General features: G+C 73.3%; 55 protein-coding genes (1 of these 55 only partly in view). 28 read left to right on the top strand and 27 right to left on the bottom strand.

All coding sequences use genetic code 11. The features are described from left to right. Together ACIGW4_RS34085 and ACIGW4_RS34080 are read right to left on the bottom strand one after the other, a co-directional pair. Positions 1–1,704: the 5' portion of a pyruvate carboxylase gene (locus ACIGW4_RS34085; RefSeq protein ID WP_398706807.1), read on the bottom strand. Its footprint begins 1,671 nt before the window's first position; 1,704 of the gene's 3,375 nt are visible here — the first part of the coding sequence; it begins with the start codon at positions 1,702–1,704; its stop codon lies off the left edge, out of view. 87 nt (positions 1,705–1,791) lie between these two features. Further along, complete coding sequence (locus ACIGW4_RS34080) at positions 1,792–2,280, bottom strand: Lrp/AsnC family transcriptional regulator (protein WP_123457153.1); 489 nt, start codon at positions 2,278–2,280, stop codon at positions 1,792–1,794. A 158-nt stretch (positions 2,281–2,438) separates the two neighbouring features. On the opposite strand from ACIGW4_RS34080, the gene ACIGW4_RS34075 reads away from it, so the two are divergent. Together ACIGW4_RS34075 and ACIGW4_RS34070 are read left to right on the top strand one after the other, a co-directional pair. Beyond that, the gene (locus ACIGW4_RS34075; protein ID WP_398706809.1) at positions 2,439–3,440 is read left to right on the top strand and encodes a DMT family transporter; all 1,002 of its coding nucleotides are present in this window, start codon (positions 2,439–2,441) and stop codon (positions 3,438–3,440) included. After that, complete coding sequence (locus ACIGW4_RS34070; RefSeq protein WP_399585255.1) at positions 3,433–4,620, top strand: aromatic amino acid transaminase; 1,188 nt, start codon at positions 3,433–3,435, stop codon at positions 4,618–4,620. Before ACIGW4_RS34075 ends, ACIGW4_RS34070 begins: the two co-directional genes overlap by 8 nt. A gap of 27 nt (positions 4,621–4,647) precedes the next feature. Here the strand turns inward: ACIGW4_RS34070 and ACIGW4_RS34065 are convergent, their stop codons facing one another. From ACIGW4_RS34065 to ACIGW4_RS34045, 5 genes are all read right to left on the bottom strand, one after another. Further along, positions 4,648–5,613, bottom strand: a complete 966-nt coding sequence (locus ACIGW4_RS34065; protein ID WP_399585286.1) for a sigma-70 family RNA polymerase sigma factor — start codon at positions 5,611–5,613, stop codon at positions 4,648–4,650. Positions 5,614–5,714: 101 nt separating this feature from the next. Beyond that, on the bottom strand, positions 5,715–6,914 hold the full coding sequence (locus ACIGW4_RS34060) for an NAD(P)/FAD-dependent oxidoreductase (RefSeq protein ID WP_399585253.1): 1,200 nt from the start codon (positions 6,912–6,914) through the stop codon (positions 5,715–5,717). A 139-nt stretch (positions 6,915–7,053) separates the two neighbouring features. Next, positions 7,054–8,133, bottom strand: coding sequence for a sensor histidine kinase (locus ACIGW4_RS34055; protein WP_398706814.1), 1,080 nt, complete (start codon positions 8,131–8,133; stop codon positions 7,054–7,056). Continuing rightward, positions 8,126–8,821 (bottom strand): response regulator transcription factor, encoded by a 696-nt coding sequence (locus tag ACIGW4_RS34050; protein ID WP_399585250.1) that lies wholly within the window; start codon positions 8,819–8,821, stop codon positions 8,126–8,128. The genes ACIGW4_RS34055 and ACIGW4_RS34050 overlap by 8 nt, the downstream gene beginning before the upstream one ends. Before the next feature lie 65 nt (positions 8,822–8,886). Next, on the bottom strand, positions 8,887–9,615 hold the full coding sequence (locus ACIGW4_RS34045) for a VanZ family protein (RefSeq protein ID WP_399585247.1): 729 nt from the start codon (positions 9,613–9,615) through the stop codon (positions 8,887–8,889). A gap of 356 nt (positions 9,616–9,971) precedes the next feature. Here ACIGW4_RS34045 and ACIGW4_RS34040 point away from each other — a divergent pair, with 356 nt between their 5' ends. Beyond that, positions 9,972–10,238 (top strand): GlsB/YeaQ/YmgE family stress response membrane protein, encoded by a 267-nt coding sequence (locus ACIGW4_RS34040; protein ID WP_399585244.1) that lies wholly within the window; start codon positions 9,972–9,974, stop codon positions 10,236–10,238. 282 nt (positions 10,239–10,520) lie between these two features. Next, positions 10,521–10,694 (top strand): CsbD family protein, encoded by a 174-nt coding sequence (locus tag ACIGW4_RS34035; protein WP_123457160.1) that lies wholly within the window; start codon positions 10,521–10,523, stop codon positions 10,692–10,694. Between the two features lie 80 nt (positions 10,695–10,774). Here ACIGW4_RS34035 and ACIGW4_RS34030 read toward each other — a convergent pair whose 3' ends face one another. After that, positions 10,775–11,836 carry an SRPBCC family protein gene (locus tag ACIGW4_RS34030; protein ID WP_399585241.1) on the bottom strand — a complete coding sequence of 354 codons (1,062 nt, stop codon included), beginning with the start codon at positions 11,834–11,836 and terminating at the stop codon, positions 10,775–10,777. A gap of 4 nt (positions 11,837–11,840) precedes the next feature. Continuing rightward, complete coding sequence (locus tag ACIGW4_RS34025; protein ID WP_398706822.1) at positions 11,841–12,878, bottom strand: histone protein; 1,038 nt, start codon at positions 12,876–12,878, stop codon at positions 11,841–11,843. Positions 12,879–13,077: 199 nt separating this feature from the next. Here ACIGW4_RS34025 and ACIGW4_RS34020 point away from each other — a divergent pair, with 199 nt between their 5' ends. The 11 genes from ACIGW4_RS34020 to ACIGW4_RS33970 all read left to right on the top strand — a co-directional run bounded on the left by ACIGW4_RS34020 (position 13,078) and on the right by ACIGW4_RS33970 (position 21,231). Then, positions 13,078–13,440, top strand: a complete 363-nt coding sequence (locus ACIGW4_RS34020; protein ID WP_359588161.1) for a gas vesicle protein — start codon at positions 13,078–13,080, stop codon at positions 13,438–13,440. A 27-nt stretch (positions 13,441–13,467) separates the two neighbouring features. Then, positions 13,468–13,926 (top strand): gas vesicle structural protein GvpA, encoded by a 459-nt coding sequence (locus ACIGW4_RS34015; protein WP_123457165.1) that lies wholly within the window; start codon positions 13,468–13,470, stop codon positions 13,924–13,926. Between the two features lie 2 nt (positions 13,927–13,928). After that, positions 13,929–14,642: a GvpL/GvpF family gas vesicle protein gene (locus ACIGW4_RS34010; protein ID WP_398706825.1), complete on the top strand. Its 714-nt coding sequence runs from the start codon at positions 13,929–13,931 to the stop codon at positions 14,640–14,642. A gap of 74 nt (positions 14,643–14,716) precedes the next feature. Beyond that, positions 14,717–15,040: a gas vesicle protein GvpG gene (locus ACIGW4_RS34005; protein WP_399585283.1), complete on the top strand. Its 324-nt coding sequence runs from the start codon at positions 14,717–14,719 to the stop codon at positions 15,038–15,040. A 40-nt stretch (positions 15,041–15,080) separates the two neighbouring features. Beyond that, positions 15,081–15,566 (top strand): gas vesicle protein, encoded by a 486-nt coding sequence (locus ACIGW4_RS34000; RefSeq protein WP_399585237.1) that lies wholly within the window; start codon positions 15,081–15,083, stop codon positions 15,564–15,566. Beyond that, a complete protein-coding gene (locus tag ACIGW4_RS33995; protein ID WP_399585234.1) occupies positions 15,563–16,522 on the top strand; it encodes a GvpL/GvpF family gas vesicle protein in 960 nt (319 codons plus the stop codon). Before ACIGW4_RS34000 ends, ACIGW4_RS33995 begins: the two co-directional genes overlap by 4 nt. Then, entirely contained in the window at positions 16,509–16,751 is a 243-nt protein-coding gene (locus tag ACIGW4_RS33990) for a gas vesicle protein (RefSeq protein ID WP_399585232.1), read from the top strand. The genes ACIGW4_RS33995 and ACIGW4_RS33990 overlap by 14 nt, the downstream gene beginning before the upstream one ends. Beyond that, positions 16,741–17,121 (top strand): gas vesicle protein K, encoded by a 381-nt coding sequence (locus tag ACIGW4_RS33985; RefSeq protein ID WP_123457168.1) that lies wholly within the window; start codon positions 16,741–16,743, stop codon positions 17,119–17,121. The genes ACIGW4_RS33990 and ACIGW4_RS33985 overlap by 11 nt, the downstream gene beginning before the upstream one ends. 309 nt (positions 17,122–17,430) lie before the next feature. Next, entirely contained in the window at positions 17,431–19,557 is a 2,127-nt protein-coding gene (locus ACIGW4_RS33980; protein ID WP_399585228.1) for a SpoIIE family protein phosphatase, read from the top strand. A gap of 87 nt (positions 19,558–19,644) precedes the next feature. Further along, on the top strand, positions 19,645–20,268 hold the full coding sequence (locus tag ACIGW4_RS33975; RefSeq protein ID WP_399585225.1) for a flavodoxin family protein: 624 nt from the start codon (positions 19,645–19,647) through the stop codon (positions 20,266–20,268). A 75-nt stretch (positions 20,269–20,343) separates the two neighbouring features. Further along, positions 20,344–21,231, top strand: coding sequence for an SDR family oxidoreductase (locus ACIGW4_RS33970; RefSeq protein WP_123457171.1), 888 nt, complete (start codon positions 20,344–20,346; stop codon positions 21,229–21,231). Between the two features lie 4 nt (positions 21,232–21,235). On the opposite strand, the gene ACIGW4_RS33965 is transcribed toward ACIGW4_RS33970, so the two are convergent. The 3 genes from ACIGW4_RS33965 to ACIGW4_RS33955 all read right to left on the bottom strand — a co-directional run bounded on the left by ACIGW4_RS33965 (position 21,236) and on the right by ACIGW4_RS33955 (position 24,940). Next, a complete protein-coding gene (locus ACIGW4_RS33965; protein ID WP_398706836.1) occupies positions 21,236–22,492 on the bottom strand; it encodes an extracellular solute-binding protein in 1,257 nt (418 codons plus the stop codon). Positions 22,493–22,750: 258 nt separating this feature from the next. After that, positions 22,751–24,136: a M20/M25/M40 family metallo-hydrolase gene (locus ACIGW4_RS33960; RefSeq protein ID WP_398706837.1), complete on the bottom strand. Its 1,386-nt coding sequence runs from the start codon at positions 24,134–24,136 to the stop codon at positions 22,751–22,753. A 207-nt stretch (positions 24,137–24,343) separates the two neighbouring features. Then, the gene (locus tag ACIGW4_RS33955; protein ID WP_398706839.1) at positions 24,344–24,940 is read right to left on the bottom strand and encodes a TIGR03086 family metal-binding protein; all 597 of its coding nucleotides are present in this window, start codon (positions 24,938–24,940) and stop codon (positions 24,344–24,346) included. Positions 24,941–25,096: 156 nt separating this feature from the next. Between ACIGW4_RS33955 and ACIGW4_RS33950 the strand changes: the two genes are divergently transcribed. Then, the gene (locus ACIGW4_RS33950) at positions 25,097–25,777 is read left to right on the top strand and encodes a DUF6445 family protein (protein WP_123457175.1); all 681 of its coding nucleotides are present in this window, start codon (positions 25,097–25,099) and stop codon (positions 25,775–25,777) included. A gap of 66 nt (positions 25,778–25,843) precedes the next feature. Here ACIGW4_RS33950 and ACIGW4_RS33945 read toward each other — a convergent pair whose 3' ends face one another. Further along, positions 25,844–26,257: an SsgA family sporulation/cell division regulator gene (locus ACIGW4_RS33945; protein WP_398706843.1), complete on the bottom strand. Its 414-nt coding sequence runs from the start codon at positions 26,255–26,257 to the stop codon at positions 25,844–25,846. A 167-nt stretch (positions 26,258–26,424) separates the two neighbouring features. Continuing rightward, on the bottom strand, positions 26,425–27,054 hold the full coding sequence (locus ACIGW4_RS33940; protein ID WP_123457177.1) for a type III effector protein: 630 nt from the start codon (positions 27,052–27,054) through the stop codon (positions 26,425–26,427). A 126-nt stretch (positions 27,055–27,180) separates the two neighbouring features. On the opposite strand from ACIGW4_RS33940, the gene ACIGW4_RS33935 reads away from it, so the two are divergent. From ACIGW4_RS33935 to ACIGW4_RS33925, 3 genes are all read left to right on the top strand, one after another. Next, positions 27,181–27,606, top strand: a complete 426-nt coding sequence (locus ACIGW4_RS33935; protein WP_123457178.1) for an Hsp20/alpha crystallin family protein — start codon at positions 27,181–27,183, stop codon at positions 27,604–27,606. 99 nt (positions 27,607–27,705) lie between these two features. Further along, complete coding sequence (locus tag ACIGW4_RS33930; protein WP_359588146.1) at positions 27,706–28,101, top strand: DUF2267 domain-containing protein; 396 nt, start codon at positions 27,706–27,708, stop codon at positions 28,099–28,101. 67 nt (positions 28,102–28,168) lie between these two features. Then, the gene (locus tag ACIGW4_RS33925; RefSeq protein WP_398706846.1) at positions 28,169–28,603 is read left to right on the top strand and encodes a DUF2267 domain-containing protein; all 435 of its coding nucleotides are present in this window, start codon (positions 28,169–28,171) and stop codon (positions 28,601–28,603) included. A gap of 142 nt (positions 28,604–28,745) precedes the next feature. Here the strand turns inward: ACIGW4_RS33925 and ACIGW4_RS33920 are convergent, their stop codons facing one another. Further along, entirely contained in the window at positions 28,746–29,201 is a 456-nt protein-coding gene (locus tag ACIGW4_RS33920) for a MarR family winged helix-turn-helix transcriptional regulator (protein WP_399585220.1), read from the bottom strand. A 67-nt stretch (positions 29,202–29,268) separates the two neighbouring features. Between ACIGW4_RS33920 and ACIGW4_RS33915 the strand changes: the two genes are divergently transcribed. Beyond that, positions 29,269–30,138 (top strand): alpha/beta fold hydrolase, encoded by an 870-nt coding sequence (locus ACIGW4_RS33915; protein ID WP_359588144.1) that lies wholly within the window; start codon positions 29,269–29,271, stop codon positions 30,136–30,138. A gap of 169 nt (positions 30,139–30,307) precedes the next feature. Here the strand turns inward: ACIGW4_RS33915 and ACIGW4_RS33910 are convergent, their stop codons facing one another. Then, on the bottom strand, positions 30,308–30,835 hold the full coding sequence (locus ACIGW4_RS33910; RefSeq protein ID WP_399585218.1) for a PadR family transcriptional regulator: 528 nt from the start codon (positions 30,833–30,835) through the stop codon (positions 30,308–30,310). Positions 30,836–30,922: 87 nt separating this feature from the next. Here ACIGW4_RS33910 and ACIGW4_RS33905 point away from each other — a divergent pair, with 87 nt between their 5' ends. After that, complete coding sequence (locus ACIGW4_RS33905; protein ID WP_399585216.1) at positions 30,923–31,675, top strand: alpha/beta fold hydrolase; 753 nt, start codon at positions 30,923–30,925, stop codon at positions 31,673–31,675. A gap of 352 nt (positions 31,676–32,027) precedes the next feature. Here the strand turns inward: ACIGW4_RS33905 and ACIGW4_RS33900 are convergent, their stop codons facing one another. Then, positions 32,028–33,188, bottom strand: coding sequence for a hypothetical protein (locus tag ACIGW4_RS33900; RefSeq protein ID WP_399585213.1), 1,161 nt, complete (start codon positions 33,186–33,188; stop codon positions 32,028–32,030). A gap of 163 nt (positions 33,189–33,351) precedes the next feature. On the opposite strand from ACIGW4_RS33900, the gene ACIGW4_RS33895 reads away from it, so the two are divergent. Beyond that, the gene (locus ACIGW4_RS33895; RefSeq protein WP_399585211.1) at positions 33,352–34,335 is read left to right on the top strand and encodes a tetratricopeptide repeat protein; all 984 of its coding nucleotides are present in this window, start codon (positions 33,352–33,354) and stop codon (positions 34,333–34,335) included. A gap of 21 nt (positions 34,336–34,356) precedes the next feature. Here ACIGW4_RS33895 and ACIGW4_RS33890 read toward each other — a convergent pair whose 3' ends face one another. Then, positions 34,357–35,439 carry a GlxA family transcriptional regulator gene (locus tag ACIGW4_RS33890; protein WP_399585208.1) on the bottom strand — a complete coding sequence of 361 codons (1,083 nt, stop codon included), beginning with the start codon at positions 35,437–35,439 and terminating at the stop codon, positions 34,357–34,359. A 129-nt stretch (positions 35,440–35,568) separates the two neighbouring features. On the opposite strand from ACIGW4_RS33890, the gene ACIGW4_RS33885 reads away from it, so the two are divergent. After that, positions 35,569–36,492, top strand: a complete 924-nt coding sequence (locus ACIGW4_RS33885; RefSeq protein ID WP_123457186.1) for an NADP-dependent oxidoreductase — start codon at positions 35,569–35,571, stop codon at positions 36,490–36,492. 349 nt (positions 36,493–36,841) lie between these two features. On the opposite strand, the gene lanKC is transcribed toward ACIGW4_RS33885, so the two are convergent. The 8 genes from lanKC to ACIGW4_RS33845 all read right to left on the bottom strand — a co-directional run bounded on the left by lanKC (position 36,842) and on the right by ACIGW4_RS33845 (position 48,384). Next, complete coding sequence (gene lanKC, locus ACIGW4_RS33880; protein WP_399585205.1) at positions 36,842–39,442, bottom strand: class III lanthionine synthetase LanKC; 2,601 nt, start codon at positions 39,440–39,442, stop codon at positions 36,842–36,844. A 266-nt stretch (positions 39,443–39,708) separates the two neighbouring features. Then, positions 39,709–40,680 (bottom strand): ABC transporter substrate-binding protein, encoded by a 972-nt coding sequence (locus tag ACIGW4_RS33875; protein ID WP_359588137.1) that lies wholly within the window; start codon positions 40,678–40,680, stop codon positions 39,709–39,711. Between the two features lies 1 nt (position 40,681). Next, the gene (locus tag ACIGW4_RS33870; RefSeq protein ID WP_399585204.1) at positions 40,682–42,682 is read right to left on the bottom strand and encodes an ABC transporter permease subunit; all 2,001 of its coding nucleotides are present in this window, start codon (positions 42,680–42,682) and stop codon (positions 40,682–40,684) included. A gap of 64 nt (positions 42,683–42,746) precedes the next feature. Further along, complete coding sequence (locus ACIGW4_RS33865) at positions 42,747–43,820, bottom strand: glycine betaine/L-proline ABC transporter ATP-binding protein (protein WP_398706862.1); 1,074 nt, start codon at positions 43,818–43,820, stop codon at positions 42,747–42,749. After that, positions 43,817–45,343, bottom strand: a complete 1,527-nt coding sequence (locus ACIGW4_RS33860) for a GMC family oxidoreductase (RefSeq protein WP_399585200.1) — start codon at positions 45,341–45,343, stop codon at positions 43,817–43,819. The genes ACIGW4_RS33865 and ACIGW4_RS33860 overlap by 4 nt, the downstream gene beginning before the upstream one ends. Further along, positions 45,340–46,848 (bottom strand): aldehyde dehydrogenase family protein, encoded by a 1,509-nt coding sequence (locus ACIGW4_RS33855; protein ID WP_399585198.1) that lies wholly within the window; start codon positions 46,846–46,848, stop codon positions 45,340–45,342. The genes ACIGW4_RS33860 and ACIGW4_RS33855 overlap by 4 nt, the downstream gene beginning before the upstream one ends. A gap of 94 nt (positions 46,849–46,942) precedes the next feature. Next, positions 46,943–47,806, bottom strand: a complete 864-nt coding sequence (locus ACIGW4_RS33850; protein ID WP_399585196.1) for an anti-sigma factor family protein — start codon at positions 47,804–47,806, stop codon at positions 46,943–46,945. Next, positions 47,803–48,384: an RNA polymerase sigma factor gene (locus ACIGW4_RS33845; protein ID WP_398706869.1), complete on the bottom strand. Its 582-nt coding sequence runs from the start codon at positions 48,382–48,384 to the stop codon at positions 47,803–47,805. Before ACIGW4_RS33845 ends, ACIGW4_RS33850 begins: the two co-directional genes overlap by 4 nt. 266 nt (positions 48,385–48,650) lie before the next feature. On the opposite strand from ACIGW4_RS33845, the gene ACIGW4_RS33840 reads away from it, so the two are divergent. Together ACIGW4_RS33840 and ACIGW4_RS33835 are read left to right on the top strand one after the other, a co-directional pair. Continuing rightward, complete coding sequence (locus tag ACIGW4_RS33840; protein WP_399585192.1) at positions 48,651–49,169, top strand: copper-binding protein; 519 nt, start codon at positions 48,651–48,653, stop codon at positions 49,167–49,169. Further along, positions 49,159–49,569, top strand: a complete 411-nt coding sequence (locus ACIGW4_RS33835; RefSeq protein ID WP_399585189.1) for a hypothetical protein — start codon at positions 49,159–49,161, stop codon at positions 49,567–49,569. Before ACIGW4_RS33840 ends, ACIGW4_RS33835 begins: the two co-directional genes overlap by 11 nt. 129 nt (positions 49,570–49,698) lie before the next feature. Here the strand turns inward: ACIGW4_RS33835 and ACIGW4_RS33830 are convergent, their stop codons facing one another. Beyond that, a complete protein-coding gene (locus ACIGW4_RS33830) occupies positions 49,699–50,310 on the bottom strand; it encodes a hypothetical protein (RefSeq protein ID WP_148086937.1) in 612 nt (203 codons plus the stop codon). Positions 50,311–50,574: 264 nt separating this feature from the next. On the opposite strand from ACIGW4_RS33830, the gene ACIGW4_RS33825 reads away from it, so the two are divergent. The 3 genes from ACIGW4_RS33825 to ACIGW4_RS33815 all read left to right on the top strand — a co-directional run bounded on the left by ACIGW4_RS33825 (position 50,575) and on the right by ACIGW4_RS33815 (position 54,147). Next, positions 50,575–52,218: an acyltransferase gene (locus ACIGW4_RS33825; protein ID WP_399585187.1), complete on the top strand. Its 1,644-nt coding sequence runs from the start codon at positions 50,575–50,577 to the stop codon at positions 52,216–52,218. After that, on the top strand, positions 52,218–52,820 hold the full coding sequence (locus ACIGW4_RS33820) for a hypothetical protein (RefSeq protein WP_398706877.1): 603 nt from the start codon (positions 52,218–52,220) through the stop codon (positions 52,818–52,820). The genes ACIGW4_RS33825 and ACIGW4_RS33820 overlap by 1 nt, the downstream gene beginning before the upstream one ends. A gap of 97 nt (positions 52,821–52,917) precedes the next feature. After that, complete coding sequence (locus ACIGW4_RS33815) at positions 52,918–54,147, top strand: hypothetical protein (RefSeq protein WP_359588129.1); 1,230 nt, start codon at positions 52,918–52,920, stop codon at positions 54,145–54,147. Positions 54,148–54,237 lie beyond the last annotated feature (90 nt).

Raw genomic sequence — 54,237 nt, 5'->3', positions numbered from 1 at the left:
CCAGCACTCCAGGGACAGCAGCTGCGGCAGGGTGTGCGCGACCGCCGGGGCGACGGCGAGCAGGTCCTTCGTACGGACGCGGGTGGCGAGCAGCGACTGGTGGGCGTCGCGGAAGGTGGTGTCGGTGACGCCGAGGGTCGGCGACTCGCGCAGGCTCCGCGCGAAGCCCTCCGGGCCGAGCTCGGCCAGCCGCTGCCGGGAGCCGGCGGGCGGCCGGCCGGCGGGCAGCCGGGGCAGCTTGGTGACCGGGGAGACGAGCTCGGGACGGGGGCCGTGCGGCTTGTTGACGGTGACGTCGGCGAGGTAGGTGAGCAGCTTCGTGCCGCGGTCGGCCGAATGGCGGGCGGTGAGCAGGTGCGGCCGCTGCTCGATGAAGGCCGTCGTGACCCGCCCGGCCCGGAAGTCCGGATCGTCGAGCACGGCCTGCAGGAAGGGGATGTTCGTGGACACGCCCCGGACGCGGAACTCGGCCACCGCGCGGCGGGCCCGGCCGACGGCGGTCTTGAAGTCCCGCCCCCGGCAGGTCAGTTTGACCAGCATCGAGTCGAAGTGGGCGCTGACCTCCGTACCGGCGTGGGTGGTTCCGCCGTCGAGCCGGATGCCGGAGCCGCCGGGGGAGCGGTAGGCGCTGATCATGCCGGTGTCGGGGCGGAAGCCGTTGGCCGGGTCCTCGGTGGTGATGCGGCACTGCAGGGCGGCACCGCGCAGGACGACGGACTCCTGCGTCAGGCCGAGGTCGGCGAGGGTCTCCCCGGCGGCGATGCGCAGCTGCGACTGCACCAGGTCGATGTCGGTGACCTCCTCGGTCACCGTGTGCTCGACCTGGATGCGCGGATTCATCTCGATGAAGACGTGGTTGCCGTCGGGGTCGAGGAGGAACTCCACGGTGCCCGCGTTCCGGTAGCCGATCCGGCGGGCGAACTTCACCGCGTCGTCGCAGATCCGCTGCCGCACCGCCGGGTCGAGGTTCGGGGCGGGCGCGAGCTCGATCACCTTCTGGTGGCGGCGCTGCAGCGAGCAGTCCCGCTCGAACAGGTGGATGACCCCGCCCTCGCCGTCGGCGAGGATCTGCACCTCGATGTGGCGCGGGTCGACGACGGCCTTCTCCAGGAAGACGGTCGCGTCGCCGAAGGCGGACTCGGCCTCGCGGGCCGCCGCCTCGATCGACTCGCGCAGCGCCGCCGGGTCCTCGACCCGCCGCATGCCGCGACCGCCGCCGCCGGCGACGGCCTTGACGAACACCGGGAAGCCGATCCCCTCGGCGGCCGCCACGAGTTCGTCCACGTCGGTGGAGGGAGCCGAGGAACCGAGCACGGGCACCCCGGCCTCGCGGGCCGCGGCCACCGCGCGCGCCTTGTTCCCGGTCAGCTCCAGGGTCTGCGCCGACGGGCCCACGAACGTGATGCCCGCCTCCTCGCAGGCGCGCGCCAGCTCCGGGTTCTCGGACAGGAACCCGTAGCCCGGGTAGACGGCGTCGGCGCCGGCCAGGCGGGCCGCCCGGATGACCTCCGGCACCGAGAGGTAGGCCCGTACCGGATGACCGGGTTCACCGATCTCATAGGCCTCGTCGGCCTTCAGCCGGTGCAGCGAGTTGCGGTCCTCGTGGGGGAAGACGGCGACCGTGCGCGCCCCCAGTTCGTAGCCCGCGCGGAACGCGCGAATCGCGATCTCCCCGCGGTTGGCCACCAGCACCTTGCGGAACATTCTGATCCCTTCACCGTGCCCGGCTCGTCACGGCAACGCTACGGGCTCCGCCGCGGCCTGCTGAAGATCCCGTGGCGACGACATGGATCACCGCGCCCCGATGCCCCGTTTCGACGGGGCGCCCGGACGCGGATAGACCCTGGACTGCTTGACGCTGCCGAAGGCGAAGCTCGACTCGATCGACGCGATGCCCGGGATGGCGTGGATCCGGGTGCGGACGAGCGCCTCGTACGCCTCCAGGCTCTCGATCACCACCCTGAGCAGGTAGTCGCTGCTGCCGGCCATCAGATAGCAGTCCTGGATGTGGTCGATGAGGCCGACGTGCTGCTCGAACACGTTCACCGCCTCGGCCGTGTGCCGCTCCAGGCGGATCCGTACGAAGACGGTGATCGGCAGCCCGAAGGCGACCTGGTCGACGGTGGCCGTGTAGCCGCCGATCAACCCCGACTCCTCCAGCCGGCGCACCCGGCGCAGACAGGGGGAGGGGGACAGCCTGATCCGGTCGGCGAGGTCCTGGTTCGACAGGCGGCCGTCCGACTGCAGCTCATGGACGATCTGGAAGTCCACGGCGTCCATCGACTCTCCTTTACGGAACTTGGCAGATTCTGCCCCCACGCTATGCCTGAGGGGCATAACTGGCAATCGCCTGCCCCGCCCGAAGCCCTAGCGTTGCTTCCTGGGGGTGAGCCGGGCCTCGGCTCCGCCCGCACGGCTTCGAGAGGGAGGAACGGCCGGTGGCCGCAACACGAACGGTGGGGGCGACGACGGAGGAGGCGCGGGACACGCGCACTCCGCCCCACGGGCACGACGAGGAGCCCCGTACCGGCCGGCTCCAAGGACCCTCCCCACAGGCCGTGGGCATGCTCGCCCTGCTCCTCACCGTGGCGATCTGGGCCGCCTTCGCGCTCAGCGCCCGCGCCCTGAGCGCCTCCACGCTGCTGCCCGCGGACGCCGCGCTGCTGCGCTTCGGCGTGCCCCTGGTGGTCCTGGCGCCCGCCCTGTGGCGGCGCAGGCGCCGACTGGCCGCCGTCCGACTCGCCCCTGCGGCCAAGATCGTCTGTGGGGCGGGGGTCCCGTTCTTCCTCGCCGCCATGTACGGCGGCTCGCTGACCTCCGCCGCGTTCGTCGGGGCGATCGTGCCCGGCATGGTCCCGCTGTTCGTCTCCGCCCTCGTGGTCGCGGGCGGCAAGAGCGCCCCGCGCGGCACCCAGGCGGCCGGCCTCGCCCTCATCGTGGCCGGCGTCGTGGCCCTGGTCTGGCGCTACACCGCGGCCCTCGACGCGGACGTCCTGCTCGGCACGGGCACCCTGCTCGTCGCCAGCGGCCTGTGGGCCCTCTACACCGTGGGCCTGCGCGAGATCGACCTCGACCCGATCGGCTCCATCGGCCTGCTCTGCCTGCCCTCCTTCGCCGTCGTCGCACTGCTGACGCTGACCGGCGTCCTGCCCACCGGCCTCGCCCACGCGGCCGGCGGCGACATCGCGCTCTTCCTCGTCGTCCAGGGCCTGGGCGTCGGCCTCTGCGCCGGGCTGATGTACGCGTTCGCCATCCGCCGGCTCGGCCCCGAGCGCAGCTCCGTCGTCGGCAGCCTCAGCCCCGTCGCCGTCGTCCTGCTCGCCGTGCCCCTCCTCGACGAGTCGCCGACCCTGCCCGTCGTGGTCGGCGTCCCCCTCATCACCCTCGGCGTCGCGCTCGCCAACCGACGCCCCCGAACCAAGGTCCCCACCGATGCTTGAGCTCCTCCCCGCCCCGCCCGCCGACCCGCTCTGGGACCTGACCGCCGAGTACGCCGCCGACCCGCGGCCCGAGCGCCTCGACCTCGTCCTCGGCGTCTACCGCGACCACACCGGGGTCACCCCCGTCATGGCGGCGGTCAAGGAGGCCGAGATCCGCCTGGCGGAACGCTCCGGCTCCAAGGAGTACCTCGGCCTGTCCGGCAACACCGCCTTCAACCGCGCCATGCTCACCACCGTCCTCGGCACCGAGGCCCTCACCGCGCGGGCGACGGCCGTCCAGACCGTGGCCGGCACCGGCGCCCTGCGCCTCCTCGCCGACCTCGTACGGCAGACGCGCCCCGGCACCACCGTGTGGATCAGCGACCCCGCGTACGTCAACCACCGCCCCATCCTCGAAGGCGCGGGCCTCACCGTCCGCACGTTCCGCTGGCTCGACGCCACGGGACTCCTGGAGGACCTCCGCGAGGCGGGCCGCGGCGACGTCGTCCTGCTGCAGGGCTGCTGCCACAACCCCACCGGGGCGGATCCCTCCCCCGAGACCTGGGAGGAGCTCGCCGGACTCGCCGCGAAGAACGGCTGGATCCCCTTCGTCGACCTCGCCTACCACGGCCTCGGCGACGGCCTCGAAGCCGACCTGCGGCCGACCCGGATGCTGGCCGAACGCCTCCCCGAGGTGCTGATCGCCGTCAGCTGCTCCAAGAACTTCGGCCTCTACAGCGACCGCACCGGCTGCGCCGTCGTCGTCGGCTCCTCGGCGCGGGCGCTCCGGCACGCCGAGACCGCCCTCCAGAACGCCGCCCGCACCCTGTACTCCATGCCGCCCGACCACGGCGCCGCCGTCGTCGCCACCGTCCTGGAGGACGAGCGCCTGAAGGCCGCCTGGCTCGCCGAACTCGACGCGATGCGCCACCGCATCACGGCCAACCGGACGGACCTCGTCGCCCACCTCGGCGCCCTCGGCCACGAGGAGGAGGCGCGCGCCCTCGGACGCCAGAAGGGCATGTTCTCGATGCTGCCCCTCACCCCCGGGGGAATGCTCCGGATGCGCCGCAGGTCCGGCATCTACGGCACGACCGCGGGCCGCATCAACATCGCGGGCGTCCCCGCGCACCGGATCCCGTTCCTGGCCCGGGGCATCGCCGACGCCCTGCGGGCCCCGGCCGCCACGGAAAGCGTCTGACGGCCCCCGGGGCAGCGCGCGCGGCCGTCACCACCGGGCGACGAGCGGCGCCTCCGGCTCGCGCCGCCGCCAGGCCTCGCCGAGGCGGGCGAGACGGGCGGGCGCGGCGATGCCGCGCACGGTCGCGATCCGGCCGCCGACGACGTCGAAGGTGACGCAGCCGATCACCCGGCCGCCGAGGACGAAGAGCAGGGCGGGAGCGCCGTTGACGAGCGCGGAGTGGACGGCGGGGGTGCCGCCGGCGAACCGCCGTTTCGCGCGGGTGGGCGTGAAGCCGGCCCGTGCGACGGCGGCGACGCGCCGCGGGGTGTCGTACCGCAGCAGCTTCCCGGTCAGGCCGGCGCCGTCGGAGATCGCGGTCACGTCGTCGGTGAGCAGCGCGACGAGGCGTTCGGTGCGGCCCGAGGAGGCGGCGTCGAGGAACTCCTCGACGATCCTGCGCGCGGACGCCGGGTCGACCTCGTCGGCGCCGCCGCGGCGGCGCGCGGCGGTGAGCCGGCTCCGGGCCCGGTGCAGGTGCTGCTGGCTCGCGGACTCGGTGACGTCGAGGATCCCGGCGATCTCGGCGTGGCTGTACGAGAACGCCTCGCGCAGGAGGTAGACCGCCCGCTCCAGGGGCGACAGCCGCTCCATGAGCGTCAGCACCGCGAGGGAGACCGACTCGCGCTGCTCGAAGGTGTCGGCCGGGCCGAGCATCGGGTCGCCGTCCAGGAGCGGTTCGGGCAGCCAGGCGCCGACGGCCCGTTCGCGACGGGCCCGCGCCGAGCGGAGCCGGTCGAGACACAGGTGGGTGACGACCTTGGTCAGCCACGCCTCCGGCACCCGGATCCGCCGCCGGTCGGCGGCCTGCCACTGCAGGAACGCGTCCTGCACGACGTCCTCCGCGTCGGCGGCGGAGCCGAGGAGCCGGTACGACAGCGAGGCCAGCCGCGCGCGGTCGGCCTCGAACCGGCCGGTGTCGAAGCGGTCCGCGGAGACGCCGTTCGTGGTCATGCCGGTCGTGGTGGAGCCGTTCGTGGTGGAGCCGTCCGTGGTGACGCCGTCTGTGGAGAAGCCGTCCGTGGTCATGCCGTCCATGAGATCGTCCCGGGCGGCTACGCGAACGACTTCTCGCCGGACGGGGTCGTCGCGGCGACGAGACGGTGCCTGCGCCGGGGCAGCCCGAAGGTCGGGTGCGAGGTGGTCCAGAGCGACATCCCCAGGATGCCCTCCTTGACCCGCGCGGCCTTCCGGCCGCCCAGGTACTTCGGCTTCGCCCGCCCTTCGCCGTCCACCAGTTGCAGGATTCCGTCCCGGCGCCCGAGGCTGATGTGGTTGCCCACGTACCCCAGCTTCGTGTGCGTGGCCTTGCGGCCCGTCAGTCGTCCCACGACCGAGGCCGTGGCCCGCATGGCGGTGTAGCCGGCCGAGGCGCAGGACATCGGCAGCGGCAGGCCGTCGTCCCCGACGGCGTGGGCGCTGTCGCCGACGGCGTGGACCTCCGGATGCGAGATCGACCGCATGGCGTGGTCGACGACGATCCGGCCGTCCCCGGTGACCTCCAGCCCGCCGGCGGCCGCGAGGGGACCGACCGCGAACCCGGCCGTCCACACGGTCGCGTCGGACGCCAGGACGGTGCCGTCGGCGCACAGCGCCCGCGTCGCCTCGACGGCCTCGACCTCGGTGTGCTCCAGGACGGTGACGCCGAGCCGGTCGCAGGCCCGGCGCAGGTGGCCGCGGGCTCCGGCGGAGAGCCGGGCGCCCAGCTCCCCGCGGGCGACCAGTGTGACCGACAGGCCCGGGCGGGACTCGGCGATCTCGGTGGCCGTCTCGATGCCGGTCAGCCCGTCGCCGACGACCAGGACGTTCCCGCCCTCGCCCCGCCCGCACAGGCCGTCCAGGCGCTCGCGCAGCCGCAGTGCCGCAGGCCGCGAACCGACGTCGAAGGCGTGCTCGGCCGCTCCGGGGACGTGCCGGTCGTCGCCGTGGCTGCCGAGCGCGTAGAAGAGCGTGTCGTAGCCGAGCTCGCCGCCGCCGTCGGCGTCGGCCACGGTGACGGCCCGGCGGTCGGGGTCGACGGCGGTGACACGGGCCACGCGCAGCCGTACCCCGGTCCCCGCGAAGACGTCGGCGAGCTTCGGCGCGGCGATCTCCTGACCGGCCGCGAGCTGGTGCAGCCGAAGCCGCTGGACGAATTCCGGCACGGCGTTGACCACGGTGATCCCGGTGTCCGCGGGGGACAGCCGGCGTGCCAGGTTCCCGGCCGCGTAGGTTCCGGCGTACCCGGCGCCGAGGACGACGATGCGGTGCTTCATGTGATGCTCCCGTCGGTGCGCTGCTTTCCGGTGACTTGAGCGGGACAGCGCCCCGATTCCTGACAGGAGCCTCCTGTGACGTGCGTCACGCGAGAGGGGGGGTGACCGCGGGGCGTGCGGCGACGCTCGGGAACGACGCCTACGGCACGCCGGGGAGCCGGACCGTGACGACGAGGCCGCCGGCGGGGCGGGGCGCGAGGTCGAGGGTCCCGTCATGGGCGCGGACGACGCTGTGCACGATGGCCAGGCCCAGACCGACGCCGGCGTGCTCGTCGGTGCGCACCCGTTCCGTTCCCCGCCGGAAGGGCTCGGTGAGGGTCGGCACCAGGTCCGGCGGGAGCGGAGGGCCCGTGTTCTCGACCCGCACCACGCTCGCACCGTCCCGCGTCCCGGTGTGGACCGTCACGGTGCCGCCGGTGGGGAGGTTGTGCACGACGGCGTTCTGGACGAGGTTCGTCACCAGCCGCAGCAGGAGCTCCGAGGAGCCGCTGGCCCGGGCCGCTCCTCCGGTGACGTCGAGTGTGATCCCGCGCTGTTCGGCGAGGGGGAGCAGGGTCTCGGCGGCCTCCTCGGCGACGAGGGAGAGGTCGACGTCCTCACGGCCGAAGGCCCCCCGGTCGCTGCGGCTGAGCACGAGGAGGGCCTCGGTGAGGCCGATCGCCCGCGCGTTGACGGCCCGCAGCCGCTCCAGGAGCTCGTCCCGGTCCCGCGTGGGGTCCCGGCGGGCGACGTCGAGCAGCGCCTGCGAGACGGCCAGGGGGGTGCGCAGCTCGTGGGAGGCGTTCGCGGCGAACCTCTGCTGCTCGGCGACGTGCGACTCCAGCTGTTCGAGCATGGCGTCGAACGTGTCGGCGAGTTCACGGAACTCGTCCCGACGCCCCTCCATGCGGATCCGGTGGGACAGCGACCCGCTCCCGGCGGTCCGTGCCGCGGTCGTGATCCGCGTGAGCGGCGCGAGCATCCGGCCCGCGAGGAGCCATCCTCCGACCAGGCCGAAGACGAGCAGGAAGGCCATCGCCACGGCCGCGGCGGGACCGAAGGTGCGCACCAGGAGGTAGCGGTTGGGCGAGACCCCGAGCAGACCCTGGGAGTTGTCGGGCACGTACCGCAGCAGGAACCCCCACACCACGGCCAGCAGCAGGGCACCGGCCACGGCGAGGAACCCGGCATAGCTGAGGGTCAGCCTCGTCCGGGCGCTCAGCCCCGGGCGCCTAGACACGCGTGCCTCCGGAGCGGGGGGCGTCCGGACCGACGTCGATGCGGTAGCCGACACCCGGCACCGTGGCGATGGCCCACGGCTCGCCGAGGCGTTTGCGCAGGGCCGAGACGGTGATGCGGACGGCGTTGGTGAAGGGGTCCGCGTGCTCGTCCCAGGCCCGCGCCAGCAACTCCTCGGCGCCCACGACCCCGCCCTCGGCGGCGACGAGGACCTCGAGCACGGCGAACTGCTTGCGGGTGAGCGCGACGTGCCGCCCGTCGCGGAAGACCTCCCGGCGGAAGGGGTCGACGCGCAGGCCCGCGAGCTCGCGGACCGGGGGCCGGGCGTACGCGCGCCTGCGGTCGAGCGCCCGCAGCCGCAGGACGAGCTCCCGCAGCTCGAACGGTTTGGTGAGGTAGTCGTCGGCGCCGAGCTCGAAACCGGAGGCCTTGTCGTCGATGCGGTCGGCGGCGGTGAGCATGAGGATCGGGACGCCGCTGCCGGAGGCGACGACGCGCCGGGCGACCTCGTCGCCGGAGGGGCCGGGGATGTCCCGGTCGAGGACCACGAGGTCGTAGGAGTGGACGCCGAGCAGCTCCAGGGCGCGGTCGCCGTCACCGGCGATGTCGGCGGCGATCGCCTCCAGCCGCAGACCGTCCCGTACGGCTTCCGCCAGGTAGGGCTCGTCCTCCACGATCAGTACACGCATGGCAGAAGCCTAGGCAACCCCGCATATCGCCCGCGTATGCGAAGACGTGCCTCCGGGACCGTGACTCAGCCCGTCGGCGTCGGAGCGGGGCGGGGCCGCTCCGACGGGGCGTCCGCCGGAGCGCCGCGCCACCAGCGGCGCGACGCCAGGGCGGCCAGCACGGCACCGGCGGCGTTGACCAGGACGTCGTCCACGGAGGACACCCGGTCGAGCCGCAGGACGTACTGCGCGGTCTCGACCAGGACCGAGCAGCCCGCCCCGAGCGCCAGGACCCTCGGCACGGACGCCACCGCCCCGAACCGCATCGGAGCGAAGAACCCCAGGGACGCGAGGACCAGCAGGTTGCCGGCGATCCCGAGCGGCCCCATCGTGACCAGGTCCCGCAACGGCACCAGGCTCACCCGGCCCGGCACGGTGCCGGCCCCGGCACCCGGCATCATGGTCAGCCACAGGAACGGCACCGTCCCGTGCACCATCCCCACCTCGGCCAGCGACATGCGCCACGCCCCCGCGGCGCCGGCGGCACGCCGCCGATGCGCCAGGGCCCACGCCACCAGGAAGGCCAGGGGCAGCGCGGCCAGGGTGACGAGCACGACGCCGTTGAACGTGTCCAGGCAACCGTGCCACTGCCCGGCCAGGCACCTCGGAGCGGACATCATGAGCGGCTTCCGCACGGCGAACAGGGCGCCCGCCGTGCCGAGGACCGTCAGGCAGAGGAGTACGGCCCCGCGTGCGCGGCGGGACGGTGCGGGCAGGGACACGTCGCGGTCCGCGCTCTCGTCGGAGACGTTCATGCCCTTCATTGGAGACGGCGGGCGGTTGCGGGAGCGTATGCGATTTTCGATACGCCCGCGATACACGGACGCGCCCGCGCCGGACGGATCGGGGTCGTGCACCCCTGCGACAGGCCGATGGATGAGCGCCGTCCGCCGTCCTCCCGCGCTGAGGGGGCTTCCTGGGTAGAGGCCGGGTCGACAGGCGGATCGTCCCGCCGGGGAGACCGGGCCGAACCTCCTCCAGCCGGAGACCGCCGCCACCTGGCGCTTCGGCACTCATCGACGCTTCAGATCCATGCGTTCCCCCATGTTTGGCATCCGCTGGGCTGCGCAGATGGATTACAGAAGATTGGCGCCCTGACAAGAGGAACCCCATGGGAATCATCGGCTGGATTCTGCTGGGCCTGCTCGCCGGAATCATCGCGAAAGCGTTGATGCCGGGCCGGGACCCCGGCGGCTGCATCGTGACGATACTGATCGGAATCGCCGGCGCCCTCCTGGGCGGATGGCTCGGAAAGGTCATTTTCGGAGTCGACTCCATCGACGGCTTCTTCGAGCTCTCCACATGGATCGCCGCCATCGTCGGATCCGTCATCCTTTTGCTCCTCTACCGGCTCGTGGTCGGCAGAAGACGCTCGTGAGGACCGCCGTGGGCCGGAGACGGCACCGCTGGAAGCGGCGCCGACGCCGCAGGCTCGCCCACTGGACGCCCCGCGCCGTGATGTGCCGCGGCGCCGTGCGGGCGTCACGGTGGAGCATGCGGATGACGGCACGCGGCGGATGGTGGATGGCCGGTCGAATGGTGAGCACCACGTTCCGGGCCCTGCTGCCGAGATGGCTGAGGCTGGAAACGTGGTCGCCTCTGGGGGCGTCCTGAATCGGGGAACTCGGGGAAATCGACAAGTGGTCGGAGGTGAACGTAAATGGCCACGGGAAAGAAGGCCAAGAACGTCGGCAAGGGAATGAAGGGCAAGGTGAAGGAGACCACCGGCAAGGCCGTCGGCAACGAGAGCATGGAGATGAAGGGCAAGGCCGAGCAGGCGGCGGCGGACGCCAAGCAGGCCGGGCAGAAGGCCAAGGACACGATGAAGCACTGAATGTCCGGCCCAGAAGCCGGAGAAGGAGGCTGTCACCCTCGACGGGCGACAGCCTCCTTCTCTCGTCCTCTTCTTGTTCCTCAGCGCTTCACCCGGCGGCCGGAGCGGTCCTCCTCCTCATCCTCCTCGTCCCAGTCGCCCTCGTCTTCGTCCTCGCCCTCGCCTTCGTCCTCGTCCTCGTACTCGTCTTCGTACGCGCCTTCGTCCTCGTCCTCGTACTCGCCGTCGTTCCCCTCCTCCTCTTCTCCTTCCTCCCCTTCTCCCGCCTCCTCGTCGTCGTAGTCCTCGTCCTCGGCCTCCTCCGGCTGTTCCTCCGAGGACTCCTCCTCTTCGACCACTTCGTCGTGGCTGCGCACCACCTCTCCGTCGCGGATCTCGCCCCGCCAGCCGTCCGGTTCCTCGTTGGAGAGGGTCACGTGACGGGCGAAGTGCTTGAGGTCCAGGCGCAGCCGCCTCCCCTGGGCGCGCCAGATGTTGCCCGTCTTCTCGAAGAGACCGGAGGGGTAGTACTCGACGATCACGAGCACGCGGGTGAGGGACGGGCCCAGTTCGTGGAAGCTGACGCATCCGCGCGTGGTGCCCTTGGCGCCGTCGGAGCTCCACATGATCCGTTCGTCCGGCACCTGCTCCTGGACAGTGGCCTTCCAGCTGCGTGTGGAGGGCCCGACCTTGACCTTCCAGTCGCTGGTGGTGTCATCGCCCTGGGAGACGCTGCGCACCCCCTTGGCGAACGAGCTGAAGTCCTCGTACTGCGTCCACTGGTCGTACGCGGTGCGCAGCGGGACGCCGATGTCGATCGACTCGCAGATGTGCGTCGGTTTGGATCCGCTCTTGCGGGACTTGCCCTTCTTGCCGAGCAGCCCGCCGCCGATGTCCTTGACCTTGTCCTTGACGTTGTCGAAGGTGTTGCCCGCGACGGCCTTCAGGGGCGAGTCGCCCTTGAGGAGGCGGCCGCCGATGCCGGCGAGCGATCCCCCGTTCTCCGCCACGTCGGAGAGCTGATCGGTGAGGTCCCCCACCTTGTCCACGGCCTTGTCGGCCAGGCGGTCCGCCTGGGCCCGCAGGTACTCGCCGACTTCCTCGAACAGTTGGTCCATGGGGGAGGAGGAGTTCGACGTCGAACGTTCACGATCGGTGGCCATGGCGCTACCTCCGCGTAGACGGCTTGCGCGCCGTCGTCTTCTTCGCCGACGTGGTCTTCCTGGCGCTGCTGCCCGCCGGCTTGCGCGCGGTGGTCTTCTTCGCCGGGGTCTTCTTCGCGGCCGCCTTCTTGGCGGGGGGCCGGGGCGAGGCGGTCTTCTTCGCCGCGGTACGGCTTCCGGCGGAGGCGGTCTTCTTCGCCGGAGCCTTCTTCGCCGGTGCCTTCTTCGTCGCGGCGCTTCCGCGTGAGGCCGTGGTCTTCTTGGCCGGCGCGCTCTTCTTCGCCGTGCCCCGGCTACCGGCGGACGTGGTCTTCTTCGCCGGGGTCTGCTTGGCCGCCGTCGGCGTCGACTTCTTCGCGGCGCTCTTGCGGGGTGCCGAGCGGCGGGCGGGCGCGCTGCGATCCGTCGTGGAGGTCCGCGAGCTCGCGCTCCGGGACCGCCCCGGTGGTGCCTCCTGCTCCTCCTCGTCCTCCTCTTCGTCCTCGGGCTCCCGGTCCTCCTCGTCCTCCGGTTCGGGCTCCTGTTCCTCCTCCGGCTCTTCTTCCTCCTCGTCGTAGGGCTCCTCTTCCTCTTCTTCTTCCTCCTCCTCTCCCCGTGCCTCGTCCGGGCCCGCTTCCTCGTCGTCCGGCCTGTCCTCCTCGTAGGGCTCCTCGTCGAGGTCCTCGTCCTCGTACGGCTCCTCCTCGTACTCCTCGTCCTCCTCGTCGGCTTCCTCGGACTCCTCGCCGCGGCGACCGAGGTCGACCGTGCGCTGATGGATGGAGTCGGCGAGGCCGGAGAGTTGGCGGTTGGCGGCCGCGGTGAGGGCCTTGCGGCCGGCTTGGAGGGCTTCGCCCCGAAGCTGCTGGCCGAGTTCGGCGGTCTGGGGCATCTCCCCGAGTTTCCGCAGCCCCTGTGTCAGCAGCTGACCGGGCTGGAGATCGAGTTTGCGGCCCGCGATGTAGGTCGCGAGCGACAGGGCCATGCGGCCCTTCTTCGCCCGCCCCAGGACATAGCCTCCCGCAACGGCGGCTGCCAGGGCGATCTTGGTCGTGTCCTCCATCAGCCTCGTCCTTCCGGGTGATGGTCGGCCGACGTCAGGTGACGGCCCGCCCCGACGCTCGGGGCCTCATCTGGTGGGTGCTCGACGCTGCTCGGGATATGCGGCGGTATGCGAAGAAAATTCTCTTCAGGGGGAGTGGGGGACGGATCTCCGGGGGAGACGCGTGGGTCGAGGGAAGTCCGATTCACGAAGGAATCAGATGACCACACCGGACCCAGAACGCCGTCGACGCCGTCCCGCACGGGACGACGACGCGCCGCGGCCCACCCGGCCCGCGCGCAAGGCGTCCGGCTCCCGCAGGCAGGGCGCGGCGTCGGCGATGCGGGCCGCGGCCCAGCAGCTGTCGGAACTGCTCGGCAGACCGCCGGAGTCGGTGACGTCCCTGAGGCCCACCGACGAGGGCTGGGAGGCGGTGGTGGAGGTGGTCGAGCTCGAACGCATCCCGGAGACCACCAGCGTCATGGGCAGCTACCGGGTCGAGCTGGACGCGTCCGGCGAGCTGATCTCCTACGAACGCACTCGGCGCTACAGCCGGGGCATGATCGACCGGTCCGGCCGCTGAGGCGGCCGAACCGCGAAGGGAAACGTCATGACGGTGATGCCGCAGGGAGCGAGCGGGAGTCCCGCGCGCGGCGGCCAGGGTGGTTCGAGCAGCCTCTACGACGTCCTGGAGCTCATCCTCGACCGCGGGCTGGTCATCGACGCGTTCGTGCGCGTCTCCCTGGTGGGAATCGAAATCCTCAAGATCGACGTCCGGGTGGTCGTGGCCAGCGTCGACACGTACCTCCGCTTCGCGGAGGCGTGCAACCGTCTCGACCTGGAATCCGGCCGCAAGGCGCCCACCCAGTTGCCCGACATGATGGACAAGATGGTCGAGGGCGGCAGCCGGGGCAAGGCCAAGGGCGCCCTCAGCGGCGCGATGGAGGCGGTCACCCAGTCGCTGTCCGGCGGGGGGGACGAGGACGAGGACGAGGGCGATGAAGAGGAGCAGGAGGCTCCTCGGCGCCGGAAGCCGGTGCGGCGGACGGCGCGACGCGAGAGGGAATGACCATGGCCGTCTACGTCTACGCGGTGACCACGCGCGAGCACCCCTGCCGGGTCGAGGGAATGACGGGGGTCGGATCCGAGGGGGCGGCGGTGCGGGTCCTGTCCACGGAGGCGCTGCGCGCCGTGGTGAGCGACATCGAGGGGGAGATCCGTCCGAAGCGGCGGGACGTGGTCGCCCACCAGGCGGTCCAGGACCGCCTGATCGAGGACGGGACCCCGCTGCCGCTGCGGTTCGGCTACACCGCCCCCGACGACGACGCCGTCCTGCGGGTGCTCGACGAGAAGGAGGACTTCTACCGTGCGGCACTGGAGCGCGTCGCGGACTGTGCCGAGTACCACGTGAAGGCCTCCCGGGCGGAGGACCTCCTCCTCCGGGAGATCCTCGAGGACCTGCCCGAGGCGCGTCGGCTCAACGAGGAGATCCGCCAGGGCTCCGAGGATCCCCGGCTGCCCGTGGAGCTGGGGCGCATGGTCGCCGAAGAGGTCGAGCAGCGCCGCGCGAACGCGGCCGAGGAGCTGATCGGATCCCTGGCACCGCTGGGGCGGGAGCACGTCGTCCACCCCGTCGGCGGCGACGACTTCCTCGCCCTGTCCCTGCTCGTCCGGCAGGACGACGAGGACGCTCTGAAGGCCCTCCGCGAACACGCGGGGGACCGCGGCGACGGCGTCGAGGTCCGGTTGACCGGGCCGCTGCCTCCCTACAGCTTCGTGTCGTAGGGCCGACCGGCGCAGCTTCGTGTCGTAAGGCCGCCCGGCGCCCGGCCGGAGGGAGCGAGGGAGGAGTGAGCGCGATGGGCCTGCTGGGGAAACTCGTCACCCTGCCGCTGGCCCCGGTCCGCACCGTGGTGTGGGCCGCCCAGCGGGTCACGGAGCAGGCGGAGGCCGAGTACTACAACCCCGCGCCGGTCCTGGCCCGGCTCGCCGAACTGGAACGGAGGCTGCTGGCGGGCGAGATCGACGAGGAGACCTTCGACCGCGAGGAGGACCTGCTGCTCGACCGTCTCGAGGAGATCGACAGGTACCGCAGGGGCGACCCCCGGCCGGACGACCCCGATCCGACTCTGACACCGGGCAGTACGACTCCGACACCGGACAGCACGGATCCGAACACCTGACAGCACGAGTCCGACGGCAGACAGTGGGAGGCGAACCCTCGTGACCGATCCCCTCGCCCGCAGGTTCGGCACCGGTCCACCGATGGCCGGCTATCCGCCGAGCGCCTCGGGCAGTCTCGCCGACATCCTCGAGCGCGTCCTGGACAAGGGCATCGTCATCGCGGGCGACATCCGCATCAACCTGCTCGACATCGAACTCCTCACCATCAAACTGCGCATCCTGATCGCCTCCGTGGACAAGGCCAAGGAGATGGGCATCGACTGGTGGGAGTACGACCCGTCCCTCTCCTCCCGCCACGATCCGTCCCGCCACGACGGGTCCCGGCTCGACTCCTCCCGCCAGGACGACGTCGCCTCGCTCGCCGCCGAGAACCGGCGCCTGCGGGAAGAGATCGCGCGACTGCGCCGCGACGGGCTCACGGCCGGTTCGGGCCCGGCCCCCGACGCGGTGGGCATCGAGGACGAGGAGGCCGTGGACGAGCCGCGGCCGGCCCGCCGTACGGCGAAGCGGAGGACCGGGACATGAACGGACCCGCCGCGGCGACCCTCACCTACGTCTACGCCGTCACCCCCCCGACGCCTGCCCTGGACGACGTCCTGCCCACCCTGACCGGGGTGGCCGGCAGCCGGGTCACCCTCCTCGCCCCCGTCCCCGACGGCACCGGGCCGGTCGCCTTCGCCATCAGCGACGTCCCCCGCGCCGACTTCGAGGAAGCGGTGCTCCCCGCCCGCTTCGAGGACCTGCGCTGGCTGGAGGAGACCGCGCGCGCCCACCACCGCGTCATCGAGACCCTCGCCGCCCGCACCACCGTCCTGCCCCTGCGCATGGCCACCCTCTACCAGGACCACACCCGCGCCATGCGGGCCCTGCAGGACCAGAGCCAGGAGTTCGCCACCCAATTGGCCCGGCTCGCCGCCCACACCGAGTACGGCGTCAAGATCTACGTACGCCCCGCCACCGCCCCGGACACCGGGACGGCCGCACCGTCCGCGGGCCCCGGCAAGGCCTATCTGCGGGCCCGCCGGGCGCAGCGCGACGCCCATGAGGACCACTACCGGCAGGCCAGGACCGCCGCCGACCGGATCGCCGAGATCGCCCTGCGGCACGCGGCCGACCACGTCGCCCATCCACCGCAGAGCGGCCCGCTGGCCACCGCCTCGGTGGGGGAGAACGTGATCAACGCCGCCTTCCTGGTGCCCGACGCGGAAGCCGACGCCTTCCGCAGGGCGGTCCAGGCCGCCGCGGAGGACCTCCCCGGGATCCTGCTCGAAACGACCGGCCCCTGGGCCCCGTACTCGTTCACCGCTCTCCCCTCCGCCCCCGAAGCAGCGGTCCCCGAATCCCCGGTCCCCGAAGCACCGGCCTCCGCACCCACGGCCACAGGATCCCCGGTCCCCGAAGCACCGGCCTCCGCACCCACGGCCACAGGATCCCCGGCCCCCGAACCCCCGCCGCCCGGTCCCGGCCATGAGCCCCGCTGACCGCGACGACCCCGCCCTCCCGGCCCGACAGGTCGCACTCGTCGACCTCCTCGACCGGCTGCTCGCCGGAGGCGTGGTCATCACCGGGGACATCGTCCTGTCCATCGCGGACATCGACCTCGTGCGGATCTCCCTGCGCGCCCTCGTCAGCTCCGTCACCGACTCGGTCGGAGCCCTCGGAGCCCCGCGTCCGGCGGGGCGCGGCGGAGGTGAGCCCGATGGGCCGTGAGACCCCCGACGTGCGGGCCGTCGGCGAGGCGATGGCCGATGCCGTACGGCTCCTGCCCGCCCCGCCGGCCGACACCTCCCGGCAGCCGCCCGCGCGGCGGATCCGCACCGGCTCGGACACGGTCGAGGAGGACCTGGTCAAGCTGGTCCTGACCGTGGTCGAACTCCTCCGCCAGCTCATCGAACGCCAGGCCCTGCGCCGTGTCGACGCCGGCGGTCTCACCGAGGGCCAGGAGGAGGAACTCGGCGCGACCCTGCTGGCCCTCCACGACCGCATGACCGAACTGTGCGCCCAGCACGGCTTCACCCTGGACGACCTCAACCTCGACCTGGGCCCCCTCGGCCCCCTGCTCCCGCCCCCCGAGGCCTAGCCGCCCACCGAAGCGATCTGGAGGGCGCCGGTCACCTGACCCGCTCCCGGCGCGGGCGGCGCAACCACTACGAGGTCGCCCGGCACGCGTTCTTCCGGTTCCGCACCACCCTGGACGGCGACGGAGTCCTCGCGCCCGACATCGGGCGCCGACCAGGAGGCGTGACCTGGTGAGGGGGCATATCCGGCGTATGGTCGATATGCGGGCGCGGCAGGACGGTCTTGCCCGCCCGGCGGTCGTGACGGTCGGCGCCCGCGCAACCGCTCGGAGGCGTCGCGGGGCACGGGCGGAGGAGGCGAGGTGCGGCGTATGGACAGGCCCGGGGACCCGGACGGGGCCAGGCTGCTGGACGAGACGCTGGCCGACACGGTCCGGCGCACCGGGGCCTCCGCCGGAGCCCTCTACCTGCTCGACGAGGCCACCGGGGTCCTGGCCATGACGGCGCTCTGCGGTGTGCCCCTGGAAGTCGCGTGGCCGTGGCAGAGGGTGCCGCTGAACGCGCCCGTCCCGGTGAGCGACGCGGTCCGCGAGAACCGCCTGGTGTGGGTGGGTTCGCAGAACGACATGGCCCGCACCTACCCCCGGGCCGCCGCCAGCCTGCCGTACCGGTTCGCCCTCGCCGCGGCCCCGCTGCCCGGGCGCGACCGCTGCCGGGGAGCGTTCTTCCTCCTCTGGCCCGCCAGCCACCCCGCCGAGGCCTCCCGCCGCGAGCGCGGCCACATCGCGTCCGCCGCCCGGCGCATGGCCCGTGCCCTGGACGAGGTCACCGTGCCGATCCCCCTTCCCGACCGGCCTCGCCTCGTCCCGGTCGCCTCGGCCGCCGCCTCGCACGGCGACCGGCCGTCCCGGGCCGCGGCGGACTACGTCGAGCGCCTGCCCGAGGGGGCCCTCGGCATGGACCTGGAGGGCCGGATCACCTTCCTGACCGCCGAGGCGGCGTCGCTCCTCGGCCTCGAAGCCGGACGGCTGCTCGGCACCCGGCCGTGGCAGTCCCTGCCCTGGCTGGACGACACCGTGGCCGAGGACTGCTACCGCACCGCCGTCATCAGCCGCGATCCCGTCGCCTTCACGTCACTGCGCCCCCCGTCCACCTGGCTGCGCTTCCAGCTCTACCCGGACGCCAGCGGCATCAGCGTCCGCATCACCCGCGCCGACGCGACCGCGCAGGACCGCCCCCCGGCCGCGTCGACCCGGCCCGCCCCCTCCACCCCGTCCAGTACGGCGCAGGCCGGACGCCTCTACCAGCTGGTCCACCTGGCGGCGGCCCTGACCGAGACGGTCGCCGTCCGCGACGTCGTCGAGCTCGTCGCCGATCAGGTGCTGCCCGCCTTCGGCGCCGACGGCCTGGTGCTGTCCGTGGCCGATGCCGGACGACTCAAGATCACCGGGCACCACGGATACGACCAGGAGACGATCGACCGCCTGGACGGCCTGCCCCTCGACACGAACCTCACCCCCGCCGGACAGGCCCTGGCCGAAGGAGTCCCGTCGTTCTTCGCCGACCGGGACGAGATGGCGCGACGCCACCCCGGCGCGCCCCGGATCAGCGGCAAGCAGGCGTGGGCGTTCCTGCCGCTGATCGTCTCCGGCCGGCCCGTCGGCTGCTGCATCCTCTCCTACGAACGCCCCCACGAATTCAGCGCCGACGAACGGGCCGTCCTGACCTCCCTCGCCGGGCTGATCGCCCAGGCCCTGGACCGCGCCCGCCTCTACGACGCCGCCCGGGACCTCGCCCACGGCCTGCAACAGGCTCTCCTGCCGCACCGGCTGCCCGTCCTGCCAGGCCTGGACACGGCGGCCCGCTACCTCCCGGCCAGCCACGGGATGGACATCGGAGGCGACTTCTACGACGTCATCCGCCTCGACGGCACCACCGCCGCGGCGGTCATCGGCGACGTCCAGGGGCACAGCGCGGCGGCCGCCGCCCTCATGGGGCAGGTGCGCACCGCCATCCACGCCACCGCCGGGGGGCCGCCCGGGCAGGTCCTCGCCCGGACCAACCGCGTCCTGACCGACCTGGAGACCGACCTCCTCGTCTCCTGCACGTACGCGCACATCGACCTCGCCCGCCAGGAGGTCCTCCTGGCCAGCGCGGGCCACCCGCCCCCGCTGCTGCACCGCCCCGGCCGGCGGGCCCACCCGGTGGAACTCGACCCCGGTCCGCTGCTGGGCATCGACCCCGGCCTCTCCTACCCCGTCACCGCGCTGCCCCTCAGCCCCGGCGCGACGCTCGCCTTCTACACCGACGGACTCGTGGAGGCGCCCGGGGCGGACCCGGACCGGGTCGCCGGAGACCTGGCCGTCCACCTCGCCGAGCACGACGGACAGGACCTGGACCGGCTGATCGACACGCTCCTGCACCGGGCCCGGCCCACCGCCCACTACACCGACGACATCGCCGTGCTCCTGCTGCGCACCACCGCACGGCCCGGATGACGGCCGCCCGGGGACCGCGTACAGCCGTACGGGGCATCGGCGGGGGACAGGGAGGATTCGTCCGCCCCGGGCGGGTAGCCGGGGAGTATGACTGCCAACGACAAGACCCCGCTCTGTGCCGTCGCGCTCGTGTGCACGCTGTCCCCTTCCCCCGCCCCCTCCAGCTCCCAGCTGCTGGCGGAGCAGGTGCTGGACGAGCTCGCCGGGCACGGAGTCACGGGGAGGGCCATCCGGATCGCCGACCACGACGTGAAGCCCGGGGTGAAGACCGACATGGGCGAAGGCGACGCGTGGCCGGCCATCCGTTCCGCCGTCCTGGACGCCGACATCCTGATCCTGTCCACCCCCATCTGGCTCGGGCACCCCTCCAGCCTGGCCCAACGGGTCCTCGAACGCCTGGACGCCGAGCTCTCCGAGTCCGACGACGAGGGCCGCATGCTCACCTACGGAAAGGTCGCCGCCGTCTGCGTCGTCGGCAACGAGGACGGCGCCCACAAGGTCAGCGCCGATCTCTTCCAGGGCCTCGACGACGTCGGCTTCTCCCTCGCCCCCAACGCCGTCACCTACTGGGTCGGCGAGGCCATGCAGGGCACGGACTACCAGGACCTGGACAAGACCCCCGAGAAGACCGCGGCCACGACGGCGACCCTCGCCGCCAACACCGCCCACCTCGCCCGGCTCCTCAAGAGCGCCCCGTACCCCTCCTCCTGACCCGGAGCCCACGACCGCACCGGCGCCCGGGCCCGCGACCGACGCCGGGCGCACAACCGTACGAAGGGACCCGCGATGACCGACCGGCAAGCCCCCGCCGACCCCACCACCCAGCACCCCGCTCCGCCCCAGCCCGACCAGCACCAGCGGCACCCCGGCTCGACCGAGGACATGGAGCCGCGGCCCGACCACGGCGAGGACTCCTACGAGGGCCACGGCCTGCTGACCGACCGGGCGGCGGTCGTCACCGGCGGCGACTCCGGGATCGGCAGGGCCGTGTGCCTGGCGTTCGCGCGGGAGGGCGCGGACGTCGTGTTCACGCATCTGCCCGAGGAGGAGGCCGACGCCGAGGAGACCGCCCGCCTGGTCCGCGAAGCGGGCCGCACCGCGGTCGCCGTGCCGTGCGACATCCGGGACGAACGGCAGTGCGCCGATCTGATCGACCGCGCGGTCGGCGAACTCGGCCGCGTCGACCTCCTCGTCAACAACGCCGCGTACCAGATGTCACAGCCCGACGGCATCGAGGCGATCACCACGGAGCAGTTCGACCGGGTGATGAAGACCAACCTGTACGGCATGTTCTGGCTCACCCGCCGGGCGCTGTCCCACATGCCGCGCGGCGGATGCGTCATCAACACCACGTCCGTCCAGGGCTACCAGCCCAGCCCCCATCTCCTCGACTACGCGATGACGAAGTCGGCCATCATCTCCTTCACCCACGGCCTCGCCCAGATGGTCGCGGAACGCGGCATCCGGGTGAACGCGGTCGCCCCCGGGCCGGTGTGGACCCCGCTGATCCCCGCGACGATGCCGGAGACGAAGCACTTCGGCGAGCAGTCGCCCCTGGGGCGCCCGGCCCAGCCGGCGGAGATGGCTCCCGCCTACGTCTTCCTGGCCTCGCCCCGGGCGAGCTACATCACCGGGGAGATCGTGAACGCCACGGGCGGGACGCCGCTCCCCTGAGCCGCTACTCCTGCCGCGTCGCCTCCCGGGCCTGCTGGGCGATGTCCTCCAGCACGGTCTTCGGGTCGGCGGACGGCGCGACGGCCTTGCCGATGTTCCGCTTGATGGTATTGCTGACCTGCAGCCAGGACGGCTCGTTGACCGGGTAGAGCTGCGCGCTGTGCAGCGCGTCCAGGAACTGTTCGGTGTCGGGATCGGCCTGCGCGCCCTGGGCGGCCTCGGCGGCGGTCACCGTCGACGGCAGCAGGTGGTAGCGCCCCGCGAACTCGCTGAGGTTCTTGTCCTGGTAGACGAAGTCCAGGAAAGAGCCCACCAGTTCGCGGTTGCCGTCCCGCTTGAAAGCCATCATCCAGTCGGCGACGCCCGCCGCCGGCGGGGTCTTCCCGTTCTCCAGGGTGTCCGACACCGGCATGCTCAGGGTGCCGACCCTCATCCCCTTCGCCCTCGCCTCGTGGAGGAGCGACGGGTAGCCGTTGAGCATGCCGACGTCGCCGCGGAGGAAGGCGTCGAAGGCGTCCTGCCGGTTGAGCCTGGCCGGCGGGACCGGGCCCGTCAGGCCGGGCACGACCAGGTTCTCCTTGATCCAGCGGAACGTCTGCGTGTTCTGCTCGGAGGCGATGGTGTACTGGCCGTTGATGTCGGTGTACCCGCCGCCGTTGCTCAACTCCCAGATCAGGGCCTCGGCGTGCGCCTCCTCGGGGCCGAGCGGCAGGGCGTACGGGTAGGGCACGCCCTTCTTCTTCAGGGCCTCGGCCGCTTCCTTCAGGTCCGACCAGGTCTTCGGCGGCTCGGCCCCGGCCTTGTCGAACAGCTCCTCGTTGTAGAAGAGCAGCCGGCTGCTGGCCACGAAGGGCAGGCCGTACAGGGTGTTGTCGACCGAGCCCGCCGCCGCGAGCGGCCGCAGGAAGTTCGCCTCCGCCCGGATCGTCAGCAGCTCGTCGGCGGAGTAGAGGCGGCCCTCGGCGGCGAAGTCGGAGTACGCGCCCATCAGGGCGACGTCCGGCGCGTCGTCCTCCTCGACCATGCGGGTGACCTCGCGGTCGACGTCGGCCCACGGGTAGAGCGTCACCTCGACCTTCTTGCCGGGGTGGGCGGCGGTGAAGGCGGCGGTCAGCTTGTCCCAGTACGCCTTGGAGCTGGTCGCCGGGCCGTCACCGTACTCGGGAGCCACCAGACGCAGCGTCGTCCCGGCGCTCTCGGACGAGCCGCAGGCGGTGACGAGTGAGCCCAGCAGTCCGAACGCGGCCACGGAGGCGGTCATGCCGAAAATTCTCGGTCGCACGGGTCTTCCCTCTGATGTTCTGGACAGTGCGTCCGGGATTCTCCCCTGGCCAGAGGCATATTTCGCCCCCTACTCGGCGGTTGTGGTCCTACCTCCAACCGGGCGGATTCCCCATGGTGTCTTCCCCCAGGAGGGCGCTGGTTCCGACGCGCGTAGAACCTTCCACCGAGTCCACCGTGACTCCGGTGCGGAGCATTGACGGGAGGACGAACGGCCGCGCGCCCGTGGAGCCGTCCGTCACCGGAGGCCGGACGGCAGCTCCTCCAGGAACGCGGCGAGTGCCCGGACACCCAGGCGGAGGGCCTCGATCCCGGCGCTCTCGTCCGGGCCGTGCCAGCCGTCGCCGGGAAGCCCCGTGCCGAAGAACAGCACGGGCGCGTCGCAGGCACGTGCCAGCTGCGCCGCGGGCGCGGCACCGCCGTTGCCGATCGGACGGGCCGGTGAGCCGTACGCGCGACCGACGGCGCGGGTGAGGGCGGCGAGCGCGGGGTGACGCTCCGGCGTGCGGTAGGGATCCGAGATGGTGGAGGAGATCTCCAGCTCGTAGCCGAAACCCGGGCGGCGGTGGCCGGCCAGCCAGGCCCGCAACTGGTCGGCGACCTCGTCGGCCCGCTGGTGGGGGACGAGCCTGAGGAGCAGGTCCGCACCGGCCTCCGCGGGGATCAGCCCCAGCGACGGCGCGTCCGTGCGCCCGGCCGTGAGACGGGCCACCTCCACGGCGGGGCGGGTCCACAGGCGTTCGGGCGCGGTGAAGCCTTCCTCCCCGTCGGCCCGGAAGGTGCCGGTCTCGGCCAGCCACCCCGGCAGCTCGAAGGGCAGGGAGTCCAGGGACGCGCGGAGCTCCGGCCCCGGGGCGGCCACCGCGTCGTAGAAGCCCGGCAGCGTGATCCGGCGGGAGTCGTCGGTCAGCAGGCAGAGGAGCCGGCCGAGTTCGAGGGCGGCGTCGGCGGCGGCGCCGGACACCGCGCCGCTGTGCAGGTCCCGCTCGGCGCCGCGGACCGTCAGGGACGCGGTGACCGAGCCGCGGACCGTGGTGCACACGGTCGGTTCCCGCAGGGACCACAGCATGGTGTCGGACACCATGACCACGTCGGCGGACAGCTCGTCGGCGTGCTCGGAGAGCAGGTCGGCCAGATGGACGGAGCCGATCTCCTCCTCGCCCTCGATCAGGTACCGCACGGTCACCGCCGGGGCGGGACGGTTCGCGAGGTGGGCGCGGACGGCCCCCAGGTGGGCCATGATCTGGCCCTTGGCGTCGGAGGACCCCCGGCCGTACAGACGGCCGTCGCGCCGGAGCGGGGAGAACGGCGCCGTCACCCGCCACTCGGAGGCGTCCGCGGCATGGACGTCGTGGTGGCTGTAGACCAGCAGGACGGGCGCGTCGGGATCCGCGGCCGGCAGACAGCCGTACACGGCGGGCAGGCCGTCCGTCTCCCAGACCGCGGCGCGCGGGAGACCACTCCGCCGCAGCCGGTCCGCCAGCCAGTGGGCGGACCGGCGTACGTCCTCGGCCCGGTCGGGGTCGGAGGAGACGGACGGAACGCCCACCCACTCCGTCAGGGCATCCAGGGCGAGGGGCTCGGTGGGGGCGTCCCGCGGTGTGGCGGGCCCGGTGGCGCTCATGGGGGGTGACTGCCCTCGTTCACCGGTTCGAACCGTGCCCCCGCGGCGGACCGGCGCCCCCTCGACGGCGACGAGCCTCATGTCCAGGGCCGTATCGCCGCCGATCAGCCGCACGTCCAGGACCGCCTCGCGGTCGCCCGGCCCCGCGTCCGGTGGGCCGGGCGGAGCCTCCGGGCCGTGGGCCCGCGCCGTCGCGCGGGGCACGCCTCAGGCCGGGCGCCAGTCGGGCCGACGGCCGCTGAGGCCGATCACGCGGTCCAGCAGGGGCGCGGTGTCCGGCACCGCGACCACGGGGCCGAAGAAGCCCTCGTCGGAGGAGTCGCCGGCCGGGGTCAGCAGGGCCTCGGAGACCCTCAGTTCCTCCTCGGTCACCTCGTACGCCTGACCGCTCGCCCGCGCCAGGTCCCAGCCGTGGATCAGCAGCTCGTCGAGTGCGATCCGGCCCATGACGGCGGCCGGCAGGGCGACCCCGCCCGCCTGCGTGTCCCCTTCCCAGGCGTCCGGCTCCCGCCAGGCGGCGGCCAGCTCGTCCAGCGCCTGCGGCAGGGCCGTCCGCCAGTCCTCCGGCAGTACCGGACGGGACGAGCCGGGCGGCGTGGCGGTGGTGGGACCGAAGCGCTTGAGGGCCGCGTCGCGGAAGGCGACGCTGAGCCCGGCGACATGGGCGAGCACCTCCCGTACCGCGTACTCGGGGCAGGGCGTCGGGTCGTCGAGCCGCTCGTCGTCGATGCCCTCCGCGAGCCGGGCGACGCGCTCGGCGGCCGTCCCCAGGTCGATGGGCTCCGTGCGTGAGGTGTTCTCCATGCGGGGTGGACCGCCGGGCCGTCGGAAACTCATCGCCCCGCGCCCCGCCGGTTTTTCCTCCGGATTGCCTGCATGGTGAGGTCTTGCCGCACTCTTGGCGGTGCTTTGGCGACGCCTTGGCGGGACCCATCCTTCCTTCGCACTAGCGTTCCCGCCATGCCGTCACACCCCCCACGCCCCGGCGCGCTCCAGGTCCTGCCGTACCGCAAACCCACCCGCGGTCGGGACTACTGGATCCTGGACGACGTCCTGCCCGACCCCGACGCCGTACGAGCCCGGATGCTCGAACGGGACGACTGGGTGGAGGGCTACCCCCACAAGCCCGAGCCGTGGCCGGGCCTGCGCACGATGCCCGGCCTCGAACCGGCGGAACTCGCGCACGTGGAGAAGCTGGTGCGCAAGACCACGGGAGCTCCGAAGATCTGGGCCGTGGATCCCGCCGGCGGGGGCACCTTCAACCACAACTGCGTCCAGGTCGTCGGTGAGGGCGAGTGCGAACCGCGCCCGCACACCGACTCCCGGAGCCTGTGCCGCTACGCGGCGGTGCTGTACCTCAGCCCGGACCTGCCCAAGGACTGCGGCACCAGCTTCTACCGCCAGAACCTGCCCGGCGGTGTGCTCGGCGGCAACCAGGTGCTCGCCCCGCACAACAACCTGGTCGACGCGCTGGGCACTCGCTTCGTGCCGGGGGACTCCTTCACCGAGGACCTGCGCGTCCCGCCCCGCTACAACCGCCTGCTGCTGTACTCGGCCAACCTCATCCACACCGCGACCGGTTACACGGGCACGACCCTGCGGGACAAGCGGATGACGGCCGTCTTCTTCTGGATGGCCTAGCGTTCCGAACGGCCCGGCGCGTGTCCTGCCGACCGGGCCGGACCGGGGGCCGGCGCCGGTCGGCAGTCAGCGTCCGAGCGAGGCGAGCAGGGGGCGCCAGTCGATGTGGCGCTCCTCCGTGCCCTGGGGGACCAGGGCGAACGTCTCCCGCACCACGGCGGTCAGCCGCTCCGCGTCGACCAGGACTTGGGCGCGGTGCCCGGCGGGTCCGAGCCGGATCAGCAGCATGCCGTCGGCGGCGGGCCGCAGATGGACCTCCCCGTCACCGGTCGGCGCGAGCGAGCCGATGGCGACCATCTCCCGGTCCAGGTGCCAGACGACGGGATCGGGTTCCAGGAGGTGGAAGGTGATGCTCAGCGCATGGGGGTTGCGGGAGGTGTAGCCGAGGGTGGTGTCGATCCGGACCGTCGTGTCCGGCGTGAGCAGTTCCATGGGCATGCTCCGCGTCAGGGTCTTCACCGCGGGGAGCGACTGGGACATGAGATCCTCCGGCTTCGTGCATCGGAAGCGGGTGTGGTGTGCTCCTCACCCCTCGATCCCTGCTTACTCCTCGCCTTCGTGAGGCGGATGCGGCGACTCTGTCGTGATCCTGTGGAGAAGATCCGCCGTCCGGGCGTCTGCCGGCTCCCGTCGGGTTCACGCCGGGTTCAAGGGGGCGTCAGGTCGTCGAGCCGTGCCGCGAGTTCGGGATGGGCGGCCAGATGGGGGCGGGTGGCGGTGAGGGGGGCGACGAGCTCCGCCGGGTCGTTGTGGGCGAGGGCCGCGTGGAGTCGGCTCAGCGGCAGGTCGGCCGCGGTCGGCAGGTCGGTGAGGGCGGTGATCCGCCCGGCGATGCTGCGCAGGTCCGCCGCGTTGCGCCGGGCCCAGGTGGCGGTGGTGCGCTCGGCCGCGCGGCGCTCGCGGGTGGCCTGGACGCGTTGTTCGCCGGTCGTTCCGACGGGGCCGGGCCGGTTGCGCAGGTAGCGGCGCTCGGCGGCCTGGCGGCTGGCGACGCCGAGGGGGTGGGCGAGGTCGGCCCAGCTGGCGCCCGCGTGGCGGGCGGTCTCGATCAGGCCGGTCTCCCATCCGGCGAGCTCCTCGCGCACCTGCCGCAGCAGCAGGAGCGAGGCCAGGGCCTGGTCCGTGCCGACGGCGGGGGCCTCGTCGGTGCCGGGCGCCGTGTGCCGCGCGGCCCGCAGGGCCTCGTCTATGGCCCGGAGGGCCGCCGCGGCGGCGAGGAACGACGCCGGGCTCTGCGCGTCGGCGCCGGACTGTTCCGGTCGGTCGGCCGGGGTCATGGGCATCTCCCTCGCTGGTCGTCTTCTGGATGACGACCTCGCTTGTCATCCATTGGATGACATGTTACAACGGTTTCAGTGAGGCGCATTGGCAGCAACTGCCCGAACCTCTGGAGGTGTTCTTCGATGTTGATGCGCACTGACCCCTTCCGCGAGCTCGACCGGCTGGCCCAGCAGGTGATGGGCCCGGGGACCTGGACGCGACCGTCCCCGATGCCCATGGACGCCTACCGCGAGGGCGACGAGTACGTGGTGGCCTTCGACATCCCCGGCGTCGGTCCGGACGCGATCGACATCGACGTCGAACGGAACATGCTGACCGTCAAGGCCGAGCGCAGGCCCGCGGCGAAGGCCGACGACGTGCAGATGGAACTCTCGGAGCGGCCGCTGGGCGTCTTCTCGCGCCAGATCGTGCTGGCCGACACGCTGGACACCGAGCGCATCCAGGCCGACTACGAGGCCGGCGTGCTCACCCTGCGCATCCCGATCGCCGAGCGCGCCAAGCCCCGCAAGATCGCCATCGGCGCGGGACGCAAGGAGATCTCCGGCTGAGCCGGACGCACAAGGGCTGACAAGCGGCGGAGGACGGGCATTCGATCTCCCCCTCACCCGTCCTCCGCGCCCCTGGACCGAGGAAGGGTGGCGGCCGACGTGACCGTACGACAGGAAGCGTTTCTCGATCAGGTGAAGGAACGCGGCAGGTACGACACCATGGGCGAGGCCGAACGCGCGGCCCGCGTGGTGCTCGCCCTGCTGGGCGCACACCTGGTGGGCGAGGTGCGCGCCCGACTGGCCGCCCGCCTGCCGGAGGGCTACGCCCTGATCCTGCTCAACCCGCTGCAGAGCGCCGAGCCGCTCCCGCCCGAGCGGTTCGTACGGGCGACCGCGGCCTGGATCGAGGGCGCGACGGAGAAGACCGCGGCCTGGGACGTCGGCGCCGTCCTCTCCACGGTCGCCGACGCCGCCGGCGACGACCTCCTCAAGGAGGTCCTGCTCCAGCTGCCCGCGGGCTACGACCTCCTCTTCGGCCGCCCCCAGCTCACCTGACCACCCACCTCCGGTGGCCGCGCACCGGCCACCACGACCCGGTGACAGAAAGGCAACCACCGCAGTGATGTCCGACCAGAGCGCACCGTCCCGGCAGCCCTACGGAAGGGCGTACGAGCAGATGCTGGAGAAGGTCCGCTACGACGGCGCCTACCCCGACCGCGAGAGGGCCGAGGAAGCCGTCCGCCTCGTCCTCGGGGGACTGGGGCGCCAGCTGACCGGCGACGAACGCGTCGAACTGGCCGCCCGCCTGCCGTTCGAGGCCGCGTGCATCCTCACCGCCCAGATCCCCGACCCCCGGCCGCTGGGAGGCTGGGCGTTCGTCAAGGACCTCGCCGCCCGCACCGGCGCCTCCCTGGCCACCACCCGCTGGGACACCGGATCGGTCTTCTCCGCCGTCGCGGCCTACGCCGGCCCCGACCTCCTGACCCGCATCCTCCAGCAGCTGCCCACCGGCTACGCGCTGCTGTTCGGCCGCGCCGAACTCGCGCCCGCCGCGTAGCGCGCGACCCGGCGCCCGGGGCGGACACGACCGACACGCGCGTGTCCGCCCCGCCCCGTTCCGTACCGCGGGCCGGGCGAGACGGTCACCGCCGGGATCGGGTGTCCCGCCGGGGCCGGGTGTCCCGGCGTCCGAAACCCCGTCAGCTCGAACGCGTCCGTCCCACGGACCCCAGCACGGCGGCGAGGAAACGGCGGACCGTCTCCAGCTCGCCCGCCCCGAAATCCTCCGCCACCGCCACCACTTCGCCGATCACCGGCCCGAAGAACGCCCATCCGAGTTCGGTGGCCTTCTCCTCGACCCTCAGCAGCACGCGCCGCCGGTCCGCCGTGTCCCTGCTGCGCGAGACCAGCTCGAGCCGCTCCAGCCGGTCCACCAGGGAGGTGGTCCCGGCGGAGTTCAGCCGCAGTTGCTCACCGAGCCACCCCGGCGTGGCCCGGACGCCCGCGCGCTCCGCGTCCAACAGGTGGATCAGCGCGCGCACATCGGTGGGATGCAGCCCGTGGCGCGCCGCGAACTCGGCGCCGAGCACGTCGAACTCCACGGTGACCGCACGCAGCAGATGCACCAGTCCCATCACCGGACTCCGGTCGTCCATGCACACTCCTCGGCCTCACGGCTAATATCTCGCTGAGCGAGATTATCGCCCAGCGAGAGGAATCGCCGTGTCCCCGTCCACGTTCGACCGCGTCTACGACGAGCTCCGGGCCCGCTGGCCCGAATCCACCGAGGAGCGCGACGTCGCCACCCCGTACGGCCCCACCCGGGTCCATGTGCACGGCGCACCGGACGGCAGCCCCCTGCTCCTGCTGCCCGGCGGCTCCGCGACCGGCCTCGTCTGGTTCGCCAACGCACCGGCGCTGGGGGAGCGGTACCGGGTCCACGCGGTCGACCTCATGGGCGACGCCGGCCGCACCGAGCGCCGGGGCGCGCCGCTGAGGAACGCCGACGACCTCATGGCCTGGCTGGACGCGCTCCTGGACGGCCTCGGGCTCGACCGCACGCACCTGTGCGGCCACTCGTACGGTGCCTGGGTGGCGGCCAGGTACGCGGCCCACGCGCCGTCACGGGTGGACCGCCTCGCCCTGGTGGACCCCACCCAGGTCTTCGCCGGCTTCAGCCCCCGCTACCTGCTGCGCGCGCTGCCCACCCTGATCCGCCCGAGCGAGGCCCGGACGCGCGCCTTCCTGGCCTGGGAGACGGCGGGCACCCAGCCGGACGAGACCTGGCAGCGCCTCTACGCGCTCGCCTCCACCGTCCCCGGCCGCAAGCCGGTCACGGGCACCCGTCCGCGCGCCGCCGACCTCGCCATGCCCGTCCTGGTCCTGCTCGCGGAAGGCAGCCGCACCCACGACTCCGCCGCGGTGGCCGAGCGGGCCCGCCGGATGCTCCCGCACGCCGAGGTGGCCCTGCTCCCCGGAACCACCCACCACTCCCTGCCGCTCGCCGCCCCGAAGGAGTTCGACGAGCGGCTGATGGCCTTCCTGGACGGGACGGCCGGATCCCCCGGGAGGCGTTCCGCGCCGCCGTCGTGACGGACGAGGACGCGGAGGCGACGTCTCCCGGCCGCTCGGCGCCGGAGGGACAGCGGCGCCCGGGCCTCCGCGGCCGCCGCCGCGCCCCGCCGGGCTGAGCGGTTCGACCGCGGCCGCGTGGACGGCGCGACCGGCCCCCGTGCCGCCGGCTTCCGGGCGGAGAGCGCGGTCAAGCGCTCTCCAGCTCGGCGAGGGTGGTGCGGAGCCAGGCGAGTTCCGCCCGGCTGGTGGCGCGGGCGACGGTCAGGATGCCGTGGCGGAACGGGTCGTCCAGTTCCTCGGCGCGCAGGGGGCGGTCGCCGTCGTAGAAGAAGCTGGAGGGTTCTTCCAGGAAGGCGAGGCGGCGGCGCAGGACCACGGCCTGGGCGGCGGGGTCGTCGAGGTGGCGGAGGAAGGCCAGGAGGGTGAACCAGCGGTTCTCGTCGGTCACTTCGGGGCCTTCGGCGTCGGCGAGGCGGCGCCGGAGTTCGTCCCGGCCGGCGGGGGTGAGGGTGAGGACCTGGCGGGGTGCGGCGGCCGGGCCGGGCCGGGTCTCCCGTACCAGCAGACCGGCCTTCTCCAGGCGCTTGATCGCCGGATAGAGGGTGGACTCGCCCACCGGCCGTACGTGGCCGGTGAGGGCGGTGATGCGTTTGCGCAGCTCGTAGCCGTGCAGCGGGGTCTCGCAGAGGAAACCGAGGATCGACAGTTCCAGCATGCCCGCATTCTCTCCCAGGATGACGTTGCCGTAGTACTACGTTGTCGTAGTACTATGTCGGCGAAGTATTCGAGAGGGGAGTGGACTGTGCGCGAGGCACGATTCGACGAGCGGGGCAGCGTCATCCGGTGGACCGAGGCGGCCGGCGAGGGGCCCGCGGTGGTGTTCGTGCACGGCCTCGGCGCCGCGTCGACCGTCTACCACGCGCACATCGCGGCCCGCCCCGAACTCGCCGGCCGGCGGGTCCTCTTCGTCGACCTGCCGGGCCACGGCATCAGCGACCGGCCCGCCGACTTCGACTACAGCCTCGAGGGTCACGCGGACGCCCTGGCCGCCGCGCTCGACGCGGCCCGGGTGCGCGGCGGGGTGGTCGCCGGGCACAGCATGGGCGGGGCGGTCGCCGTCGTCCTCGCCCACCGCAGGCCCGACCTGGTGGGACGGCTCGTCGTCACCGAGGGCAACCTCGACCCGTTCCCGGCGCCGAAGGCCGGCAGCAGCGGCATCGCGTCGTACACGGAGGAGGAGTTCGTACAGGGCGGCGGCTTCGCCCGCGTCCTGGAGAAGGTCGGCCCGACCTGGGCGGCCACCATGCGCCTGGCCGACCCGCTCGCCCTGTACCGCTCCGCCGCCCACCTGGTGCAGGGAACCGAACCCATGATGCGGGAGATGTTCGCCCACGCGCGCGTCCCGCGCGTCTACCTGCAGGGCGAGCTGAGCGGCGACCTGCCGGGCGCGGAGGGGCTCCGGGCGGCCGGCGTGGACGTCGTGACCGTGCCCGGCGCCGGTCACAACGTCATGTTCGACAACCCCGACGTCTTCACCGCCGCGGTGGCGGCCTGACGGGCACCGCTTCCTTCCGCGCCCTGCCGGCCGGGCCCCGCGAAGGGTCCCGGCCACGACCCTTCGCCTGGGTGCCGGACGCTTCGGTCCGTCTCGACGAGGGCCCGGTGCGAGGGTGAACGCCGCCACGCCGTTGACGACGGGCGTGAGGGCGGCGCCCGTACCCGGGGTGACCGTCCCGCCGAAGAGGGGGGCGGCCAGGAGAGCCGTCAGGACGGGGCTGACCACACCGGCTGTCACGGCGGGGCTGCCGCCGAGCGCACGCACCGCGTGGGCGTGACACGGGGCCGGGACCTGACCGCGCACCCCCGGCAGCCACGGCCGACGGTCCGTCCGGCCGTTCCCCTCCGCCTCATCGGCGTGGAGACGACGAGCCCGGGAAGCGGCCGAGCGTCTTCGCGAGGGCCTTCCACGGCGAGGCATCCTCCTTGGCCGTCGCCGGTGACGCCGTCCGGGGCGCGCCGTCGCCGCCGGTCGCCTCGGCGAGGGCTTCGAGCGCCGACTCGGCGGCCTCCCGGTACAGGTCGCAGGAGGCCGTCATGGCTTCGAGCGCCTTGGCGTACCGGGTGACCATGGCCTGTGCGTGGGCCAGTTCCTCGTCGGGGGTGAGCAGGTGCCAGCCCTGGCGCAGCCGTGTCAGGGCCTGCTCGGCGTCGGCCGGCAGCGGCTGGGGCAGCGAGGCGAACTCCATGATCTTGTCGAGGAGTTCGGTGGGCTCCGTCCCGTCCAGGAAGACGTTGCGCACCGTGAAGCGCTCCGCGTCGTAATCGAAGACCTGCGGGGTCGGAGGCAGGACGACGGCGCCGCCGCGCGGCATCCCCACGCCCAGCTCACGCTTCATCACGAAGTCGGCGATCAGCGCCTGCTCCGGCGTGGCCCGGTGTTCGACCACCCGGTGCCGCAGGCTCGGCGGCAGGAACGCCGTGATCGGCCGCCGCCCCAGGGCGTCCGGCGTCATCGCCTCGTGCACCACGACATGGATGCACCAACTCTGCCGGGCGCAGGCCCGCAGCAGGCGCCGCAACTCGTCGTCCTCCTTCGGCAGGTGGTTCGCCGCCCGCAGACGCACGTCCGGCACCGTCTCGTGGTCCCAGGCGACCTGCTCGCTGTCGGGCCAGAACACCGTGGCCGGTGAGGGCCAGCCCGCTTCCCACGCCCGCTCGGCCTCGGCGGCGAGGACCCAGGTGACGCCCTCGTTCTTCCTGCGGCGCGACTCGGGCTCGTACGTGGTCAGTTGCGCGCGCACCGTGACGTCGTCGGCCACGCGCCAGCGGGCCTCGAAGAGGCGGCGGGCGGACGGGCCGGGATCGGCGGACTCGTCCCGGGGGTACAGATCGGTGGAACGCGCCGCCTCGACGGGATCGAGGTCCAGGAAGTCGTCGATCACCCGGGCCGCCTTGAGGGCGAGCAGGTTGCGCCGGACGTCCCGCTCGGGCTCGGGCCCGAGGTGACGCCCGCGCCCGAGCCAGGCGGTGTCGGGGACGGTGGTCGATGAAGTGCTGTTCTTGGCCATGGAACCGTTCCGTGGGCGATCGGGGCCCGACCAGTATGGTCCGCGACCCGAGCGAGGGAAGCGGTACCCCGCCCGTGCCGTGGTGAACCGTCGCCTCCCCGCCACCTGACCCGCCGCCCACGCGGAAGTCCTCCAGACCTTTGGGCACGGATATTCTCGGGCGATGTCCGATCGATCGATGGCGGCGGGAGTCGGTCTCGCCGGTGTGATGGCGCACTGCGGCGGAAGCCCGGTGGCCGCCGTGAAGCTCCTGGTGGGAGCGATGGCCTCCGCACCGGCGGCTCCGGAGCCCTATGCGGCCCTCGCCGGGTTGTGGCAGGACCGGCGCCCGGAACTGAGGGAGGGCCTCGCGGAGGGCGGCTCCTCGAGCACGGTGCCGGCGCAGGCGTACTTCCTGTTCCTCGAAGGGGACATGGACAACGCGGTGATGGCCCTCGGCTCGGTGACGGGCGTGCGGCCCGACGTGGCATGGGGCGCCGCACCCTGGTTCGGCGACGCGCGCCTTCTCGGCGCGGTCAGTGCCGCGGCGCTGGCCGAGGCGTGTCTGCGGACGTTGGACTACGGCCACGACCTGGACACCGAGGAGATGCGGGAGCGGTTCGAGCCCTGGTTCCACGCCCTCGACGTGGTGTCCGAACGGGACCCCGTGCCGGAGTCGCTGGCCGCCATGGCCCGGCTGCCCCGGGCCTGCGGCCGGTACGAACTGTCCCTCGCCCTGTGCGACCGCGCCGACGCCGTCGAGCGGGTCATGTGGACCGCGGTCGCACGGGCGGCCACCTGGCGCGTGAAGGGCGACCTGGACCGGGCTGCCGCGGCCTTCGAGCACGCCCTGCTCCTGGACCCCGCCAACTGGTCCCTCCACCTGGACCTGGCGGACGTGCGCGCCGAACAGGGCGACTTCGCCGAGGCCGCGAGCCTCGTCGAACAGGGCCTGGAACACGGACCCCACGAAGTCGCCCTGCGCGCGGCGAGCGCCGCCTACCGCACACGCCTCGCCGGCTCGTCCGGCGACCTGAGGGCCCTGATCGCCCTGGCGCCGGAGCTCGCGAACACCGCCTACCGGAACCTGCTGATCGACTACGCGTGCGCGGGGCCGGAGCTGCCTCGGGGACTCGTCGCCGAGGCCCACCGCATCCGTGAGGGCTGAACGGGCCGTCGTGCCGTCGCCTCACCGCCGCGGGCGGACGGCACCCGTCCTGACGGCGCCGACCTCGTCACCCGCACGGTCACCGGTGCCGTCGCCGCCGAAGGCGCGCCGGTAGGCGGTGGGGGAGATGCCGAACGCGGTCCTCATGTGGACGCGCAGGGAGTTCCCCGAACCGAGCCCGGCACGGTGCGCCACCAGGTCGACCGGAAGATCGGTCGTCTCCAGGAGCTGCTTGGCGAGTTCGAGCCGCTGCGCCGTGAGCCATTGCACGGGCGTCATGCCGACCTCGTCGCGGAACCGGCGGGTGAAGGAGCGCAGACTCATCCGGGCGTGTTCGGCGAGCCGGGCCAGCGTGAGGGGTTCCGCGAGGTGTTCGAGGGCCCAGGCGCGGGTGGCGGTGGTACTGGCAAGGGTGGGCTCGGGGACCGGGCGGTCGATGAACTGGGCCTGCCCGCCGTCCCGCCAGGGCGGCACGACGCACATGCGGGCGGCCCGGTTGGCGGCCGCGGCGCCGTGGTCGCGGCGGATCATGTGCAGGCACAGGTCGACACCCGCGGCCACGCCCGCGGAGGTGAGCACGTCGCCGTCGTCGACGAACAGCACCTCCTCGTCGAGCTTGACCTCGGGGAAGGCCTGACGGAACTCCAGGGCCAGGTTCCAGTGGGTGGTGGCCGGCCGGCCGTCGAGGAGACCGGCGGCGGCAAGCACGTACGACCCGGAGCAGATCGACACCAGCCGGGTGCCCGGCCTGATCCCGGCGATGGCGGCGCCGACCTCGGGCGGCAGCGGGCCTCCGCGGCCCAGCTCGGGCATGGCGTGCGTGGGCGGGACGATCACGGTGTCGGCCTCGGCGAGCGCCTCCGGGCCGGCCGCGGGCTGCACGGTGAAACCGGCGTCACTGAGGACGGGGGCGCCGTCGGCCGTACAGACGGTGACCTCGTAGAGGGGCCTTCCCCCGGCGTCCTCCACGCTCCCGAAGACCCGGGAGGGGATGCCCAGCTCGAAGGGGGGCACGCCCGGCAGGGCGAGCACGGCGATGCGGTGCGGCCCCACCCGCTCTTCCGCCCGCTCGTCCCCCATGACCGTTCCCGGACTCTCGCTCATGGCCAGATCCTGTCACATAGTGGCTAGGAGGCCAACACCTCGCAGGGGCGGGATGCCCGATCGTGGAGCCGTCGCCGCCGGAAGGGATCCGGCGGCATCCCGATGAGAGACGGAAGCGAGACGGACGACATGCGTGCGATGGTCGTGGAGCAGTGGGGCGGACCCGAGAACCTGGTCGAGCGCGAGGTGGAGCGCCCCGAGCCGGGCCTGAACGAGGTCCTGGTGCGGGTCCACGCGGCCGGGGTGAACCCGGTCGACTGGAAGACCCGCGCGAGCGGCGCCCTCATCGGATGGGGCGACGTGCCCGTCCTCGGCTGGGACGTGTCCGGCACGGTCGAGGCCGTCGGCCCCGGCGTGGGGATCTTCCGCCCCGGCGACGAGGTCTTCGGGATGCCGCTGTTCCCGCGCCAGGCGGGCGGGTACGCCGAGTACGTGGTGGCACCGGCGCGCCATCTCGCGCCGAAGCCGGCCTCCCTCACGCACGTGGAGGCGGCCGCGCTGCCGCTCGCCGCCCTGACCGCCTGGCAGGCCCTCGTCGACGCGGCGGACGTCCGCCCCGGCGAGCGCGTACTGGTGCACGCCGCGGCCGGAGGGGTCGGGCACCTCGCCGTGCAGATCGCCAAGGCCCGCGGCGCGTACGTCGTCGGCACCGCGAGCGCGGCCAAGCACGACCTGGTGCGAGAACTGGGCGCCGACGAGGTGGTCGACTACCGGACGGCCCGCTTCGAGGACGTCGTCTCCGACGTCGACGTCGTGCTGGACGGTCTCGGCGGGGAGACGGCCGAGCGCTCCCTGAAGGTGCTCCGCGACGGCGGCAGGCTCATCACGCTGCCGGGTCCGGACGACGTGCCCGCCGCGCAGGACGGCGTACGGGCGGCGTGGGTCCTGGTCGAGCCCGACCACCTCGGCCTGCGCGAGATCGCGGCCCTGGTGGAGCGCGGCGCGCTCAGGCCGGTGGTCGACACCGTGCTGCCGCTCGCCGAGGCCGCCGAGGCCCACGCGATCGGTGAGCGGGGCCGTACGACGGGCAAGATCGTCCTGACGGTCGCCTGACCCCGCCCCGTGCCCTGCCGCCGGGGGCGGACGCCCGCCTGCCCCGCGCCCGGGGCCGGGCGGTGAACGCGGCGGGCCGGGACCGGTGACAGGGCCACCGGTCCCGGCCCGCGCGGGCACCGGATCGTCACATCGGCTCGGGGAAGATGTCGCTGATGCTCCAGGCGACGCTGAAGCAGGGGACGAGGGCGTCGGCCTCCTGCTCGGTGTCCAGGGTCTGGAGCGCGAGGATCTGGCTCATGGGTGATCTCCTCTTTCCTGTCGGGGTTGTGCCGGTCGGTCACTGCGTGCCCCGGCACGGAGGTGTTCGCCGCCGTGCCGGGGGGTTCATGGGGCCCGTCCGGCGGCCTCAGGCGGCTGCCGGGAGCCGGGGACGGGCGTGTTCGGACTCCGTCAGGAGCGGGCCGGCCAGCAGGCGGTGCAGGACCAGCAGGACACCGGCCCCGCCACTGGACAGGTCGGCGGTGAACCGCTGCGAACCCGCTCCGAGGAAGCGGACGCCGCGCCGGTACGGGACGGCGTACTTCAGCAGGCCGGTCGCGGCGCGCACGGCGTCCCCGCGGGCGGCGTCCGTGCCGGTGAGCTCGGCGTGCTCGGTCAGGGACCAGGTCAGTCCGGCCAGCCCCCGGTACAGGCCCGCCTCCTTCGTGGCGCAGGAGACCCTGATGCCGGCGACCAGCCGCGGCAGCGCCGCGGCGCAGCGCTCGTCCGGCGCGGTGGCCACGTAGCGGGCGAGCACCGCCGCGAGACCGGCCGCGCCCGTGGCCAGGTACGGCATGGCACGGGTGAGCCGCGCGTCGTCGGAGACGGACAGGGCGCCGTCGTCCAGCGGAAAGGTCCGGTCCAGCTCCTGGTGGAGCAGCAGGCGGCCCGCCTCCAGGAAACGGGCCTCGCCGGTGTCGCGGGCCAGGCGGTGGAGGAAGAGGGCGAGGCCCGAGCGGCCGTGCAGCAGACCGCGGGCGTCGTGCTCGCCGAGGACGGCCGGCAGGTCGGGGGCGCGCAGCAGGGCTTCCCCCGCCGCGGCGGCCCGCTCCAGATGGCCGCTCTCCCCGGTCAGCCGGTGCAGGGCGAGCCAGCCCAGGCCGACCCCGGCCCGCCCGCCGGCCAGCGTGCCGCAGGCGGCGGTGAGCGGGTGGCCGTCGGCGTCCCGGAGCAGGTCGACGGCCTCGTCCGGCCGGCCGAGACCGGCCAGCACCCGGGCGATGCCGGCCGAGCCGACGAGCAGCCCGGGAGGCAGCGCGTCGCGCAGCGCCAGCGCGTCGCGGCGCAGCCGTTCGCGGATCTCCTCCGGCACCTCGACCCCGGCGCGGTGCAGGGCGTGCACCACCCCGGCCGTGCCGTAGGCCAGACACACGTTGTTGGTCCGGAACGCCTCGGGCGAGGGCGGGAACGCCCACTCCGGCCGGCCGGCGTCAGCCGTCTCGAGGAGACCCGCGGCCACCTCCTCGGCCAGCCGGGCGAGACAGCCGCGCGGATCGGCGTCCAGTTCGGCGGGAGAGGGCGGACGGCCGGGACCGTCCTTCGCCCGCACCCGGTCCTCCGCCAGGTGGAAGGCGGTCGCCCGCTGCCACAGGTCCTGCGGCGGAGCCACCTCCGCCAGATCGCGGCGCAGCAGCGCGAGGTTGGCGGGCGCGTGCTCGGCGATCTCGTGGAACGGCGCCAGGAAGGCGAGCGCGACCGCCGACGCGCCGTACCGGTCCTGGAACAGCGGATCGGCGTCGGCCCGGCGCAGGCCGGGCGGCGGCGTGAACCCCGGAGTGCCCATCCCGGACGGGGCCGCGGACAGCGCCGATGCCGCCTCGAAGTCCACGAGACGGACCCCGCCCGACGGCGTGACCAGGACGTTGCCCAGGCTGAGGTCGCCGAACCGGTAGCCGGCGGCGTGCAGCCGCTCCAGCGAGGCGTCCAGCGCGGTCAGCAGCCGCCGGCACGCCTCGTAGTACGTGGCGACGGACCCGGCCGTGCGGTCGGCACGGGCCAGCGGGGAGGAGCGGCTCAGCCAGCCCACCAGCGGCTGCCCCTCGACGTACTCGGTGACGAGGAAGTCGTGCTCCCACTCCGTGAAGTGGTCCAGCGGCTCCGGGCCCACCCCCGGGGCCGCCGCGTGCAGCTCGCGCAGCACGTCGTACTCGTGCCGCAGCCGCTGCCGTGCGTCGGTCCCGTCGAAGACCAGGCCGTTGTGGGCGCGGGCCTCCTTGAGGAAGACGGTGCGGCCGGTCCGCCGGTCGCGGGCCCGGTAGGCGCCGCCGGCGTTGCTCAGGCGCACCGCGCGGGTCACCTCGTAGTCGCGGATCAGGATCGGGCCCGCGTGCGGCTGCTCCTCCTCCTCGACGAAGGGGTCCGTGATCCCCTCGGGCAAGTGGAAGGCGGGCAGCCGCGGGTCCACGACCTCGCGGCCGGAGCCGTCGCGGACCGTCCCCTCCCGGGTGCCGTCGGCCCGGAGCCGGCTGCGGGCGCCGTCGAAGGAGCCGTAGCGGTAGTGGACCGTCCGCGAGTCGCGGAAGCGCCGGTCGGTGAGGACGTACGGCCCCTCCTCCCCGTCGAGTGCGTCGCGCAGGCGTTCGAGGAGTCGGCGTGCGGTCGCCGTGTCCGGTGGGTAGACGGCACAGAACTTGCCCGCCTGGGCCCGCGCGGCGTGCTTGTGATGGAGGAACAGGAAGAAGAGCCGGGCGCTCAGGTGCTTGAACGGCACGCCTTCGGAGAAACAGATCCCGGCGACCGTGTCGAGCACGTGCTGCGCCCGGTCGAGGCGCGCCGACACGTGGATCTTCCAGCCCTGCTCGGCGAGCCCGGTCCGCGGACCGCCCCAGACCGTCCAGATGCCCTGCTCGGTGCCGCGCAGGCCCGGCGGCACCCCGCCGGGAACGAAGCGCGGCCCGGGGTCGGCCGCACTGGCCGGCGGCAGGTAGTACTCCCGGTCCGCGAGCGCCTCGCCGAAGCCTTCGAGCACGGGATCTCCTCACAGGGGGGTGGTGGGCCGACACCACGGTCCCGCGCGCCGGACGCCAGGACCGGCAGGTACGGAGGCGGTTCGGGCGGCAGTGTGCGAGCGGTGTCGGACGAGCCCGCTTCCGGGACGACCCGCAGGCCCGCGCGGGCCGTCGCGCCTCCGAGGAGGAGGCCGTCGCGCGTCCGGGGACGAGGGCGTCGCGCGCCCGAGGAGGAAGAGGAGGCGACGGCGGACCGGCCCGTGCGTGTCCGGTCCGCCGTGCCGTGTCAGGACGGCAGCCACGTCCGCCAGGTGGCCTCGTTCTCCTTCACCCAGCGGCGTGCCGCCTCCTCGGGCGACAGCTTCTGCTCCGCGATCATGAGGGCGACGTCGTTCTGCATGCCGGTCGTCCACCGGAACTTCTTCAGGAAGGCGGCGGCGTCGCTCCCGCCGTCCGCGAAGCGGGCGTTGAGGAACTTCTGCAGCGGGGTGTGCGGGTAGGCACAGGCCACCTTCTCCGGTTCGGCGTCGCAGCCCTCCTTGTGCGCGGGCAGCTTCACCTCCGTCATCGGGACCTTCTCGAACAGCCACTGGGGCTTGTACCAGTAGCTGAGGAACGGCTTCTTCTCCTTGGCGAGCTGCTTGATCTGCGTGATCTGCGCCGCCTCCGAGCCCGCGAACACGACCTGGTAGTCCAGGCCCAGGTTGTCCACGAGGGCCTTGTCGTTCGTGACGTAGGACGGGGAGCCGTCCAGCAACTGGCCCTTGCCGCCGCTCTCCGCGGTACGGAACTCGTCGGCGTACTTGTTCAGGTTCTTCCAGTCGGTGACGTCCGGGTGCTTCTCGGCGAAGTACGTCGGCACGAACCAGCCGATGTGGCCGGTCACCCCGAGGTCCCCGCCCCGCGCGATCGTCCCCTTGTCGTCGATGTACCTCTTCTCCTGGTCCGGGTGGCCCCAGTCCTCCAGGATGGCGTCCACCCGGCCCTGGCTGAGGGCGTCCCAGGCGGGGACCTCGTCGATCTGGACGGTGTCCACCCGGTAGCCGAGCTCGTGCTCCAGCAGGTACCGCGCGACGGCCACGTCGGCCTGTGCGCCCACCCACGACTGCACGGAGAGGGTCACCGTCCGGGAGTCCTTCGCGTCGGCGTACGGGGACGCCTGACGGGTCATGTCGGCGGCGCCGCAGCCGGTGAGGGCCGTCAGGGCGACGGCGGCCGCGAGCGCGGAGCCGCCGAGCGCGAGGCGTGTGCGAGCCATGTCAGGCCCCCTTCCGGGCGAGGTCGCGGCGTTCCGTCGGCTGGGTGACGCGGTCGAGCGCCAGGCCGAGGCAGACGATCGCCGCACCGGCCACCAGACCGGTCGCCAGGTCACCCTGGGCGAGGCCGAAGACCGCGTCGTAGCCGAGCGCTCCACCGCCCACGAGGCCGCCGATGACGACGACGGCGAGGACCAGCACCACACCCTGGTTGACGGCGAGCAGCAGCGCGGGCCGGGCCAGCGGCAGCTGGACCTGGAACAACTGCTGGCGGCCGGTCGCGCCCAGCGAGCGCGAGGATTCGAGGGCGGCGGGGTCCACCGCGCGCACCCCCTGCGCCGTGATGCGCACGACCGCGGGCAACGCGTAGACCACGGCGGCCGCGACCGCCGGGGCGCGGCCGACACCGAACAGGGCCACGACGGGGATCAGATAGACGAACTGCGGCAGCGTCTGGAAGACGTCGAGCACCGGACGCAGGGCGCGTCCCAGGAGGGTGCTGCGGGCCGCCGCGACCCCGAGGGCGATGCCGAGCACCAGCGTCACGGCGACGGCGGCCAGGACCTGGGACAGCGTGTCGAGCGCCGGGTCCCAGACGCCCAGCACCCCGATGGCCGCCATCGCGAGGACGGCGGTCGCGGCGGTGCGCCAGGTGCCGATGAGCAGCGCGAGCGCGCCGACGGTCAGCAGGACGGCCCACCAGGGCAGCCACTGCAGGCCGTCGCGCAGGGGGTTCAGGACCCACGTGGTGAACCGCGCGGCCCAGTCGGCGGTGCCGCCGACGAGGGGCACGCCGGAGTAGAGGTGGGCGGTCATCCAGTCGACCGCACCGTTGACGGGTTCGGCGATGTCCACCGTCCACCCGTCGGGCCAGGAGAGCCGGCCGGACAGGCGACCGGCCACGGCGACGGCGGCGGTCACCGCGAGGGCGACGGCCCTGCCGAGTCCGGCCCGCCGGGCCGGAGCGGCGCCGATGCGCTCGCCCGCCGCCGCGGTGACCCGGTCCAGGACGACGGCGAGCAGCACGATCGGCACGCCGGCGGCGAGCGCGGCGCCGACGTCGACGGAGGCCAGCGCCTGGTAGACGCGGTCGCCGAGGCCACCCGCGCCGATGACGGACGCGATCACGGCCATGCCGAGGGCCATCATGATCGACTGGCTGACGCCGAGCAGCAGCTCCTTGCGGGCCAGGGGCAGCCGGGCCGTCAGCAGCCGCTGCCTGCCGGTGGCACCGAGGGAGGCGACGGCCTCCATGACGCCGGCGTCCGCGCCGCGCAGTCCGAGCGCGGTGAGACGGGCCATGGGCGGGGCGGCGTAGACGACGGTGGCGAGGACGGCCGCGGGCACCCCGATGCCGAAGACCAGGACGACGGGCAGGAGGTACGCGAAGGCCGGCAGCACCTGCATGGTGTCGAGGACCGGACGAAGGATCCGGTGCATGCGGTCGGACAGTCCGGCGGCGAGCCCGAGGAGGCCTCCGAGCAGCACGGACGCGGCGACGGCGACGACCATCAGGGCGAGGGTCTGCAGGGTGGGCACCCACATGCCGAGCAGTCCGCACACGGCGACGGCGGCGACGGAGGTCAGCGCGAGCCGGACGCCCGCGACCCGCCAGGCCACCAGTCCCGCGGCGGCGGTGACGCCGGCCCAGCCGAGGGCCAGCAGGGCGAGGTACACGGCGCGGACGGAGACGACCACGGCGTTGCTGATGTGGCCGAGGAAGTAGAGGAACAGGGGGTGTCCGTCACGGTTGTCGACGATCCAGTCGCCGGCGCGGTCGAGCGCCCCGGACGGATCGGCGACGAGCGCCGCCGGCCAGCCGCCGCCACCGAGGAGTACGGCTCCGAGGACGAGCGCGACGGCCGTGCCGGCGCCGAGCAGCCGACCGCGGTGGCCCGCGAACGCGCGCAGGACGCCGGGCGCCGCGCCGGGGGAGGAAGGACGGGGGGAGGAAGGGCTGGGAGAGGCAGGACCGGGAGAGGCAGGGGTGACAGTGGTGGTCATCGATCCCACCTGCCCGCGTCGCGCGTCGTGCCGCCCGGCGGCGGCCAGGTCGTATGGGCGTACATCAGGCCACCGCCCTTCCCGTCGCGACCGGGACCCCGGCGACGACACCGAGGAGTCCCGCGTGGTCGACCACACCGAGGCACCGGCCGTCCTCGACGACCCGGGCGTTCGCTCCGGTGCGGGCGACGGCCTCGATGGCCTCGTGGACGGTGGCGGTCGGCGCGAGCGCCGGCCCGGCGTCGTACTCGCCCGCGAGCGCGGGACGCATCGCCGAGCGGACGGTCAGCACCTGCTCGCGCGGCACGTCCCGGACGAAGTCCCTGACGTAGTCGTCGGCGGGCGCGCCCACGATCTCCTCGGGCGTCCCGAGCTGCACGACACGGCCGTCGCGCATCAGCGCGATGCGGTCGCCGAGCTTCAGCGCCTCGCTCAGATCGTGCGTGATGAAGACCATCGTGCGTCCCTCCTCGCGGTGCAGGCGTACGACCTCCTCCTGCATGTCCCGGCGGATGAGCGGGTCCAGCGCGCTGAACGGTTCGTCGAACAGCAGGACCTCGGGGTCGACGGCGAGCGCGCGGGCCAGTCCGACGCGCTGCTGCTGACCGCCCGAGAGCTGGCTCGGCCTGCGGTGCTCCATGCCGTCCAGGCCGACCTTCGTGACGAACTCCGCCGCCCGCTCGCGCCGTTCGCCGCGGCCCACGCCCTGGATCTCCAGACCGTAGGCGACGTTGTCGAGCACCGTCCGGTGCGGCAGCAGCCCGAAGTGCTGGAAGACCATCGCCGCCCGGTGCCGGCGCAGCTCGCGGAGCCGTCCGGAGTCCATGGACAGGACGTCCTCGCCGTCGATGGTGACCGTGCCCGAGGTGGGCTCGATCAGCCGGGTCAGGCAGCGTACGAGGGTGGACTTGCCCGAGCCGGAGAGGCCCATCACGACGAAGACCTCGCCCTTGCGGACGTCGAAGGAGACGTCGCGGACGGCGGCGGTGCAGCCGGTGCGCTCGCGCAGTTCGGCGGCGCCGAGGGCGCCGAGCTCCGGATCGGCGGGCACCCGCTCGGCCTTCGGGCCGAAGACCTTCCACAGGTCGCGTACGGCGAAGACGGACTCCGTCGGGTCGTGCGGCGGTGCGGTGGTCATCGTGCGGTACCTCCCAGCAGGTCGGCGCACTTCTCGCCGACCATGAGCACGCCGATCATCGGGTTCACGGCGGTCATGGTCGGGAAGACGGACGCGTCGGCGATCCGGATGCCGTCGAGGCCACGGATCTTCAAGTCGGGCGCGACGACGGCGAGTTCGTCGTCGACGGCCCCCATCCGGCAGGTTCCGGCCGGATGGTAGACGGTGTGCGCCACATGACGGGCGTACGCGCTGAGCTCCTCGTCGGAGGTGACCTCCGGGCCCGGGCACACCTCGCGCTTCAGCCAGCCGGCCAGCGGTTCGCTCGCCGCGATCCGCCGGGCGATGCGGATGCCGTCCACGAGGGTCCGGCCGTCGTAGTCGTCCTCGTCGGTGAAGTACCGGAAGTCGAGCGCGGGTTTGTCCTCGGGGTCGGCGCTCGTCAGGTAGAGCCTGCCGCGGCTGCGCGGCTTGGGGATGTTCGGGGTCATCGACACGCCGTGCGCGGGCCGTTCGTAACCCAGGCGCTCGGGGTTGTCGGTGAAGGGGATCTGGTAGAAGTGGAACATCAGGTCCGGCCCGTCGGACTCCGGGTCCCGGCGGACGAACAGCCCGGCGTCGGAGTCCATCGCGGAGTTCTCCGGGATGGGACCGTGCGTCTCCCACACGATGACCGACTCGGGGTGGTCGAGCAGGTTCTCGCCCACGCCCGGCAGGTCGTGCACGACGGGGATGCCGAGCTTCTCCAGGTCGGCGCGCGGCCCGACGCCCGAGTGCAGCAGCAGGCGCGGGGTGTCCACGGCACCGGCGCACACCAGGATCTCCCGCCGGGCGCGGACGACGTGCTCCTCGCCCTCCTTGGTGCGGATGTGCACGCCGGTGGCGCGGGTGCCCTCGAACTCCAGCCGGAACGCCCAGGTCTCCAGGGCGATGTGCAGGTTCGGCCGGTCCAGGAAGGGGTGGAGATAGGCGACGGACGCCGACGACCGCTTGTTGTTCTCCGGGTGGTAGGCGAGGTCGAAGAAGCCGACGCCCTCGTGGAAGGGCCGCTTGTTGAAGCCCTCGACGCGCGGGACTCCGAGCGCGGTCTGCGCCGCGTCGACGAAGTCCCGGGCGATCGCGTTCCGGTCGGCCTCGTCGACGGGGACGATGTTGTTGCGCAGCCGGGCGAAGTAGGGGTCCATGGCCGCTGCGTCCCAGCCCTCGGCACCCGCCTCGGCCCACTCGTCCCAGTCGGAGGGAAGGGGCTTGAACGCGATGAGGGTGTTGTGCGAGGAGCAGCCGCCCAGCACGCGCGCCCGGCTGTGCCGGATGTGCGAGTTGCCCCGGGGCTGTTCGGTGGTGGGGTAGTCGTAGTCCAGCTCGCCGCCGAGCAGGCCCATCCAGCGGCGCAGGGTGAGGACGTCGTCGCGGCCGACGTCGCTGGGGCCGCCCTCGATGACGGCGACGCTGACGTCCGGGTCCTCGGTCAGCCGGGAGGCGATCACGGATCCCGCCGTGCCGCCGCCGACGACGACGTAGTCGTACAGGTGCCGGTCGTTCACGCCCGCTCCTCCTGCGTCTCGCCCGCGAACCAGCGCACGGGGCGCGGGGCGAGGTTCTGGTAGATGTGCTTGGCCTCGCGGTACTCGGCGAGACCGCTCGGGCCCAGCTCCCGGCCGATGCCGGACTTGCCGAAGCCGCCCCACTCCGCCTGGGGCAGGTAGGGGTGGAAGTCGTTGATCCAGACGGTGCCGTGGCGCAGCCGGGCGGCGACGCGCCGGGCACGGTCCTCGTCGGAGCTCCACACCGCTCCGGCGAGGCCGTACTCGGTGTCGTTGGCGAGGGCGACGGCCTCCTGCTCGGTGCGGAAGGTCTCCACGGTGAGGACGGGGCCGAAGACCTCCTCGCGGACGACCCGCATGTCGCGGTGGCACCGGTCCAGGACCGTGGGGCGGTAGAAGTAGCCGGGACCGGCCGGCCGCTCGCCGCCCGCCCGCAGGACCGCGCCCTCGGCGAGGGCGGAGGCGACGTATTTCTCGGTCCGCGCCAGCTGGGCGGCGGAGACCAGCGGACCGCACTCGACGCCCTCGTCGGTGCCGCGGCCCAGCCGGATGTGCCCGGCCCGGCGGGCGAGTTCGGCGACGAAGCGCTCGCGCAGCGACTCCTCGACGATGAGCCGGGAGCCCGCGGAGCAGACCTGGCCGCTGTGGACGAAGGCGGCGTTCAGTGCCTGGTCGACGGCGGTGTCGAAGCCCTCGGGCGTCGAACAGGCGTCGGCGAAGACGACGTTGGGGTTCTTGCCGCCCAGTTCCAGGGCGACCTTCTTCACGCTGTCGGCGGCCGCCCGGGCGACCTTCGTGCCGCTGACGAGACCGCCCGTGAACGAGACGAGGTCGACGTCGGGGTGCTCGGCGAGCCGGGCGCCGACGGTGTCGCCGGGGCCCGTGACGATGTTGGCCGCCCCGAGCGGCAGTCCGGCCTCCAGGAGCAGTTCGACCAGGACGACGGTGCTCAGCGGGGTGATCTCGCTGGGCTTGACGACGAAGGTGTTGCCGGCGGCGAGGGCGGGCGCGATCTTCCAGCTGGCCTGGAGCAGCGGGTAGTTCCACGGTGTGATCAGGGCGCAGACCCCGACCGGCTCGTGCACGACGACACTGCGGATCTCGTCCGAACCGGCGTCGACGACGCGTCCGCCGTCCTCGTTCGCCACGAGGTCGGCGAAGTACAGGAAGGCGTCGCGGACACAGTCGACGTCGACGCGGCCCTCCTCCAGCGTCTTGCCGGCGTCCTGGCTCTCCAGGGCGCCGATCCGCTCCCGGTCGCGTTCGAGCAGGGCGGCGACCCGGCGCAGCAGAGCGGCCCGCTCGACGGCCGGCGTACGGGGCCAGGCGCCGTCGTCGAACGCGGCGCGCGCCGCGGCCACGGCGTCGTCGGTGTCCTGGACGCCGCCCTCCGCCACCACGGCGAAGACGGTCGCGTCGGCGGGATCGATGAGGTCGCGCGTGGCGCCGGAGAGTGCTGAGCGCCACTCGCCGCCGACATGGATGGTCTGTTGTGCTGCGGTCACGTCGTGTACGGCCCTTCGCTCCTTCGGGTCCCCCTACCGGAGGTACCGGCGGTTCAGCCGCCTGCCCTGGGCCGTACAAGCCATGCGCAATGCATTACGGAGAGTGTTCCGTCTCACGTCCAGTGAGGGGCAAATGGGATATACGGGTCGCCTGTGGAGGCCGACCGCCACCGTCTGCCGGTCCTGCACCGCCCCCCTCGGCCGTCCCGCTCCCGCTCCCGCTCGCGCCCGCCCCGTCGGCTCCGGTGAAACGGGCCGTCGCCAGGACCGTGCCGTCCGCGGCCACCAGGCGGGCGCCGCTCAGGGTGCCGGGGGACAGGTCCACGGGGGCCGGGGCGCCCCAGTAGCCGTAACCGCCCTTCACGTGGAACGAGCCGAGCGGTACGGAGGACCCGTCGGCGCGCACCAGGACGCACCGCACCGGTCCGTCGGCCGCCGCCCCGTCACCGAGGTCGACCGACATGTACATCCAGCCGTTCCCGCCCGCGGCGTCCGCCGGGTGCGCGTAGATCCGGCCGACCTCCCGGCCGATCCCGGCCCGGTCCGGGGAGACCAGCGCAGCCTCCAGGACGTGCGGCGCCGGCGCCGGCACCCGGGGCGCGCCCTCCACCACGCTCCCCACCGCCCAGCCGCCGAAACCGAAGGCCAGGGCCGTGGCCACGCCCGCCGCCGCCATCCGGAACCGCCGCCCCCGCAGCCGGCGCCCCGCCGCCGCGGGAGCCGCGGGCGCGGGGAGCATCGCCCGTACCGCCCGGCTCTCGAAACCCACCGGCGGCTCCGCCCCCGGCAGCAGCCCGAGCAGCCCGTCCTCGACCGCCGTCAGCCGCTCCACGTACGCCCGGCAGTCCGGGCAGCGGTCCAGATGGGCCACCGCCTCGGCCCGCTCGCGCGCGGGAAGGATCCCGAGCGCCAGTTCGGCGCCCTCCTCACGCAGCCGCTCGCAGTCCATGCCGCTCACCGCGTCCCCTCGCTCTCCAGGAGCGCCCGCACCTTGATCGTCCCCGCCCGGATCCGGGTCTTCGCCGTGCCCAGCGGCACGCCCTCGAAGGCGGCGACCTCCCGCGCCGTCATCCCGTAGATCCCGGCCATCACCAGCGCCCGCGCCTGCTCCCGCGGCAGCGCCGCCACCGCCCGCCGGACCCGCTCGGCCGCGTCGTCGGCGAGCGCGCGCCGCTCCGGGGTCTCCGACACGATCCCGACCAGCGTCTCCAGGTCCTCCGGGGACACCGGGGTCGCGCGCCGCGCCCGCACCGCGTCGATCGCCAGGTTGTGCGCGATGGCCGTCAGCCAGGCCCCCACCGAGCCGCGCCGGCCGTCGTACACCTGGGCGTGCCGCCACGCCCGCTCGAAGGTCTGCTGGGCCACGTCCTCCGCGATCCGCGGATCGCCCACCACGGCGACGGCCACGCCGTAGACCGCGCGCTGGAAGCGGCGTACGAACGCCACCGCGATCTCCGGATCACCCGTGGCGAGACCGGAGAGCAGCGCCTCGTCGGAAACCCGCTCCAGCGGAAGGCCCATGCGTCCCACACCCATGGATGCGTCCGACGCCCCCGAAGGGATCGCCTGCGCCCATTGTCCGCCCGGACCCGCAATCCCGGAGGGGCCCGACGCCGTACTCCCTGTGGGGACCGGACCGGGGCCGATCCGGACCACAGGGCCGGACGACAGAGCCGGACGACCGGGCCGGACGACGCGGGCCGAACGGCTTGGGCCGAACGGCTCGGGCCGAACGACTCGGGTCGGACGACGCGGATCGGACGACCGGGCCGGAAGGGAAGCCCCGTCAGGAGGACGGAACGATGACGGAACCACGTACCCGCGCACTGCTCGCCCTGTCGGCCGCCGCGCTGGCGGGCCTCCTCGCCGCCTGTGGGAGCGGCGGTAGCGGTTCGGACAGCGGCACCACCGCGCCGCCCCCCGCCCGGAAGAGCACGGGACCCGGGGGCGCGACCCGGGTGACCGCGGACCTGGCCGACTTCAGGATCACGCTGTCCCGGCAGGCCTTCACGCCCGGCACGTACGCCTTCGTCGCGACGAACACCGGAAAGCACGACCACGCCCTGGAGGTCGAGGGACCGGGCGGCGAGAACCGCTCCAGCACCGTCGCCCCGGGCGGGTCTACGACCCTCACGGTGACCCTGGAGGCGGGGAAGTACGAGATCTACTGCCCGGTCGACGGCCACAAGGACCTGGGGATGAAGACCGAGATCACGGTGGCCGGCGCCCCCGTCGACAAGTCCGGCGTCAACGTGCCCGGCACGGTCCCCGCCACGCCGAGCACCCCGGCGACCCCCGCCTCGCCCGGCCATGGCTACTGATCCGGCCCGCCGCGCCGCCGTGCTCGTCCTGCGGTCGGCCGCCGCGGGACTGACCGCGACGACGGGCGCCATCCACCTCGCCCTGTGGGCCGACGGCTACCGCGACCTGGCCACCATCGGCAGCCTGTTCCTGCTGAACGGCGTCCTCGGCTGCCTCCTCGCCGTGGCCCTGCTCCTCACCCCGTACCGCGGGCTCGCCCCGGTCGCCGCGGTCACCGCGCTGTTCACGGCGGGCACCCTCGGCGCGCTCTTCCTGAGCCTCACCACGGGCCTGTTCGGCTTCGAGGAATCGGCGGACGCGGAGCTGGTCCGCCCCACGGTCGTGGTCGAGGCGGTCGACGTCCTCGTCCTGACCGCCCTGGCGGTGGCCGCCCTCGGCCACGGCCACCGCCGCCGGTGACCGGCGGGCGCGTTCGCCCGGTCGCACGCGGCCCGGAGGGGCACGACGTCGTCGTGCCCCTCCGGATGTCCGGGTCGCCGGAGCGGGAAGTGCCGGGCGGGAAGCGCCGGCCGGCGTGGTGGCGGGGCGTCAGCCCCGGTCGATCGTCTCGCAGGTGTTCGTGACCCGGTCGAGGACGGCGGGGTCCGCCGTGACGGTGTCGTTGCCGCCCTCGCACTCGACGCGGTCGTAGCCGCCGTTGCGGCTGACGATGACGTCGTTGCCCGCGAGGCCGCGGAAGGTGGCCTGGAGGGGGCGGGTGGGCCAGCCGTCGGGGTCCACCAGGTGGTCGTCGGCGGTGCCGCCGACGAGGATGTCCCGGCCGGGCCCGCCGTCGAAGTCGACGGGGATGTCGAGATCCGCTCCGGCCGCGAGCCGGTCGTCGCCGTCGCCGCCGTCGGCGTGGATGGCGGTGATGCCGGCGATGGTGCCGCAGGTCGCCGTGCGGGGGCTGGTCTGGGTGCAGCCGGGACCCGCGGTGATCCCGTTCGGATCGGACACCCGCAGGAGCGGGGCGTTGGCGACGTAGAAGGTGACCTGGTTGGCCGCGCCCGACTGCGCTTCGTACGTGACGACGCCGCCGGAGCGGGTGACCGTGCCGGTCGAACACGCCGAGGCGGGGGAGGCGGACACCAGGGGCATGGCCAAGGCGACGGCCAGCGCGGGCAGGACGAGGCCACGACGCCCACGGTCGGTACACAAGCGCATTCCTGACTCCTGTTCGGATTGCCCGACATCAACTGAAATGCACTCTTGATCGGCTTCCGGGGGATGTCAAACGCTCGCGGTGCGATGTGGTGACTCCGGACCTCGACTCCACCCATGACGGCCCCTCACGTCGGACAGGCCGTCATGGGTGGACGCGGACCTTCATGCCCTTCGGCCGGGAGTCGGCGAGCAGGGAGCGGTGGCTCATGCCGCACGGCGCATGCGTTTCACGCATACGGAGTGGATAGAGTGGTGTGCGTGTCGGGTACGGAAGAGATCCTCAGGCTCACGGTGGCGGCGCTGATGTCGCGGTCGGGGGAGCGACAGGGCGACCTGGCCGCCGGGCTCGGGCTGTCCCAGGCGCAGGTGTCCCGCAAGCAGTCCGGGAGCGCGCACTGGTCGCTGGAGGACGTCGACCTGCTGGCCGCGCACTACGGCCTCGCCACACTCGACCTGCTGGCCGGGCCGGTGCACGCGGTCGACGTCCTGCAGGGCACCGCCCGGAGCCTCCGGCCCGACGCGCCCGCCACGCCTCCCGTACCCCCGACGCCTCCCGTACGCCAGGCTTCCGCACCGGCCGAAACCGTCGTGCGGGAGCCGACGGGGCCGTGCGTGCTCTGTAGTCAGCCGGCCCTGGACGAACTCGACGGCTTCCCCCAGCACCTGAGCGCCGAGGAGTGCGCGGCGGCCGTCGCCGCCGCGAGCCCGACCGCCGAGACCCCCACGGCGGCACCGGCCGAACCGGCACCTACCAAACCGGCACCTACCAAACCGGCACCTACCGAACCGGCATCGGCCGAATCGGCACCGGCCGAATCAACACCGGCCGAATCAACACCGATCGCGGAAACCCCCGTCCCCCCGGCCGCCGTCACGGAGACCGTCCCGACGCCCGAGGCTCCCGAAGCTTCCGCGTCCGCCGGAGCGTCGCGCCGTGGCGCGCCCGCGTACGCCTCCGGGACCCTGATCGAGCAGATCGCCGATCGCGTCCACGAGGTCCTCGCCGAGCACGAGGGCGATGCCGGGGCCGCGCAGGCCGCGCTGATCAAGACGGCGATCCCGGACGTGATGGCCCTGCTGAAGGCGTCCCGGGTGGGCGGCCGGTACGAGCACTCGGAGTTCCCGCCGACGCAGGACATCCTCAGGAAGAAGTCGCAGAAGGGCGCCGACGAGATCTGGGAGGGCCGTCCGAAGTGGCGCAACGCCGCCCTCTTCTCGGCGGCGAAGAAGGGCGAGCGGATCGAGGTGACCGCGCTCGACATGAACGCCGCCTATCTGTCGGCGCTCAAGGCGTGGCTGCCGATCGGCCGGCTCCAGGAGGACACCAGCGGCGTCCACGACCCGAAGAAGGCCGGCGTCCACCTGATCACCCCCGCCGACTGGGACCACCCCGAGCTGCCCAACCCCCTGGGCAACCGCATGGAACCGGGAGAGCTGTGGGTGACGGAGTCCACCCTCCGGCTGCTGGTCGACTGCGCCCGCCAGGGCCTCGCGGACGCGCCGGTGATCCACCGTTCCCTGGTCTCCGGTGCCACCGAGGGCCTGCTGGAGAAGCTCCGTCGTGCCCTCGCCGAGACCCGCAGGACCGCTCTCGCCGAAGGCGACGAGCTGACGGTGGCGTACGTGAAGGCCATGTACTCCAAGTTCGTGTCCACCATCGGGGAGTCGAGCGCGAACCGGGAGATCCGCCGGCCGGACTGGATGCACATCATCCGGTCCAAGGCGTTCGCGAACCTGTGGATGAAGGCCCACAAGGCGCACAGGGCCGGCCTCCGGGTCGTGGAGATCTCCGGCACCGACGAACTCCACGTCACCGGCGACTGGCGCGCCGTCTTCCAGGAGGGCCGGGACCTGAACGAGGTCAAGGAGAAGGACACCTACATCCTGGGAGGCAAGCGCTGATGGCCGGTTCACCGGACCTGTGGTCCCGCTGGGGCCAGTGGCAGAAGACGGACGTGAACGGGATGAAGGGCGGCGAGGCCCTGATCCTGGAGCTGAACCGCATCGTCCACACCTCCGGCATCGCCTCGCCCGTCACCTCCCGCCGAGGTCTGGCGGCCCGGCTGCGCTACCTGGACAGCCCCGCCGGCCGCGCCGAGCTGAAGGCCCAGGGCGTCTCCGTCCGTACGATCCGCACGTGGATGAGGGCGAAGGGCCAGGTGTCCCCGACCCCGGCGAGCCGGGAACGGATCGACGCCGCGTACTGGCACCGCCGCCGCGAGAACCTGATCCGTTCGGGCTGGCTGGTCAAGCACCTCGACAACGAGGGGCGCGGCCGCCGGATGGAGATCCACCCCGTGGACCAGACCAGGGTGGAGGCGAAGTACCGGCGCGACCTGAACACCCGTACCGTCACCGTCCGCTACATCTGGGCCGATCTCGTGGACGCCTGGGCCACCCGTGACGCGAACCTCGTCGACGAGATCTGGGACGACGTCATCTCCGACCTCGACTCCGACTACAACGCCTACGCCTACGTCTCCTCCGTCGGCATCAGCGCCTGACGCACCCCCGCGGCGCGGGAGGGGACAGGCCCGGAAGCGCGTTGACGTGCACCTGTAGGGTTTTCCGGTCGGGAGAACGAACACGCAGGGGGAAGCGATGGACACGCCGGCCGCGCAGGAACGGACGCACGAGCGTTTCAGGGACCGGCTGGCGGCGGCAGCGGGTACCGAGGCCGCCGACCTCGAACGCGTCGCCGAGCAGGTCGCCCTCCACCTCCACGAGAACGGACAGGAACCGGACTTCGAGGTCAGGACCGCGGACTTCGCGACCGATCCGTTCTTCGTCTGCGCCGACCGCTACTGGCGGCGGCGCTTCGCCGACAGTCCGTCCACGGACACCGCCTCGGCCTGCGCGCGCTGGATCGCCCGGCACACCACGCCCGGATGCCGCTCCGCCGTCCGCGAGCAGTGGACCCTCGGCAACGGCTTCATCAACCGGTCCCACGTGGAGAGCCGCGAACAGCTCGACGAGGCGGCCCGCAACCTCGTCGGAGCCCCCGAGGCCGCCGACACGGCCCTCACCGTCCTGCTCTACCACGCGGGAAAACTCCGCGCGAACTTCGCCTTCGACGACCTGAACGCCGTCCTCACCACCTCCGCCCTCGCCGCCGTGGCCGGCCGTCACCGCGACGAGCCGGTGATCCTGGCCCTGCGCGCGTTCGCGGCGTTCGGGAGCCGCGCCCTGACCACCGAGCACGCCCGGGGCCTGCTGGAGCGGGCGTGGGAGGCCGCACACCGCTCGCGGCACGTGATGGACGTGTGCCTGAACGGGCTGGCGTTCTCCGTGCCCTTCGACGGCCAGGGCGAACTCCTGCGCCGGCTCGCGCGGGAGGCCGTGGACGCCCACCCCGAGAACCACATGTTCCGCTTCCGTCTCGCCACCGCCCACCACCTGTGCGCCGACCACGACGAGGCCCTGGCGCACGTCGACGCCGCACTGGCCCTGCTCGCCCACCACGGCACCTTCAGCCGCGAGCTGCTGATGGAGCAGTACCTCGTCAAGCGGGACGCCATCCAGGAAGCCCGGCTGCGGGCGGCCCGCGAGGCGGAGCACGAGGCCCGCTGGCGACGCCAGGAGGCCGCCAACGCCGACCTGGAACGCACCGTGCACAGCTCCTCCGTGCGGGCGGTCGAACTCGTCGCCGTGTTCACCTCGGCGATCGCCTTCGCCGTCGGCTCCCTCCAGGTCACCCTCAGCGGCACCCTGAAGCTGCGCGAACGGCTGTGGCTGCTGACCGCCCTGGGTGCGGTGCTGTCCGTCTTCGCCCTGATCGTCGTCGGCGGCACCTGGCTGATCACCCGCAGGCGCTCCCGCGGCGGGAACTAGAGCGTGTCTCCTTGACCGGTGATTCTCGTGGTGGGGCTGGTTAGTCTGCTGCGATGACGGACAGCGAGCTGGTCGTTGACCTGCGGGGTC

This window comes from Streptomyces sp. NPDC053513, assembly GCF_044544765.1.
In the GTDB taxonomy this organism is placed as follows: domain Bacteria; phylum Actinomycetota; class Actinomycetes; order Streptomycetales; family Streptomycetaceae; genus Streptomyces; species Streptomyces litmocidini.
The sequence above is the reverse complement of the archived record's forward strand: the minus strand, read 5'-3'. Positions and strand labels throughout refer to the sequence as shown.

Excerpts from the sequence above, each read along its gene's own strand:
- ACIGW4_RS34080 (WP_123457153.1), bottom strand. The coding sequence starts at position 2,280 with ATGGACGCCGTGGACTTCCAGATCGTCCATGAGCTGCAGTCGGACGGC.
- ACIGW4_RS34070 (WP_399585255.1), top strand. The coding sequence starts at position 3,433 with ATGCTTGAGCTCCTCCCCGCCCCGCCCGCCGACCCGCTCTGGGACCTG.
- ACIGW4_RS34065 (WP_399585286.1), bottom strand. The coding sequence starts at position 5,613 with ATGACCACGAACGGCGTCTCCGCGGACCGCTTCGACACCGGCCGGTTC.
- ACIGW4_RS34060 (WP_399585253.1), bottom strand. The coding sequence starts at position 6,914 with ATGAAGCACCGCATCGTCGTCCTCGGCGCCGGGTACGCCGGAACCTAC.
- ACIGW4_RS34050 (WP_399585250.1), bottom strand. The coding sequence starts at position 8,821 with ATGCGTGTACTGATCGTGGAGGACGAGCCCTACCTGGCGGAAGCCGTA.
- ACIGW4_RS34045 (WP_399585247.1), bottom strand. The coding sequence starts at position 9,615 with ATGAACGTCTCCGACGAGAGCGCGGACCGCGACGTGTCCCTGCCCGCA.
- ACIGW4_RS34040 (WP_399585244.1), top strand. The coding sequence starts at position 9,972 with ATGGGAATCATCGGCTGGATTCTGCTGGGCCTGCTCGCCGGAATCATC.
- ACIGW4_RS34035 (WP_123457160.1), top strand. The coding sequence starts at position 10,521 with ATGGCCACGGGAAAGAAGGCCAAGAACGTCGGCAAGGGAATGAAGGGC.
- ACIGW4_RS34030 (WP_399585241.1), bottom strand. The coding sequence starts at position 11,836 with ATGGCCACCGATCGTGAACGTTCGACGTCGAACTCCTCCTCCCCCATG.
- ACIGW4_RS34025 (WP_398706822.1), bottom strand. The coding sequence starts at position 12,878 with ATGGAGGACACGACCAAGATCGCCCTGGCAGCCGCCGTTGCGGGAGGC.
- ACIGW4_RS34020 (WP_359588161.1), top strand. The coding sequence starts at position 13,078 with ATGACCACACCGGACCCAGAACGCCGTCGACGCCGTCCCGCACGGGAC.
- ACIGW4_RS34015 (WP_123457165.1), top strand. The coding sequence starts at position 13,468 with ATGACGGTGATGCCGCAGGGAGCGAGCGGGAGTCCCGCGCGCGGCGGC.
- ACIGW4_RS34010 (WP_398706825.1), top strand. The coding sequence starts at position 13,929 with ATGGCCGTCTACGTCTACGCGGTGACCACGCGCGAGCACCCCTGCCGG.
- ACIGW4_RS34005 (WP_399585283.1), top strand. The coding sequence starts at position 14,717 with ATGGGCCTGCTGGGGAAACTCGTCACCCTGCCGCTGGCCCCGGTCCGC.
- ACIGW4_RS33995 (WP_399585234.1), top strand. The coding sequence starts at position 15,563 with ATGAACGGACCCGCCGCGGCGACCCTCACCTACGTCTACGCCGTCACC.
- ACIGW4_RS33990 (WP_399585232.1), top strand. The coding sequence starts at position 16,509 with ATGAGCCCCGCTGACCGCGACGACCCCGCCCTCCCGGCCCGACAGGTC.
- ACIGW4_RS33985 (WP_123457168.1), top strand. The coding sequence starts at position 16,741 with ATGGGCCGTGAGACCCCCGACGTGCGGGCCGTCGGCGAGGCGATGGCC.
- ACIGW4_RS33980 (WP_399585228.1), top strand. The coding sequence starts at position 17,431 with ATGGACAGGCCCGGGGACCCGGACGGGGCCAGGCTGCTGGACGAGACG.
- ACIGW4_RS33975 (WP_399585225.1), top strand. The coding sequence starts at position 19,645 with ATGACTGCCAACGACAAGACCCCGCTCTGTGCCGTCGCGCTCGTGTGC.
- ACIGW4_RS33970 (WP_123457171.1), top strand. The coding sequence starts at position 20,344 with ATGACCGACCGGCAAGCCCCCGCCGACCCCACCACCCAGCACCCCGCT.
- ACIGW4_RS33965 (WP_398706836.1), bottom strand. The coding sequence starts at position 22,492 with ATGACCGCCTCCGTGGCCGCGTTCGGACTGCTGGGCTCACTCGTCACC.
- ACIGW4_RS33960 (WP_398706837.1), bottom strand. The coding sequence starts at position 24,136 with ATGAGCGCCACCGGGCCCGCCACACCGCGGGACGCCCCCACCGAGCCC.
- ACIGW4_RS33955 (WP_398706839.1), bottom strand. The coding sequence starts at position 24,940 with ATGGAGAACACCTCACGCACGGAGCCCATCGACCTGGGGACGGCCGCC.
- ACIGW4_RS33950 (WP_123457175.1), top strand. The coding sequence starts at position 25,097 with ATGCCGTCACACCCCCCACGCCCCGGCGCGCTCCAGGTCCTGCCGTAC.
- ACIGW4_RS33945 (WP_398706843.1), bottom strand. The coding sequence starts at position 26,257 with ATGTCCCAGTCGCTCCCCGCGGTGAAGACCCTGACGCGGAGCATGCCC.
- ACIGW4_RS33940 (WP_123457177.1), bottom strand. The coding sequence starts at position 27,054 with ATGACCCCGGCCGACCGACCGGAACAGTCCGGCGCCGACGCGCAGAGC.
- ACIGW4_RS33935 (WP_123457178.1), top strand. The coding sequence starts at position 27,181 with ATGTTGATGCGCACTGACCCCTTCCGCGAGCTCGACCGGCTGGCCCAG.
- ACIGW4_RS33925 (WP_398706846.1), top strand. The coding sequence starts at position 28,169 with ATGTCCGACCAGAGCGCACCGTCCCGGCAGCCCTACGGAAGGGCGTAC.
- ACIGW4_RS33920 (WP_399585220.1), bottom strand. The coding sequence starts at position 29,201 with ATGGACGACCGGAGTCCGGTGATGGGACTGGTGCATCTGCTGCGTGCG.
- ACIGW4_RS33910 (WP_399585218.1), bottom strand. The coding sequence starts at position 30,835 with ATGCTGGAACTGTCGATCCTCGGTTTCCTCTGCGAGACCCCGCTGCAC.
- ACIGW4_RS33900 (WP_399585213.1), bottom strand. The coding sequence starts at position 33,188 with ATGGCCAAGAACAGCACTTCATCGACCACCGTCCCCGACACCGCCTGG.
- ACIGW4_RS33895 (WP_399585211.1), top strand. The coding sequence starts at position 33,352 with ATGTCCGATCGATCGATGGCGGCGGGAGTCGGTCTCGCCGGTGTGATG.
- ACIGW4_RS33890 (WP_399585208.1), bottom strand. The coding sequence starts at position 35,439 with ATGAGCGAGAGTCCGGGAACGGTCATGGGGGACGAGCGGGCGGAAGAG.
- ACIGW4_RS33885 (WP_123457186.1), top strand. The coding sequence starts at position 35,569 with ATGCGTGCGATGGTCGTGGAGCAGTGGGGCGGACCCGAGAACCTGGTC.
- ACIGW4_RS33875 (WP_359588137.1), bottom strand. The coding sequence starts at position 40,680 with ATGGCTCGCACACGCCTCGCGCTCGGCGGCTCCGCGCTCGCGGCCGCC.
- ACIGW4_RS33870 (WP_399585204.1), bottom strand. The coding sequence starts at position 42,682 with ATGACCACCACTGTCACCCCTGCCTCTCCCGGTCCTGCCTCTCCCAGC.
- ACIGW4_RS33865 (WP_398706862.1), bottom strand. The coding sequence starts at position 43,820 with ATGACCACCGCACCGCCGCACGACCCGACGGAGTCCGTCTTCGCCGTA.
- ACIGW4_RS33845 (WP_398706869.1), bottom strand. The coding sequence starts at position 48,384 with ATGGGTGTGGGACGCATGGGCCTTCCGCTGGAGCGGGTTTCCGACGAG.
- ACIGW4_RS33840 (WP_399585192.1), top strand. The coding sequence starts at position 48,651 with ATGACGGAACCACGTACCCGCGCACTGCTCGCCCTGTCGGCCGCCGCG.
- ACIGW4_RS33835 (WP_399585189.1), top strand. The coding sequence starts at position 49,159 with ATGGCTACTGATCCGGCCCGCCGCGCCGCCGTGCTCGTCCTGCGGTCG.
- ACIGW4_RS33820 (WP_398706877.1), top strand. The coding sequence starts at position 52,218 with ATGGCCGGTTCACCGGACCTGTGGTCCCGCTGGGGCCAGTGGCAGAAG.
- ACIGW4_RS33815 (WP_359588129.1), top strand. The coding sequence starts at position 52,918 with ATGGACACGCCGGCCGCGCAGGAACGGACGCACGAGCGTTTCAGGGAC.